The following is a 57,671-nucleotide window of genomic DNA, read 5'->3' on the forward strand; positions in this document are numbered from 1 at the left end:
CACCAAAAGATTCACTACTCACAGCCTCAGCGGCTTTCATTGCTGCATCAAGTTTATCTTGCTGTAGATAAATACGCGCCAAACGCAAGTTAGCGATATCTTTTATTGATACTTCAGAGGCGTTACTGGCAACAAAATCTAAATGTTGAATCGCTTCTTCAAAGTTTTCAGCATCAATTGACGCCTTTGATAGTTGTAGTGCTGCAAGCACGGAATAACCGCTCTCTTTATTTGCAGAGATAAATTCAGCCACTTTTACGTCAGTTGCATCATCAACACCTACAGATGTCGTAACCAATTCATACTCGGTGGATGCTTTTTCCATATTGGCAACCTGTTGCTCACCGTAGTAGCGCCAGCCCCACAATCCTCCAAGACCCAGCACCGCACCAATCACAATTGCCGCACCGTTATCTTTCCAGAATTTCTTAATCGCTTCTACCTGTTGTTCTTCTGTAGCGAATTGTTCCATGTTGTTATCCTCGTACAACCAGCCCTGCCAATATGAGGGCGATATAATCATTTAAAATAGGTACGTAAAGCCGCTAGTAACGCTTCTCGGGTAAGCGTTTCCTGCTCTTTGTCTTCTCGCATATGTTTAAGCCCAACACAGTTTTGCTGTGCTTCGCTTTCTCCAATAATCAGAGACAATACTGCACCGCTCTTATCTGCTCGCTTCATTTGCTTCTTGAAGTTTCCACCGCCGCAATGACGTTGAATACGTAGTGTTGGCATCTCATCTCTAAGCATCTCTGCTACATCTGTTGCATACGCTTCAGCTAGGTCACCCATCGCTGTAACATACAAATCGATAGGCGCAGGAACGTCAGACGTTAGCTCTAGTGTTTGCAATAACAATACTAAACGCTCGATCCCCATTGCAAACCCTACCGCAGGAGATGATTTTCCACCTAGCTGTTCAACAAGACCATCGTAGCGGCCACCGGCACATACCGTTCCTTGTGAACCAAGGCTGTCAGTAACCCACTCAAATACAGTGCGATTATAATAATCTAAGCCACGCACCAGAGTGGGGTTGACCCGATATTTGATACCTGATTTATCTAATCGTTCACACAACCCTTCAAAATGCTGTTTTGACTCGTCATCAAGGTAATCGAATAGGCTTGGCGCCTCTTTTAAAATCGCCTGCACACTAGCATCTTTACTATCCAAAACACGAAGCGGGTTGCTTTCTAAACGACGTAAACTGTCTTCATCAAGTACGGACTTATGTTCTGTGAGAAAAGCAACTAACGCGTCACGGTAGTTTGCGCGCGCTTCGTTTGTGCCAAGTGAATTAATTTCCAACGTGACATGTTCTGCAATACCGAATACTTTCCAAAGTCGAGCTGACAACTGAATGACTTCAGCATCAATATCTGGCCCTTCCAACCCAAATGTTTCCACGCCAAATTGATGAAACTGGCGGTATCGTCCTTTTTGTGGTTTTTCATGTCTAAACATTGGTCCCATATACCACAAGCGTTGTTGTTGGTTATAGATGAGCCCATGCTCATTTCCCGCTCTTACACAACTTGCAGTATTTTCTGGACGCAGCGTTAAGCTATCACCATTTCTATCGTCAAAGGTATACATTTCCTTCTCAACGATATCTGTTACTTCACCAATAGAGCGCTTGAATAAATCAGTACTTTCAACGATCGGCGTTCGAATTTCCTGATAGCCGTAACTGGCCACAACAGAACGAATTTTATCTTCTACCCACTGCCAGATTCCAGTTTGGTCTGGCAGACAGTCATTCATACCTCGAATTGCCTGAATTTGCTTTGCCACGAATGTGATTCTCTTTTCTTCTGACTCAAAAAAAGCCAGTAACTAAAACTGAATAAAGCCCCGTATTATAGGGGCTTTAGTATGAAACGTAAATTGCTGAAGTTTTGATAGCTTGTACCAAGCTGACAAACACATACTAGCTAACGTCTTTAACATTTATTTTATTATTGCTATCAAGTATCGATGCCTTGGCTCGAATTCGCGTCTCCAATTGTGAGACCAGATCATCGTTTGGTAAACGCTCTTTCTGACGCTGGCCGTCTAAATAGAAACCACTCATATTTCTTGCCCCCGTCAGGCCTAGATCAGATACTTCAGCTTCACCAGGTCCGTTTACCACACACCCGATAATCGATACATCCATTGGCGTTAATACGTCTTCCAATCTTTGCTCCAGCGCATTAACTGTGCCAATGACATCGAACTCTTGTCTTGAGCAGCTCGGACAAGCAATAAAATTAATGCCTCTAGATCGTATACGCAGAGATTTCAGAATGTCGAAACCGACTTTAATTTCTTCAACCGGATCAGCGGCTAGAGAAATGCGAATCGTGTCACCGATACCCTCGGCGAGCAACATACCTAAACCAACAGAGCTTTTCACAGCTCCCGCTCTTAGGCCGCCAGCCTCGGTAATACCCAAATGCAAAGGCTGATCAATTTTTGTAGCAAGTAAACGGTATGCACCAACAGCTAAAAACACATCAGATGCCTTAACGCTCACTTTAAACTGATCAAAATTAAGTGAATCTAGAATATCAACATGACGCATAGCTGACTCAACCAAGGCTTCTGGTGTTGGCTCTCCATACTTTTCCTGTAGGTCTTTTTCGAGGGAGCCGCCATTAACGCCAATACGGATTGGAATATTTTTATCTTTTGCACTATCGACGACAGCTCTAACCCGTTCGAGGTTTCCAATATTACCTGGATTAATACGTAAACAATCTGCGCCATATTCAGCGACTTTAAGCGCAATTCTATAATCAAAATGAATGTCTGCCACCAGAGGTACATTCACCTGTTGCTTTATAAGCTTAAAGGCTTCAGCAGCATCCATTGTAGGCACTGACACTCGCACGATTTCTCCACCTACGCCTTCAATGCGTTTAATCTGTGCGACAGTTGCTTCAACATCCGTTGTAGGCGTATTGGTCATTGACTGCACAGCAATGGGTGCACCATCACCTATAGGTACATTGCCAACGTGGATACGTGTAGATTTTCGACGTTTAATTGGAGACTCAGAAAACATGGTCCATCCGTAAAATTATTCAGAAAAAGGTAAAGTAAAACGAGCGGTTCTGCCTGCTTTGAATTCAGACATATCGACTTGAACGCCATTATAACGTATTTTCACTACCTCCGGAGCGCCCAGAGTAACATCAAAAGGAGGAACACCAGTTATGGGCATAATACGCCCTTCTGCCTTGATGCCATACGCAATCGCTTCTCCTGTCGCGTCGACCAGATTCATCCAGCAGTCACCCGAAAACTCGAAAACCAACTCGACGTTTTCAACATCAGGTGTCGCAAGCTCTTGCTGAGACAATGCCATCTCTGACTGCGTATTACGTTCAGTGTTAATACTTGACGCTGCATCATTGTTTTGAACATCAGATGTCGGCGCAATGGGTTCTTCGGAAAGTGAAAATGCCTCTTCTTGAACTGCCTCTGAACTCGCATTCGTTGGCAACCCTGCTTGAGAAGACAAGTTCGTCTTTTCTTGAGGAACAACAAAATTATTCACCTGAGAATCTGTTTCTGTAACGCTATGAAGTTGAGCGTTAGCTTCCGCATCAGAGGGTGGCTCGTCAACTATCATGCCTCGACTCATTAATTGAGCATCAACATTTTGCTGCCTATCACTGTCGGCCCCGTCTGTCAGCGACTCTGAAAGTTCTGTTGTTGTGGAAGAAACCGAACTTGACGTATTTTGCCACCACCACATTACAACGAGCGCGATCACAATGATACCCACTAAGTACGTCACTAGCATAAGACGATCATCGTTTGCCTGCTTGGCGACTCGTCGAGAAAAACTTTGTAATTTCGCAGGCTCTTTTGAATTGCTAGCAACATTATCGAATGCTTGAAGAACAGCCTCTTCCGATACCCCAACGTGCTTGGCATACAATCGCAAATAGCCTTTAGTAAACGTCAAGGAAATAGACGGATCGTAGTCATCTTGCTCAAGACGCCCAATGCTAACCTCTTTTAAATGCAAACGCTCGGCAATATCTTGCTTTGACAAACCAGCTCGCTCTCTTGCCTCGCGCAACATTTTGCCAGGGCTTACCTCTTCTGGCTCTTGTACTTTTTCGTGTTCTTCACTCATTTAACTACTCAATTCCTTACGGATTAATTCAGTGGGGCTTCTATGAACAACTTTGTTCCAATGGGTATAGACGTTACATCATGCAAGTCGTTCCATTCAATCAACTTTTGTAATCGCACGTTATACTTGATTGAAATTCGATACAGATTTTCACCTTCGGCAAGAATATGTACTCCTCTTTCATCTACTAACAATTCACGTTCACGATTATCTGCCTTGCTATTGGGCTCTGATTGGCTTTCCTTGGCGTCTCTATCGACACGACTTACATCAACAAATGGCGAACCTGATGCTCTACGCTCTAGGTAATCTTGGGCATTCGGATGCCCCGGATACATATCAACTAAAATGGCACCGTAATCCTTCGATGCTTTTTGATTACCTAACGCTTCTTCAATTTTAATGAGTAGCCACAATACATCAGGTGATACCCGCGCAATGCTTTCATATCGGCGCAAAGTTCGACGCGCCGCCTCCCACTGCTGATCGCTCGCTTGCAATTGCGCAAGTAACATAAGCGTTTTAGCTCTACTTGGCTGATGTTGCAAGGCTTTTTCTAGATATTGAATTGCTTCGTCGACCAAGCCCTGGTTTTGGCTACACAGTGCTAGGTTTTCATAGGTCTCTGCAGCGGAATTATATCGGTCATTACTCACTGCTTTTAAAAAATAATCTTTTGCTTCTTCGAACTGACCTTGCTGACATAAAAATGCGCCATATGTATTGGCAATATCAGGATTGTTGCCATCAAACTTCATAGCCGTTTTGTAGGATGAATCTGCCAACTCTACTTCACCTACCACTTGGTAGTAGTAAGCAATACTATAATGCGCCTCTGCTAATCTCGGCGCATACTCCAACGCTTTATCCAAATTAAACTTGGCTTGCTTATAGTTACCATTTTTTAAATAGGTAAGGCCCAAAGATATACGCGTTTTCGCAGCCTCTAAAGCATCAAATGGCGTAGAAGAGTTATGTCCATCGGCGTGATATTGCGTCGCGCAGCCGCCGATGGAAAGAAGTACTGATAAAAGAATTGCAGTTAATAATCTCATAAGGCCAATCAAAGTTATTGTTTAATTAGCCATTTTTACCGAAATTTGCTCTCCCTTCATCTGTTTTTTTAACATTCTTTTCGTTCTATCAACAACATCGCCTACTAATTGTCCGCAGGCCGCGTCGATATCGTCCCCCCTGGTTTTTCTCACAACCGTAGTAAAACCGTAGTCCATAAGCACTTTGGAGAAGCGATCAATTCGCGAATTACTCGAACAAGTATACGGGGACCCTGGATAGGGGTTGAATGGAATTAAATTTATTTTACTCGGGGTATCTTTTAACACTTTTGCCAATTCGTGGGCTTGATCAGTACTGTCATTAATACCATTTAACATGACGTACTCAACCGTTACCCTTCCTTGATTAGCATTCGATTTCGCTAAATAACGACGTACACCCGCCAAAAACTCTTCGATTGGATACTTTTTGTTAATTGGAACAATCTCGTCCCTTAATGTATTGGTAGGCGCATGAAGAGAAATAGCAAGCGCTACATCGATTTGGTCTCCTAGCATATCTAAGGCGGGTACTACACCCGATGTACTCAACGTGACACGTCGCTTTGACAAGCCAAAGCCAAAATCATCCAACATGATATTCATTGCTGGCACAACGTTCTTTAAATTGAGCAGTGGTTCGCCCATTCCCATCATCACGACATTCGTAATTGGTCTTTTACCAGTGTCATTCGACAAACCGATTGCTGTAGCGACACGCCACACTTGCCCAATAATTTCGCCTACCGCCAGATTGCGATTAAAGCCTTGTTGAGCAGTTGAACAAAACGTACATTCCAATGCACAGCCAACTTGCGAAGACACACACAAGGTTGCTCGGTCACTTTCAGGTATCCAGACCGTTTCAACTTCCTGACCTCCTTCAAGTCTCAATGCAAACTTTATTGTGCCATCCGTTGCGTTTTGCTGGTACGCTATTTCTGGTGCACGAATTTCACACTTGGCTTTTAATTTAGCTCTCAAGCCTTTATTCAGGTTTGTCATTTCGTCAAAGTCAGAAACGCCCTGCTGATAAATCCATTTCATTAACTGGTCGGCACGAAATGGCTTCTCATCAATCGATGCAAAAAATGCTCTTAGTCCCTTGCGATCGAAATCTAACAAGTTAACTTTTTTAGCATCATCAGACATGGATACAGTCATAAAAGCAAACCTCAATAAACGCATTCAAAGTGTGGGTTTTAACACCCCTTTACTACGACAAAAGGGGAGCGCTGCTCCCCTTGTTCACTCACTTGTTAACAAATTAACGCGTGCGTGGGCAAATTTCTTCATCAGAGAAGAAGTAAGCAATTTCACGAGCAGCAGACTCTTGAGCGTCAGAACCGTGAACTGCATTCTCATCAATAGACACCGCATAGTCGGCACGTAGCGTACCCGCTAGAGCTTCTGCTGGGTTAGTTGCACCCATAATTTCACGGTTTTTACGCACTGCGTCTTCACCTTCAAGAACCTGAACCATAACAGGACCAGACGTCATGAAATCAACCAGAGCACCGAAGAAAGGACGCTCTTTATGCTCTGCGTAGAAACCTTCTGCTTGCTCTTTGCTCATATGAACCATTTTAGACGCAACAAGGCGTAAACCAGCAGATTCAAAACGGTTGTAAATTGCACCGATTACATTTTTTGCTACTGCATCAGGCTTAATGATAGAAAAAGTACGTTCCAGGGCCATGTCCCATCTCCGATAATTATATTTTAATACATTAAAAATTTTGGGCGCGAATTATATGCAAAATACGACTCTTTGCCTACAAAAATAGCAAAATATTTATAAAAAATGACTCTCGACCTTCAACTGATCTGTATCGCATTTTTCGCAATGGAAAAATATAGTGATTTTATTCAGTATCTTATGTCTGTTCGCCTCAATCGAGCATATTTAATGTGCGCAACTCTTCTTTAGTCTGCTTATCCAGCATTTCAAGGGTTTTTCCATGAGGAATGGGGGCGCGAGTTTCAGGGTCTACTCGAACGAATACAATGTCGTCAGCTAAACAAATCGTTTTCTTCGTTGCTTTATTGCGAACCAAGCAAGTAACAGTAATCGAGGTTCTACCTACTTTTTTGGTTGCTAAACCAAACTCTACGACGTCTCCTTGCATTGCCGGAGACTCAAAGCTGATTTCGCCAATGTGCTTTGTCACGAGATAATTAGTCTCAAGCTGACAAATTGCGTATATCGCGGCTTCTTCATCAATCCACTCTAATGCCCTTCCACCAAAAAGCGCATTTGCATAATTAAGGTCATTAGGCATGACGAGACGGCGAGATAAAAATCGCATTGTTTTTCCTTCTATTTATAAAACTGCTATAAACTGTCACCTGTAATTATAACAGCAGTTAGCAGCGCTATGACACAGATCCTACCGACAGATTTCAAAACATTGTTAGCAAACAGACAAAACGGCTTTTATCATCGTCAATTATTGGTTATCTCAGGATCTGAACCTCAAGGATTGCAACAGCTAACAGAAGCACTGGCAATTTTGTCCCCAGAATCTTTATTAATGGTAGGCTTTAAAAGTGACATTAATATAGAACACGCCACATCAATAGTGGCTAGCCAAGCAAAACACATGCTAGGCCAAGAATTTCAAATTGTCGTGTACAACTGCTTCGATTCATTTAGAGGTAATGCTCTCGTTGCACTGAGTGGTGTAATCAGACGAGGTGGATTGATGATTCTTGTCACCCCCCCTCTGGAGCAGTGGCCAAATCATATTGACCCAGACAAACACCGCCGTCTGTCATTCGGTTCCTCTATAGAGCAAAGCAGCCTTTTTATAACGCACCTCATCCACCACATTAAGCAAGATCCACACATTTTACGATTGTCTGGGCAAGAATTTATCGGTGAGCTAGCGTCAACTGAAAAGACTGAATATACAACGCCAACATATGCCAATGTTGAGCAACAAAACTGTGTTAAACAGATTATTCACCTTGCAGAGCAAAAACAGCGAGGGGCAATGGTACTCAATGCTGATAGGGGACGCGGCAAAACAGCCGCTTTAGGAATAGCAGCAAGTAAACTGATATCCGCAAGCACAAAAAATATTATTATTACCAGCCCGCGGTTTGACTCAGTCAAAGTCGCTTTTGATATCGCCCTATCTATCAATGGACACCTGAACAGAAAGAAACTTGTATTGCACAACCCATTGACAGGAGGAACACTTCATTTTCTACCACTAGATGAAGTCACCTCCCAGCTTGATGAAGCAGATTTGGTATTAGTAGATGAAGCTGCCAGCATTCCATCTCCTCTTTTAAAGCAAATTGAAAGTCAAAGCCGGAAAGTGGTCTTCAGTTCTACCATTCATGGATATGAGGGTACAGGGAGAGGATTTGAAGTTAGATTTAAGCCATATTTACTAAAAAGACGCTGTAACACACACTTCTTGACATTGACATCTCCTGTTCGTTGGGAAGACAACGATGTACTAGAAGCATTCTGGTTCAAAGCATTTAACATGACCCAATATCTGCCAAATCCCCCTGTTACACAACGGCCTACCTCAGTCAGTGATATAAATATCGAAGAGCATAGCGCTGACTCTCTTATAAGACATCCGAATATACTTCACCAGATCTTCCAAATTCTGGTTGATTCGCATTATCAGACTACGCCAGATGATCTCATTCGCCTATTGGACGCTGACGATCATAAAGTCATTGCGGTCCAAATAAAGCAACAAGTAGTAGCCGCCGCAGTTGTCATTTTAGAGGGCAAACTCAAAGATGAAAAACTCATAAATGAAATCACGTTGGGCAGGAGAAGAGTAAACGGCCATCTTATGCCGCAGTCGTTGTCTTATCACTTAGCCAATCCTGATTTCTGTAAGCTGTCATTTGCCCGCATAACAAGAATTGCTGTTGTAGCCGAACAAAGACGTAGCCGTATTGGAGAGCAAATTCTCAATTACATCCAGCACGTATTCTCAAGCCATATTATTTGTACCTCTTTTGGGGCAGAGTTAGGGCTATTGCGCTTTTGGTCAGCAAATCATTACGTTCCTGTACGATTAGGTTTCAAAAGAGAGGCATCCAGCGGTGAACACAATGTGAGTTTAGTTAATTGGTCTTCTATACCAAAAAATCAAATTCCGCTTTTCACGGCAATGAGAAAAGCATTTGCAGAAAATTTGATTTTTGCTGGTCCCGAGCAATTTAGACAGCTTGAATCAGATATATTTATACATCTTTTGGCCAAAAGCCCTCAAATTTTATGCCTTTCTGATTACGATAGATCGGCTGTACAAGCGTTCATATTGGGCAACAGGCAGTTATTGATGACAGAGAAATCGTTGCAAAAGCATCTATTAGCGCATATTGACGCTATACATAAACCACACAGCAAGAACGTGAATATAGACATTATTTTTGATTTGCTAGTTAAGCGGATGGATAAATTTTCCCTACAGAAAAAATACGCTATTCCGGGGAAAAAAGCACTGGAGCAGCGTGTGAAACAAACTTTCAAAGATTTAACTATACATGTGAATCAATAACCTAGTTTGTGAGTCGTCCACAACATAACACATGTTAAGCCCTACCTTCTCGTGCTTAACACTATCCAAGCTGTTTGGATTCCATTATCTAAGATAATACGCTTTGCGTACATTACACCTTTGGCGATCATCCGATGAGCATGGACCAAACGATACAATAAATGAGTGTGAAAGACAGAAAATAAAAAAGCTCCCGAAGGAGCTTTTTAAAACATAGCTTTAGCAAATTAAATCTTGATTCCGCGGTTGCCCGCTTTTTCAATGATGTAGGGTTCCCAAGCTCGGGCGTTACGCTCGGTAGACTTATCCTTTTTGGCTTGTCTAGCATGGTAAATCGCTTGCTTGAAGTTATCCGTATACATATTTGCTTCCATCAATGCGATGTGGATACGGCCGACATTGTCATTCCCAAGATCCAACGCTTTTTGTAACGCAACTATCGCACCTTTGTAGTCTTCAGCTGCTAACAGTAACGTGCCTTGGCGACGGAAATAGTCTGAATCATTGCTGAGCTTGCCAGCTTCACCGTAATATTGCGCAGACTCTTTGTACTCTTTAGCTTGGTGATAAGCGTTTGCTAAGCTTGATACGCTCTTAGCATCACGTTCAATCAAACCAGACTTAATATACTTTTCAAGAATCTTAGCAGCCTTATACGGAATGCCATTTGTCGCATATAACTGTGCTAACGCTTTAATCTCAGATTTTTTAGACAAAAATCCCTGATTATACGCAATTTCCATAGTTGACAGTGCTTTTTTATAGTCCTCTACAGACATATAAAAGAAACCAAGTTGGCTCCACCACTGTTTATTGTCAGGGAATTTACGCACAAGCTCTTCAGCCACTTCTACCGTTTCTTTGAACATTTTACGCTCATAAAATGACGTAAGCTTCAAAACATACGGGTTTTTGTTAGGCTTTTCATATAGCGCAATAGCTTTGTCAGCAGGCTCTACAATTTTAGGCAACTGCTTCGTTTCATAGTAAGCCTGAGCCATTCGAGTATAAATATCTGGATCTTGCTTACACGTGAAGTCCATCCAGTTTTTATAGAAACGAATAGCCTGGTCGTACTCTTTCTCCTGCATACTTAGATCAGCAACTAAACGTAACGTGCTGGCATGCTCAGAGTCATTGAGTGATTTAGGCTCGACAGATCCTTTCAGGTATTTAAGCGCCTTTTGACCCTCACCTTCCTTACCAGCAAGCATCTTACCAATAAAATTATCGGTGAATGCTTTGTCATAACTACCTTTAGGATCAATTTCATAAAGGAGTGCTAGTGCTTCATCAATGAGATCATTGTTGTATGCTTCAAGTGCCTTCTGGATTTTCTTACCCGTTCGCTCACCAACGATTTCAGTTGTACCACGTTTGTAATCGGCACAAACAGATGGCGCTGTTTGAGCAAGGGCATGGCTAGATGCCATTCCCATTACTGTAACAGAGGCCACTGCGATTAATTTGTTTACAAATTTACTCATTAGCCTTGATCCAACTTGAAGTCCAACTGTACTTGCTGGTTGAACTGTTTAACAGGTTTACCATCGACAATTCTTGGTTTGTACTTCCATTTACGCAACGCACGTCTAGCTTCTCGGTCAAAGACGCGTTTTGGCTCTGCTTCGATAACCTCAACATCTTCAACACCACCAACTTCGTTGATCGTAAATGACAATCGTACCCAACCTTCTTTGCCGTCGCGAGCTGCTTGAACCGGATACTTCGGCTCTATACGAACGATCGGTGTAGCATCACCATCACGTTGCATATTTCCGACTCCGCCGATATCAATTGAGGCACCACCGACATCTACATTCGGCATATTAAATGACATGCCTGTGTTATCCGCATTTGATTGATCAGGCTCTACAGGCTGAATCTTCGGCGGTTGCTGAGGTGGAGGTGGTGGCGGTGGCGGAACGCGTTGTCGAGTCTGCGTCTGCTCATCAGGTTCGTTCATGACAATGTCAATCACAGGAGCAGGAGGTACTTCTTCTGCAGGGCGTGAAGAGTTGGCAATCAATTTCGCCATTACGACGAAAAGGCCAAAAGCAATCATCCCGCCAACCAATATAGATACTAAAAAACGTACCATTGATTAAGCCCCCCTTGCCGCGACAGAAATTCTGTCTATTCCAGCAGCTTTAACTTGGTCCATCACCTTTACCACCACTCCGTGTTCGGCTTCGATATCAGCTTGAATGATAACGACATCGCTAGGTTGTTCAGCTAAAAGGCGCTCAATGTTAGAGCGTACGCTTTCAACTTTCACTTCGCGCTTGTCCATCCAAACATCACCATCAGCGGTGATAGCGATAAAGATATTGGCGTTTTTAGGCATTGTAGCCATGTTAGCTTCTGGCTTGTTCACTTCTATACCCGCATCTTTTACGAATACAGTTGTTACGATGAAGAAGATAAGCATGATGAACACGATGTCTAGCATCGGCGTCATATCAATTGCCGCTTCCTCTTCTTCTGCACGTATTTTTCGAGCCATATACTTCTCTCTTTAGTGATGCGGCAAGCTATCTACTAGCTTTTCTCGTGCGATCTTAACTCTAGCTTCAAGACGAGAGCTAAAAAACACACCAGATAAAGCTGCTACCATTCCCGCCATTGTGGGGATCGTAGCCATAGATATACCAGCTGCCATCAAACGTGGGTTACCAGTACCCTGAGTTGCCATCGTTTCGAAAACGGTGATCATCCCAGTTACAGTCCCAAGAAGACCGATTAGCGGACACATCGCGACAAGAGTCTTAATTAGTAGCATTCTTGCGCTAAGTTCGTCCGACGCTTGAGAAATCCATGCATCACGGATTCTATGCGCATACCAAGATGTGGTATCTGAACGCGCGTCCCATTTAGCTACAATATCTTTATGCAACTTAGGAAACACCGACGTCAAATACCAGTAACGCTCTATCATCAATACCCACATGAGGAAGAGCGCGGCAGCAACGACATAGAGTACGTTACCGCCGGTAGCGATAAAGTCCCTGACAGATTCCCATAATCCAATCAGGTATAGCATATTAAGCTTTCTCCGACTCTGCGTGCGTAGCCACGATACCCGCAGTCTGTTCATCTAGAATATGAACAATAGACTTGCTACGGCCAGCTACGATACTGTGAGTTAGAATTAGAGGTAGAGCTGCGATAATACCTTGAGCAGTCGTTACCAATGCCATAGAGATACTTCCAGCCATGATACGCGGGTCACCAGTACCGAATAGTGTAATTTGCTGGAACGTCGCAATCATACCCAGTACTGTACCAAGTAGACCTAGTAAAGGAGCGATAGCTGCAAATATCTTGATGATATTGATGCCACTTTCGATCTTTGGAAGTTCACGAAGAATCGCTTCATCCAATTTCAATTCTAGGTTTTCAGCATCTGCATTCTTGTTCTCGTGGTAAACCTTAAGGATACGACCTAGTGGGTTACCGTTAGAAGGATTAGACGTGTTGTTAAGCTGGCTACGAATTTGGCCAGACATCAAAGTAAGCTGCACTAGTTTGAATACACCGATCAATAGACCGATAGCCAACATACCAGTAATCACATAACCAACTACACCACCAGCATGATAACGCTCAGATAGTGTTGCTTTGCCTTTAAGTAGATCTAGAATAGCACCACGTGAAGGGTCAACGAAGAATGGAACGATTCCCGAATTTGCATCTAGCATAACACCAGCAGAGTCAACCATGTGGCTGTCTGGTTGACGACCTAGGGGTTGAACCTGACTTTCTTGTTGGTCGTAAGCTAGGTAGCCTTGCTCACCAATCAGGTTGAATGTACCAACACGGACTACGTCTTGTGTTTGCGTACCACCTTCAAGACTCACAACGTCAGTTTGGAAACGAGACACTTTGCCAGATTCAGTCATTTCTGTCTGAAGAGCAAACCACATGTCTTCTAGTTCTTTAATGTTAGGAAGACCTTTAGATTCCTCTGACATTCTTTGTAAGAACGCACCACGACCTGGAAATTCTGCGCTTACAATAGATGTAGCAATACGTCCATATGCTTCCGCAGCGGCTTGACGAACAACACCAAACATTTCGCCTAGGTCACCAGTAGCTTGGTTAAGCTCTTGCTCTTTTTCTGCCAATTTTACTTCATTATCAGAAAATTGTTTTGCTAAACGATCGCCACGCTGACGCTCAGCTTTTAGATCCGCTTGTGCTTTTCTTAAAAGTGCTTGCTTATCAGCACGAGCTGAAACAAATTCGGCTTCACGTTGTTGATTAAGGCGCGCTTCAGAGACACGGTTTTTCTTTACTTCTTCAAGCAGCTGATCAAGTGAACTAGCGTTCTGTGCAGAAGCTGTAGAAGCAACAAGTGCCAATGAGGCAGCGGCCATTACAGATTTGAAAACGTTACTCATTGAAAATTACTCCGCAGCTTTAATAGGTAGCTTAATTAGGTCGATAGGCAAAGTCTTACGAGCCATACGAACAGCTTTTACTGTTGACTCTAGATATTCATCACCTAGCTTTTCCCAGCTACGGGTATCTTTATTGAACATGAACGCGTTCTTCTGATCTAGAGATAACGCAAGCAACGCTGTGCGACCTAGATTGAAGAAATCTACTGCGATTTCCGTACCATTGTAATCAAGCTTACCTTGATAAGCGTCGATTTTTGAGCCGTATTCTAGCTCAACCATGTAAGCTTCAACTACCTGACGGAAACGCTCAGAAACTGTAACATTTGAGTTAGCCATTACGTCGCGTAAACGCTCAACACGCGCTTTACGCTCTTCGTATTTGATTGGAACATCTAGTTCGATGAACTTCTCAAGGCTCTCGATCATTCTAAACATTAGCGGAACGATACCACGCTTAGTGCCTTCGATATCATCGATTTGGCGTTGCAGAGACGCAATTCCTTCTTCTTGATCTGCAACAAGTGTTGCTACGTAATCGTTATAAACCTTTAGGTTTTCAGTTTCATCAACTGTCTGACGGTATTCCGCTAACAACTCTTGAGACTGCTCATAAAGATTGTTGATTTTTTCCTGGGATTTTGCTGCAGACGCGTGAATCTTCGCCTCTTCTTTGTGAAGTGCATTTAGAGGATCTGCAGAGACTGTGCTACTACCCAGTACGAAAGCACCAACAACGGTAGAAGCAATAAGGGTTCTCTTGCTCATTTTGGACATAGTTCCCAACCAATTTTCTTTTTTGAATCCTCGCCACGAAGAAAAGTTCAAGGGCAAGGGGCTATAAAACTGTTAAAATTATAGGATTGTAACTAAACAACGTAAACCTGATGGCATTCCACTTGTAAAGTTACGAACACCGAATGGTCACACGGAAACAGTTAAATTGTCAAGTTCACTGTAACGGCAAGGTTTAAAGGTAAGATGACTTAATATACTGTTTCCCCGAGCATTCATTGTGTATTTTTTTTCCAACACTTCAGCCATGCTCTCTCTAAACACTTATCATTTATGGAATTAATTTTCAGGCCATGGATATGAGGAAGTTAATAACGCGGTCAATGAGCCACCAGTTGCAAACCATTTTGTGCAGCTGTTCTATATTCAAATTGCGCTCTATGTGAGTTTTTTTTAACCACACAATACGCTGCAAAGTGGATTATTCTGCGCAAAAACCATTTTAACGAGTGAAGAGATAATCGGATCTACAGCTAAGACTAGGTAACAACAGAGTGTTTGTTGAAACACGTATTAACCATACTTAGCTAGTAATGCCTTCTATATATGATGGTGTTTCGAAAGTGGTAGTTTAAAGCAGTAGTCAGGATGCAAAATGTAGAAAAGCCTCCGAACACCGTTCAGAGGCTTCTTTTTTATGTTAACCCTTAATTAAAAAGAAAACTTAGTCTGTACAAAGTATCGACGTCCAATCACGTCATATGCACCAGGCTCAGTGTTCGCATTAAACGCACTGTGGAAGTATGGTGGATCCTCATCAGTAACGTTGTTAATACCTGCAGTGAGCGTCACATTGCTGAAAGTATATGTCGCCACTAAGTCATGGTATACAATCGATTCTGCTTTTGCGTCAGAGGTAATCTCTGCGGGTCTCCATCGATCATCGGCTTCACCGATATAAATAATATCCCAATTTAAAGACCAATCATCGCTGTTGAGACCAATCATGCCGTTAACTTTAAGCTCTGGGAAAACCGCAGCTCCCTCGGCTGTGCCCGCAGTTTCAGATGCTCCGACTATAGGGAAATCTTCAATGCGCTCAAGTAAATAGCTGCCTGACAATCGGAACTGCATCGTATTCGCATTAGCGAAATTAACATCCATTTTGTATTCAGCTTCAAAATCGATACCTTTAGCAGAAAGCGTTCCTAGGTTACCAAAAGCACCGGTTGCATCTCCTGGGAAAATACCGTCATACAAACCATTTGGGAACGCATTACAGGCCGTGGCTGTTAAATTAGGCGAATTCAAACAAGCATAAAGAAGTGAGTTAATATCGTCACTCTCGATCCATCCATCTACTTTAATATCCCAATAATCGATGCTACCACGTAAGCCTTCTATATCGAAGTTATCGAAAATTAAACCAAAGGTTTTGGTCACTGACTCCTCGGCTTCTAGTTCATCGCCTTCTTGAGCGCTTGTTGTATAAGCCGATTGCCAAGCAAATCCAAACTCACCATCAGCACCGAGGTTGTCTTCACCTAATAATGCAAGACAGTTCTGTCTAATAGTATCGGTAATATCAGTACGGCGATCTGCAAACTCACAGTAACTTTCAACAACTGGGAAGTCTGTCTCATCTTGTTGATTTAATTCTGAAATATTAGGCGCTCTGAACCCCGTTGCGTAACCAGCTCGAACACGAACTTGATCGATGATAGAGTAATCAACGCCTATTTTATAATTAAATGTTTCACCTGCGGATGTATCATATTCTGAGTATCGTGCAGACATTTCTACAGCTAAATCCGATGTAACCGGTAAGTACACTTCACCGTATACCTCGTCTACAGAGAATGAACCACTTTGAGGATCTGCTGCTCCGCCTGTTGTTAAGCCTTCAGATGTGAACTCATCTGGAATAAAGTCACCTTTTTCTTTACGGTGCTCAATACCAAAAGACCAACCGATAGTGCCTCCATCTAATTCGCCAAAGTCACCTGTTAAGTTGAATTGCCACAGTTGCATCTGGGCAAGACCAAGATCTTTAAGAGAGTTGGCAGAAATAAACGCCATTTGCTCATCGGAAATGGAACCATAGGGACCAAATGGATCTATGACGCCCGCAGCTGCACAGGCAGGATCAGCGTTACAAAGCTCTGGAGTCACTGCTGTTTCCCAACGATCAAAGCGATGATAAAACTTGGTTTCATTTACCACTTCGTTTTGTGCAAAGGTATACGCAAAGTCGTAGTAAATATCCGAGCCTAATTCACCATTTAACCCTGTTACAAACCTAAATGTATCCGCGGTTTGGAGGAAGCGTCTACCGCCAGATTCTACAAAACGTCTATTGACACGAACCGTCTGATTTTCAATTCCATAGGGATTCAGATCATCTGCAGTTCCTAGCACTCCATCGGCACCTGATGCATTGACACCAAAAGGATTAAACGGGTTAGACGCCGGTACAAGGTCGTTACGCTGCGCCTGTCCAGACACTATACCAATATAGTCTGCAGTCACCCCAAAAGAGGCATCCGGTGCTAATCGTTGTGCTGATGTTCTGCGAGTATATGAAGCTTCCATATATGCTTGCGTGTCATCCGCTATTTCGTATTTACCATTCAGTGCCATTTGCCACCGCTCGTTCGGTGTGACTAACGCGTTAACAGGTGAGAAGTTATACGTATCACGTGAAGGATCGAAGGGTCTGACCTGACCTGTGGTTTCATCAACGATGTAATTCCCAGCTAGACCTGGCACGCCACGGATACGTCGACTATTGGACGAACCTGAAGGTACCGCGAGATAACTTCCATCACCTTGTAATTCACTATAGAGGCCGTCAAACGCCCAATCTCTATCAGCCTGCACCATCTCTTTTTGTTTATTGTATTCTAAACCGATTACAATATTCCCTTTTTCAGAAGCGGCCCCCATTACTACTGATACTGAAGTATTTTGTGCATCCCCCTCAGCGCTGCGGCCGTGGTCAAATTGCAAATCCACCCCTTCAAAGTCGTCTTTTAGAATAATATTGATAACGCCGGCAATGGCGTCAGTTCCATAAATGGTAGAAGCACCATCCTTTAGTACCTCTATACGTTCAACTAGATTAAATGGGACGCTATTTAAATCTACCGCGCCATCGTCATTTAAATCACCAATTTGGCGACGTCCGTTTATTAGCACTAACGTTCTATTGAAGCCAAGTCCGCGAAGGTCAACTTTTCTCTGACCGTCATTGCCGTTGTTAGTCGTTGCACCCAACTGGAAACCACTTACTGCAGGGGTGAATTTAAGAAATTCATCTATACTGGTTACGCCCGAGTTCTTAAGATCCTCGGCATCAAAAACAGAGATTGCACTCGAAGAAGCGAATTCTTCCCGTACAATACGTGAACCCGTTATAGATATTTTTTCTACGCCCTCATTTGAGGGGGTAGACTGAGCTGAAGCTTGAAAAGAAAGAGGAACAGTAAGAGCTGATAATGCCCCAAACGTCAAAGCTTTGCGAATTGAGCTCGCCAACCTTGAATTATTATACATTTTGTTCTCCCAAAACACTTGTAAGAATAGTTTTTAGAATATTGGCTGTGCAAATAATAGACACAGTAAATCTTGTTTATCACATCTAAAAACCAGCTGCAAGGTCTCGTGAGTGAATACTGTATCCTATTGTGCGTAAACAACAAATGCCGAAATACATGGCGCTCGGTTGTTTTTAGGCCCCTGTTATGCAGATAAATAACCACATCTACTTACTCAAAATTAGTCGCCTCATGTCATAAACATGGCAGGGTGATGGGGTTACGTTGTAAACGAATCTGGCGTTTATGGACGAGAGTTTTCGTTTGCACATACAACAACCACGTTGCTTTATTAAGGCCCAATTAGAACCCGCTTTCACTATACGAGCTCAATTACCTACCCCCAAAGTCAACGAGTGAGTTGCATCTTTTATCTGTTATGAGAAATCAGCTTTATTGCAGTGGTATTTATCTCAAAAATAAGGAGGTTGTTTATAGATGAGATGAAAGGAAGTAATAGGACAAAATGCTAATTACCAAGAGAGGTCGTTGTAGCTTTGTTGATATTTGAAAATAAAAAATGCCAGTCAACAAAGCTGACTGGCATTTTTAAAAGTTTGTTTGTTGAAATCTTAATGTCTTATATTTTTAAGCCACCAAAATATTCAATTAGCCTCTCTCTTAGAAAGATGCTTCAAAACCTACGTAGAAGTAACGGCGAACAGCGTCATATACGTCTGATGCAGTGTTAGTACCAGTTACATCACCAGGCACGCCTTGGCCTAGGAACGGAGGTTCTTTATCGAACAAGTTGTCTACACCCGCATAGATCTCATATTGACCATCTTCACCAAGTGCATAACGCGCCTGTAGATCGTGATAAACATAAGTTCCAATTTGGCCGTAAGTAGCAACAGAGTCATTCTCAACATTTACACGGTCAATATAACGTGCTGTCCAAGCAACTGTCAGGTCATTCCAGTTGTAAGTCGCGTTAAGGTTAACTTTCCAGTCTGGGTAACCGATTTCGCCTTGACTATCAACGATGTCACCACCAGCGAATGGCACGAAATCGTTCGCCATAGAGTGGTTACCAGCAAGGTTCAACTTCATGCTACCGTCGTATAGGTCAAACGTGTAGTCAGCAGAGAAGTCGATACCTTCAACACGGTATTCAGCAACGTTGATTGCTAGTGCGTCAATACGACGAACTAAGCCAGTGCCAGCTTCACGCGTAATAAGGTCACAGAACGGGTTGTTCGGGAAGTTAGGCTGACGAACACACTGATCAACAGTTGTTTGAGCAGTGAACGAGTTAATCGCGTCGTCAACTGTAATTTCATAGTAATCCAACGTGAAGTTGAAGCCTTCAATTTGCTCAGGTGAGTAAACTACACCTACAGTAATTGCATCAGACATCTCTTCTTGTAGTTCAGGGTTACCTGCTGACAAACCACCCGCACTACGGATGTTGCGAGCAAATGGATCTAGCGTCGCTGTACCAGGGATTTGAGCACAGTTTGCGATTACAGTATCAGACTGTCTCTCATATGTTTCATTGTTCCCATCGTCATCAACACTTGCGCTGTTACCACCTACACCACCAAGTGCACATGGATCAACGAAGTTACGGAACGTTTCACTACCTGGATCGAACAATTCGTCGATGTTAGGCGCACGAACAGCGGTAGACTTACCACCACGAATACGTAGACCTTCCATTACTTCCCAGTCAACAGCTGCTTTGTAGGTCGTCGCATCACCCACTGTGCTGTAGTCAGAATAACGAACTGCGAATTCTAAACCAAGATATTCTGCGAATGGTACTTCTGAGACTAGCGGTACAATAGCTTCCACGAAGAATTCGTTAACATCGTAAGAACCCACCGTGTTAGGTGTTGTATTACCTGATGTTAGGCCACCCTGCGCAAGTGTATCAGAGTTGAAACGACTCTCTTCTTCACGCCATTCGTAACCAAACGCAATACCTAGATCACCCGCTGGAAGCTCAAAAGCATAACCAGAGATAGTTGCACCGATTACCTCTTGCTCCATGCGAGAAGTAAGCTGGCTGTCAACTGATACCCAATCAAGCGCCGCACCAGAGATTGAACCTGCACCGAATACATTAATTGGTACACAGCCAAGGTCACGAGCGAACTCATCGGCACATACAGGATTACCGTTATCATCTTCAACTACGCGTAGTGCGTTATAGAAGTTAAGAGTGTTAAATACACCGCCGTTAGTTTGATCCTGACCGAAGTTACCATATTGGTAATATACTTCATAATCGAAGTTATCGTTAATTGCACCATTGAAACCAAGTACTGTTCTGAACGTTTTACGCTGAACGTCACTGCTACGAGGACCAAGCTCAACGAAACGACGATACATAGCGATTTCTGATAGAGGCGGAAGTACAACGTCAGGATTAGCTGCTTGTGCATTAGTCCACGCTGTCTCTGCTAAACCTCTTAGCTCAGTCGGCATGTAGTAGTTGTCAATTGGAATACGGATGTTGGATACTGAGTTACCAACAGAGATAAACTCACCTGTAATTGTAGGCTCTGATTGAGAAGCAGATTGCAACTCGTTGTATGCCGTCTCAGAGAAGAAATTAAAGTGTTCATTAATTTCGTAATTGATGTTGGCATTAAACTGAGTACGTGTGCTTGGAACTTGAAGGATACGAAGCTGGTTACGGTTAAATCCGTCTTCAGATGCCTTGAATGGCTTGTTCCACTCTAGTGTAGAGTCGTCTTGCGTAATTACAGAACCATCTGCCAAGCCAAAGTTACCTTTAGGACCAAATGTACTGTTTACAGCATCGTTAGCAGACATTTCACGGTCGCGCGAGTAGATGATACCCGTATCAGAGTAACCTAAGTAAACGACAGCGTTACCTTTGTCACCATCGAAGTTACCACCAACTGTGATTGAAAAGTCTTTCTCTTCACCACCACCTAGGTCTGAATCACCGTAGCGAGCGTTAAATTCTACGCCTTCAAAATCATCTTTCATGATGAAGTTGATTACGCCAGAAATAGCCTCAGAACCGTAAACAGCAGCTGCACCGCCAGTTACCACTTCTACACGCTCAACTAGGTTGATTGGAATCATTGATACGTCAACAGTAGGTGAACCAGCTGAACCACCGATGTGGCGACGACCATTAACCAAAACAAGTGTACGCTCAGTACCCAAGTTACGAAGGTCTACTGTATTTAGACCCGTTGTTGTCGTGTTAAAGTTACTGTTTGTATCAGATGTACCTGGGATACCCGCAGCTGGAAGGTTGTTGATGAAGTTAGCTACGTTTGTTGCACCAGTAATTTCAATTGACGTTTCGTCAATGATAGTAATTGGTGACGTTGCAACTAGGTCTGTACGCGCAATACGCGAACCTGTTACAGAAATTTTTTCGATTGCTTTTTCTTGTGCGCCTTCTGACTCTTGAGCCATCGCAGCTGGAGCTGAAGCAGCTACTGCTCCGAACACCATTGCATAACGAACGGCTGAAGCCAATTTCGTATTTGTAAACATATGTATTTTCTCCCTGGATCGCTAAAAGGCTTAGCGATGGTTTTTTTGCCGATTTATTCAGCTTTTTTTATGAGGCGTTCAACCTCGGCTGAGGATAATAAACACAAGGGTATCGTTCGGTCAACCTATTAAATGAACGAAAAGTGGTTTTTAAAAGAAGATTTTCACGCTAACGCATCGTCTTTGTAATAAATGTTTTACATTACATATGAATTTGAAACAATTTGCTTATCACGCTATTAAGACTATGTTACTCAACAGAAGTATGGTTGTTTATTCCAATAAACTTGCTAAGTTTGTTTTAAAACCAATGAATCAGGATGATAAAAATGAAACTTGATGACGATATTCATAACTTTTATGAAAAGCTCATTTTAGAGCGCATTGAGCATTTAGGGCTAACAAAAAGTAAATCCGCTAATTATCTCGCAGATTTAACTTGCTTGGCACTAAACCAAGTGCCACCGCGCTATATTCGTTACGAAGTTGACATGGCCTTTTATTTGCCACAAAACGAGCGTCAGCAAATGGAAATGAATGCAGCAGAAGCAATTAGTAAAGCAATTAAATATCTAGACGAGTCTGAGCAAGGTTCTAAGAAAGTTTAAGAGAAAATTGGGTGGCGATCCTCCAGCCGCATCCCGGCACATGAGTCGTCTGCTGCGGCTGCTCCCTTCCGGGCCTGACCGAGTTCACAGAGTATCATTGCGGGAGGACCAAAGGACCACCATAGAAAGATTTCTTCAACTTGCTAATTTGCAGAAAATTGAAGAGGCGCGATTATGACGAAAGCAGGCTGAAGTTTCAAGCCTGCAGTGTCTTACTTGCGTTTAATTGGTCAAAAAGCGTTCTTCTGCAATACGATTTGCAATAAAGTTGGTGCTGTTGCCGGTTTCTTCTGCTCGTGTAAAGATCTCTTTTAAATTATCCCCAATGCGCTCGATGTGTGCTCTCATTGCCGCAGAGGTACTCAACATACGTTGGTGGTAGATATCAATCACCCCACCCGCATTAATAACATAATCTGGCGCGTACAAAATTCCTTTTTCAGTGAGCTGCTGTCCAAGGTGCTCCTCTGCCAGCTGGTTATTTGCTGCACCAGCTATTACTTTCGCCTTGATTTGCGGCAAAGTAACATCGTTGATTGATGCTCCCATTGCACAAGGAGCAAACACGTCTACATCAAGCGCAAAAATTTCATCAGGAGATACGACAGTTGCACCAAACTCTTCCTTCGCCTTTTCTAGGCTTTCAGGATAAATGTCAGTCACGAACAACTCAGCACCTTCATTGTGTAGGTGTCTAGCCAGTCGGTAACCTACATGCCCTAACCCTTGAATAGCGACTTTGACGCCCCGTAAATCTCGTTCTAGCTTGTATTCTACTGATGTTTTCAATCCTACAAACACGCCGTATGCGGTTGATGGTGCTGGATTGCCGTCAGCCTCTTCGTCGTTGTAATGGTATTTGGCTTCTGTTCCTGCAATGCTAGTAGAATGCTGCGCCATAATTTTGAGGTCGCTCACAGCGATCCCTGAATCTTCAGCTGTAATATATTTACCACCAAGACTTTCAACAAAACGCCCCATTGCAGCCATCATTTCAGGTGTTTTTTCCTTTCGAGGATCGCCAATAATGACTGACTTGCCACCACCCAGCTTAAGCTCAGCCATTGCCGCTTTGTACGTCATTCCTTTAGACAAACGCAATACATCATTTAATGCTTCTGTACTTGTCGCGTAAGGCCACATGCGGCACCCTCCTAAAGAAGGGCCAAGATTTGTATTATGAACAGCAATAATCGCTTTTAGACCAGATTTTTCATCATGATAGAAAGCAACGTGTTCGTGATTAGCAAATTCTTTGTGATCGAATACAGACATGTAAGGAGTCTCAGTTTATTTTTATGGTTCAATGGCTGAATTCTAGCGCAATGCGGTGAGGATGTGTCTTGCGTGTTTGATGATGAAATGCACTTATCCGAAAGGATGTAACAATATCATTCCACTCTATAGGATATACATCCTAGTTTTTCTCTTGAATTTATCTTTTTTTTTCAGCATTCTAGAAAAAAATTTACAATCCCCTTCACATGAAACTTGATAAATTTGATCGAGAAATTCTCCGGGTTCTTCAAAAAGATGCAACATTGTCTATGGCAGAGCTAAGCCAAAAGGTGGGGTTATCACACACTCCTTGCTGGCGACGCGTCAAGCGAATGGAATCGGATGGCATAATCAAACAAAAAGTTACGCTTCTCGACAACAAAAAGCTCAACTTAGGTGTTTCAGTATTTATTTACGTAACGCTCAAAAACCACGATGGAGACTCCCTAAACGACTTTGAAGCTGCAGTACAAAGCATAGATGAGATCGTCGAATGTCATACTACAAGTGGAGATAAAGACTACCTTCTAAAGGTGATAGTAGAAAGCATTGAAGAATACGAGCATCTACTTAAAAGCAAACTTACCCACTTGCCCTTGGTCGATCATTTGAGTTCCACTTTTGCCCTCAAGCAGGTTAAAAATACCACTGAACTCCCAATCAAAAATCAGTAAATGAGTCTTACAAAACAACAAAAGGCGCTTCATGCGCCTTTTACTCATCGATACTAACGTTCAACTTGCATCAATTTGCGCTTCAGGCAATGCCGACTTGAATGCATCAAGTTCATTGCAGTTATCATTGATACGTCGTATTAGAGGAAACGCCGACATATCGACACCAAAACGCTCTGCGTTGTACACCTGCGGTACGAGTGCAATATCAGCTAGCGTGACATTAAAGCCAAAGCAGTAATCTCCCGCAGTGTTTTGCAATCGCTTTTCAATTCCTCTGAATCCTTTGGTGATCCACGTTTGACACCATGCCTTTTTCCCCTCACCGTCAACATTATAATGCTCAGACAAATAATTAAGCACACGTAAATTAGCGATGGGTTGAATATCGCAAGCCGTATCATATGCTAATGCTCTTACCCTTGCTTTTTCTACTTTATGCGGGGGCAATAGAGGGTGAACATCAGGATATTTTTCATCGAGGTATTCAATGATCGAAAGAGACTGGTTAAGAATTATGTCTTCGTCTTCATCAACAAATGTTGGCACGAGCTCAGATGGATTCAATGATACATACTGTTCAGCGTGCTGCTGACCGCCATCTTTGACTAAATGCACTGGCATATATTCATATGCCAGATTCTTCAAATTCAAGGCAATTCTTACACGGTATGAAGCAGACGAGCGCCAATAACCATATAACTTAAGGCTCATCGCATTATCGCTCGAACTTTACTACAGTTTGATTGATCTCACCGAAAATACTATTTCCAGCCGCATCATTCATTTCAATTTTGATCGTATCGCCAAACTTCATGAAGGGTGTCGCCGGCTTCCCATCACGGATCGTTTCAATCATTCTTACTTCTGCGATGCAGGAATACCCTACTCCGCCTTCTTCTATCGACGTTCCATATTCCGTGCCCTGCTTGTTAGAGACCGTCCCAGAACCAATAATCGCACCCGCACCCAAGTTACGACTTTTAGCCGCGTGCGCCACTAGTTGCGCAAAGTTAAACGTCATATCGTCGCCCGCTTCTGGCTTACCAAAAGCATTACCATTATACGTAGACAACAGCGGTAAGCATACTTTGTCGTCCTTCCAGGCATCTCCAAGTTCATCGGGCGTTACAGCAACGGGAGAAAATGCCGATGCAGGTTTACTTTGGAAAAAGCCGAAGCCTTTAGCCAGTTCGCCTGGAATCAATCCTCGCAGAGACACATCATTGACCAACATAATAAGTTTTATATGCTTACTTGCTTCTTCGACGCTTACCGACATAGGTACGTCATCGGTAATAATCGCCACTTCGCCCTCAAAATCGACTCCCCATTCATCACTTGGGAGCGGAATATCTTGGCGAGGCCCGATGAAGTCGTCAGAACCTCCTTGATACATAAGCGGATCAGTCCAAAAACTCTCCGGCATTTCAGCGCCTCGTGCTTTACGAACAAGTTCAACATGGTTGACATAAGCGCTACCGTCAGCCCACTGATATGCTCGTGGTAGGGGAGATTCACAGTTAGCCTGCTCAAAAGGCATAGCACCATCGATGGCTTCATCGTTAAGTCGCTGATACACATCGTTGAGTTTAGGCTCAACTGCCGACCAATTATCTATTGCATTTTGCATCGTGGTGGCGATGTCACTAACCTCAACACATTTAGTCAAATCGCGGCTAACCACCACTAACTGACCATCACGCGTATTATTTTGTAATGTTGCTAATTTCATATTCTTCCAATTCTAAAACGCTGTTAGATCTCAGAGGCAAATATCACTGAGACCTAACGTGTTACCCTTTCCAGCTATTGATATACTCGAGATTTTCAACTTTCGATGCGGCCTCGCCTATTTCTAGCGCATCACGTGTATCGAGCATCACTGCCACTTCATCAGTAAATTTCTTCTTGTATTCCATGCCGGCTTTAAACGCTTTGGGATGCGGACCGTGAGTAAAACCAGCAGGATGGAAGGTAACCATCCCTTTTTCAATGTTATCACGGCTGAAAAAGTCACCTTCATGGTAGAAAAGCACTTCGTCATAGTCATCATTGTTATGATAAAACGGTACTTTCAATGCTCCGGGATCACTTTCAATTGGCCTAGGTACAAACGTACAGATCACAAATCGGCTCGCTACAAATGTCGTATGGGCCGAAGGTGGCAAATGATATCTGTGACTCATCAGTGGACGAATATCACGCCAATTAAGCCTGACAACCGATAAGTCTCCATGCCAACCAATAGCATCTAACGGATTAAACGGAAACGTTATCTCCGACAGTTGATTATGGCGCTTCACCTCAACCTGCCACGTATTCTCGTCTTGTTGTGCTAAAAACTTGTCATTAATCTTGGGTGTATCAAGCACAGCAGGATCAAATACCGCATGGGGGCCAACCATCCCTTTTTCAGGTAATTGATAGCTATCATTTGTGGCTTCAATCATCAGAATTTGCATTGGCTCATGAGGCTCCAAACGCCACATCGTCGAGCGTGGTAATACCACGTAATCACCTTGCACTATTTCAAGGTGACCATAGTCACAATAAAGGCTGGCTGTTCCCTGATGGATAAATAGCAGCTCGTCACCATCTGCATTTCGCACTAGTTTGTTCATGGCTGCATTACAATGCCAAATTCGATACTGGCAATGAGCATTCTTCAAAATGGTTGGTGCAGACCAAGGTGAAGAAGTTGCTGTTTCCACATCTTGCGCTTCAAGCTGGTTAAGATCAAACGCCCTAGGCTTAAGCGGCCCTTGCCAATCCACCCAGTTCGTAGGCGGATGTTTATGGTGTAAATGCGCAGCTGGGCCGAAGAACCCACTTCGACCAACTTCCCGCTCATAAATGCCCTCTTCAGGAAAGTCGGCATGCGCCTGCCTAGACGTTATGCCTTCATGGCGAGGGAAATTAATCCATCTACGCATCTTCTTTTTCTCCAGAGATTACGCCGCGGCGAATCTGGTCAAGTTCAATAGATTCAAACAGCGCTTTAAAGTTTCCTTCACCAAATCCTTCATTACCTTTACGCTGAATTATTTCAAAGAACACTGGACCTATTACCGTGTCAGTGAAAATTTGTAAAAGAATGCCATCTTTCATTGGCGCACCATCAATCAGAATTTTAAGCTCTTTAAGCTTATCTAAGTCTTCTGTGTGACCTTCAACGCGCTCATTTACTTTTTCGTAATAGGTATCTGGCGTGTCCATGAAAATCATGCCACGCGCTTTCAAATCGCGAACTGTTTGATAGATATCTTCGGTGGTTAAAGCAATATGCTGAATGCCCTCGCCATTGTATTCTTTCAAAAACTCTTCAATCTGCGACTTATCATCAGAGCTTTCATTAATAGGAATACGGATTTTTCCGCAAGGTGACGTCATTGCTTTACTTACCAAGCCCGTCAACTTTCCTTCAATATCAAAATAGCGGATTTCACGGAAGTTGCCGATTCGCTCATAGAAGTCAGCCCACACGGCCATATTGCCACGCTGGACGTTATGCGTGAGATGATCCAATACACGTAAACCCACGTCAGCGTCTTGCATTTTTTCTTGCCAATCGTCATAGAATTTGAAATCCACATCGTAGATGCTGGTATCACCGTATCGATCAACAAAATAAAGTGTACTTTCACCGATACCATAAACGGCTGGAATATTTAGCTCCATCGCACCTAGATTGCCTACAAACTGCTTCGCGCCGTTCTCAATCGCATGTTGTAGCGCTCGCGAAGCATCTTGTACTCGAAATGCCATACCACAGACACTTGGCCCTCTAAGACGAGCAAATTCCTCAGCTTGCGACGCAGGCTCAGCATTTACAATAAAGTTGATATCGCCTTGCTTGAATAGCCACACTTGTTTAGAGCGATGCTTTGCCACTTCTGCAAATCCAAGTCCGCTGAATAAATCTTTTAAATCCTGAATTCCCTTTTCGTCTGCCGCTGTATACTCAACAAATTCAAAGCCATCGCAACCTAAAGGGTTATATGAATAATCTACTGTCATAACGTTCTCTGTAAACCAACTGTTAAATTATAATTATCGTTATTGAAATTAGACGTAAATAGACACCAAAAACTCCCTTCAGAGAAGCTTTGAACGCACTTTGTTTATGAACAAAGTGTAAAGCAAACCTGTAACCTTTTTTTTACATATAAAAAAAGGCAGCCTATAAAGCCGCCTCTTTTCTAAGTGTTTGAGCTATCGCTGTGACTACATTTTTACTGTTTTTTTATTGATATTGTACTCTCGTAGTTTGTTCGCAATGGCTGTATGGCTGAGTCCCAATTTTTTAGCCAATTGCCGCGTGCTAGGGTAGAACGGATACAATCGTCTCAATAAACTTTTTTCAAATCGCTTCACTTCCTCTTCTAGTGAACCTTCGAAATCCTCTGGCACGAAGCTCACGCTGGTAGAGGCGGAAGGAAGCTGAATGTGTTCTCGGTTTAATTCATTGCCGTCCATTAAAGATAGCGCTCTGTACAATGCATTTTCGAGTTGTCTCACGTTGCCTGGCCAAGGATAGGTTTGTAAATATTCAACGCAGGATTTATTCAGCTTGGGAGGACGCCTGCCCAATTTCACACTGTGTTGACGTAAAAACTTCTCAGCTAAAGCAACAATGTCGTTTTTTCTATCGCGAAGCGGCGGCACAACAATACTTAAGACATTCAGACGATAGTAAAGGTCTTCTCTGAATTTTCCTTCTTGTACAAGTTGGGCAAGATCCTTTTGTGTTGTACACACAATCCTAACATCAACTTTCAGCTCTTTACTATCGCCTACCCGTCTGAATGTGCCATCCTGAATCACTCGAAGCAGCTTAACCTGAAGTTGTGGCGACATATCGCCCACTTCATCAAGGAATAATGTTCCGCCCTGAGCCAGCTCCAACAACCCTTGTTTAGGCTCCGGTTGACCGAATGCACCCGCGGCATAACCAAAGAGTTCGGTTTCGGCAACATTGTCTGGAAGAGAGGCACAATTCAGTGCTAAAAATTCTCCACTTGCACGGCGACTTGCTTCATGACACGCTTTAGCGAGTAACTCTTTCCCAGTTCCTGTTTCGCCAAAAATCAGCATTGGTCCGTCAAGCTCAGCCATTCGCGTTGCTTCTCGCACCACTTTTTTCATCGCTGAACTGCTGGCCTGAATCACTGAAAAGCTTTCATTACTGGTTTTATGAAAGACCGTAAGCTGTTGCCCTAAACGATATTCAGATTTCAACATAATCAAAGCACCCGCTAGAATCGATGTACCGCCTACATCTGGCACCATAACGGGTAGAATATCTGCTAAAAAGTCCTGTTCGATAAACTTTAACTTATGGGTTTGGGCTAACACGTCTTTGCTTTCAAGCCATTTTAAAAAATTGAAGCCTTTCACAAACTCACTGATATCCTGCCCTATCAAAGCGCGAGCCTCGGTCTCCAGGCTGGTTATTACTGCTTCGTTGACCAAAATAATTCGCCCCTTTGTATCAACGGAAAATACAGGGTCTGGCAGAGTTTGTAATAGTGCTCTAAGCTGATGCTGCTCACGCTCAACCGGCATGAAAGGCGTCGTTTTGACATCTTCAATGCCTTCAATACGGCGGATTTCTGGCATCAAATGCTGAAAGTCAGCGAACTCAATATTTGGAAAGTTAAGAAAGATTTTACCTGCGCTATCTATCTCGATACCACGAAGATCAATCTCATAGTTAACAAGAATATCAAGCACGTCCTGTGTGATGCCAAGCCGATCCTGGCAACTGATCTCTAAACGCATGAATAGGAGGTTCCTAGAAAAACTTGTAAAGATATTAATACAAAGAGGAGATTAAAACAGCTACATCAAAACGTTAAATGAAAAAAAGTAATCTCACTCAATAGCCAAATTAATGAAAGTCAGCAATATGTCGTGATGCTAAGGCCTTACTCATTGGCAAACGAGGGGTAAAATACCTGTCCAATATCCAAAAGTAAATTGTTCATTTACGTTACTTGCATTTTGTCGCCAGTAACTTAAGGAGAGATATTAAAAAGGCCGCTTACTGCGACCTCATAAACATTAACTTGCAAGTTTTTCTTTTGGTGGAAATTTAGGCGCGTGCAAACCTAAACGTTTTGCTTGCTCCACAAGCGCCATAATGTCCATATCTGCAATATCAAATAAGGTATTCAAACTCGGGATGGTAAAATACACCGGCTGCATAATGTCTATTCGATATGGCGTTCTTAACACCTCTACCGGGTCTAATGTATAGCGTTCCGGCACCTCACTCTCTGTGGAATAAAGGGTTTCTCCAGGTGATGAAAGGATACCGCCGCCATAGATTTTAAGCCCTTCACTATTTTGCATAAGCCCGAATTCAACCGTAAACCAATACAAACGCGCGAGATAAACACGGTCTTCTTTACTGGCTTTTTGCCCCAATTTTCCATACGTATGGGTAAAGTGCGCAAATGCAGGATTAGTGAGTAACGGACAATGACCAAAAATCTCATGAAAAATATCAGGCTCTTGTAAGTAATCAAACTCTTCACGCGTGCGAATAAATGTTGCTACTGGAAACTTTTTATCGGCTAGTAAATTAAAAAATGCGTCAAAATTGATAAGCGCTGGCACTTCAGCGACTTGCCAACCAGTTTCACGCATCAATACTTCATTGACTTCACCTAGTTGAGGAATTCTATCTTTCGGCAAGTTGAGTAAATCTAGCCCCTGCATAAATTCATCACAGGCACGGCCTTCAACTATCTCAAGTTGACGCTCGACTAAATCACGCCAAACCGCATTTTCCTCGTCTGTCCAATGAACAATGCCATTTTCATCAAGAGGTTTAGAAACATATTTACTATTTTTTGCCATAAGACCATTCATCTTGGTAACACTGCGTTCAACCTTTCTACCTCTGAATAGAGAATCTAGGAAACGCATATCAATTATGGAGGCGAGTCTACTGATTTACCGAAAAAGCGGAAGAGAAGACTCAATTTTAAGCACGTCAGGATTTGTAACATTAATTTTACAAAAATAACACTTAAGCCTTATAAATCATGAGGTTGTAAAATCTGCCATTCCGCTACCAAACAGCATAATGTATCCAACGTTACCACATCAGCTCTCGCGCTTTATCCCCTTTTTAACTCGCATGGTAAAACAAAAAAAGCTCCACAAGGGAGCTTAAAAAGAGGGTGAAATACACCTCCACGCTTACAAATTCTAAACTCTAGAGCTTATTAATCTCTCTATTGAGTTGATATTCTGATGATGTCACGTACGTTTCGACATTTCTAAGACGCTGTTCGATTTTAAGAAATTTGCGATTAATATCAAAAAACGCTTGCTTAGGCGGCTCGCCAGCTTGCCATACATTCGTTTTCACTTCGACCTTCCCGTCATCTAATTCATCGTCATTGCGCCAACCTTTGCCTCTGTAGCTTTTCCCATCGGATAAATGCGCCGATTCTTGTGCAGCCTTACCCAATCCACCTTTTGGTTTTTTGTCTAAAATAAACCATGCGGCAATATAGGTTACAATTACGAAGGGACCTGCTAGTAAGAAAAACCCCGTTACCGTCAGAATTCGTACAAGCCACACTTCTAACCCAAAATATTCAGCAACGCCTGCACAAACCCCTGCTATTTTTCCCTTTTCTGAGATACGATACAGTTCACGTTTTTGCTTCATACTTTACTTCTCCACTCTGGTGCCTCTGCATCTAATATAGCCTCAAGCGTTTGAATTCTATCAGCCATTTGCTCAGCTTTATCAGAGAGTTCCTGAAGTTTGCAAAACTCTTCGTCACTCAAACCTTGCATCACTTGTTTCTTACTTCGGTAATGCAATATTAACCATATCGGCGCCACAAAAATCATAAATAAAATGACGGGGGCAACGATGATTCCGATTACACTCTCATCCACAACACTTCTCCTCCTGGAATACTTACCTGCTAGCTCTGATGCTTACTTATCAGCTTTTGATTTTACTTTTTTCTTTAGCGCCGCAAGCTCGTCGCTAATCTTATCATCCGCTTCTAACTCTGCGAACTCATCAGCTAAGGTTTTTCTGCCTAAATCATAAGCTTCAACCTGTGATTCAAGGTCGTCAATTTTGCGCTCGTATTGCTCAAAACGTCCCATTGCAGCATCCACTTTTCCACTGTCTAATGTGCGCTTAACATCTAACCGAGACGATACTGTTTGCTGACGTGTAATCATGGCCTTTTGACGGGCTTTCGCATCTGCTAGCTTTTCTTGCAATTGACCAATTTCCGTTTGCAGTTTTGCCAATTGCTCGTCGATTACGTTTAACTCTCGTTCAAGAGAATCTGCCTGTTCCTGACACTTTTTCTTCTCTTGAAGCGCTGCTCTAGCCAAATCTTCACGATCTTTACTAATCGCTAATTCTGCCTTTGCTGACCAATCATCCGCTTCAGACTGAAGCTTATTCACTTGGTGTGTGATTTCCTTTTTTGTGGCTAAGGTTTTTGCTGATGCAGAGCGCACTTCAACAAGTGTATCTTCCATCTCCTGAATGATCAGGCGAACCATTTTTTCTGGATCTTCAGCTTTATCCAATAGCGCATTAATATTTGAATTCACAATGTCAGTGAAACGCGAGAAAATACCCATAAAGATTCCCCTTACTCGAATTACTTCATCTTACATGCATAAACGCATTCTTTGTAATGAGGCATTCAATATTCAGGCCATCTTATTAATTACTGATAAATACCTGATTTTTCAGAATTATTAATTTACAGAGTGTTTTTTGCTCTCTACAATAATATGTATATAAACCACTTATTAGTCGTTTAGACCAAATTTTAGGGGCAGTCATGAGTCGTTTTCGCCAGCAGGACAATTTACTTGGTCAATCAAATAGCTTTCTGGAAGTACTTGAACAAATTTCCCAGATTGCACCACTAAATAAACCTGTGTTGATTATTGGTGAACGCGGTACAGGTAAAGAATTGGTCGCCGCGCGACTGCACTATTTGTCTAAACGCTGGGATCAGACTTATCTTAAGCTTAACTGCGCAGCGCTCAGCGAGTCCTTGCTGGAAAGTGAGCTATTTGGCTATGAAGCGGGCGCATTTACTGGTGCTCAAAAACGTCGCGAAGGTCGATTTGAAGTGGCGCACAACGGCACATTGTTTTTAGATGAACTGGCGAACACATCTGGCTTAATCCAAGAAAAGCTATTGCGTGTCATTGAATACGGAGAATTTGAGCGTGTCGGCGGATCTAAATCAGTAAAAGTGGATGTCCGTTTGGTCGCCGCGACCAATGAAGACTTGCCCTCTCTCGCTGATAGCGGAGAATTCAGGGCTGATTTACTAGACAGACTAGCCTTTGATGTAATTACACTGCCTCCTTTAAGAGAGCGACAAGAAGATATCCTTCTGCTGGCTGAACATTTTGCCATCAACATGGCTAGAGAACTTGAGATGGAGTTATTCAGCGGATTTACAGAAAAAGCAAAGCGCACGTTACTTGACTATGACTGGCCGGGAAACATTCGTGAATTAAAAAACGTTGTTGAACGCGCCGTGTACCGATGTAATAACCCTCATGTGCCCGTTCACAATATTATTCTCGATCCATTCGAGTCGATTTACCGTCCAACCAAACGTATCAAAACGGCAGACCGAGTCAGCTCCTCTGCACCAGCTTCTAGTGAATCGCCGAATGCGCCAATCGCTCAAAGTGATACACATAATAGCGATCGGATTGCACCGTCTGCTGGCGAATTGAATTTTACTTTTCCCGTCGACTTGAAGCAGCTGTCACAAGACTATGAAATCGACATGATTAAAAAGGCGTTGGCAGACAGCCAATTTAACCAAAAGAAAACTGCAGAAAAACTTTCTTTGACGTATCATCAACTTCGTGGATATTTAAAGAAATATAACCTTTTAGAAAACACGACAGAAGACGCTGAATAGAATGTATTTTTCTGGAGCCATGCTCTCATCATTCGAACGTTCCCGAGCTTGGATTTCAACATGTTTACTGATGTTGCTGTCTGGGTGTGGAGATTACTCGGCAGAGATGTCTCAACAAAATGGATTAATCTACTGCGCTGAAGGCAGCCCTTCGAGCTTCAATCCTCAGCTTGATACATCGGGAACGACGGTCGACGCCTCTTCTCACCAGCTTTATGATCGCCTTCTCGACTTTGACACGCAAACTGGCCGCATTATTCCAGGGCTTGCCAGTAGTTGGCTAATTAGCTCAGATGGCCTGACGTACACCTTTCAGCTAAGAAAAAACGTACCGTTCCATTCCACCGCGTACTTTACTCCCAGCCGAACTTTTAACGCAGACGACGTTATTTTTAGTGTAGATCGTTGGCGACTATCTCATCATCCTTATCATGAAATTTCTGGTGGTAACTACCCTTACTTTAATAGTTTAGGGTTAAAAGATGTTATCAAAAGCGTCAAACGTGTTAACGGATACCGCATTCGTATTACCTTACATCGTCCAGATAGTTCTTTTCTCGCCAATCTGGCAACTGATTTTGCCATCATTCTATCGGCTGAATATGCAGAGCAATTACTCGACCAAGGCATGCCAGAGCGTATTGATACATTTCCTATTGGAACGGGTCCGTTCAAATTTATCAGTTATCGCAAAGATCGATTTATTCGGTTTGAGAAACATGAGAATTACTGGAAGCATCCCTTTGCGCCTGAACAGCTTATTTATGATATTACAACATCAAGCTCATTAAGATTAGCTAAGTTGTTAACTGGCGAGTGTGACGCCATTGCTTTTCCTTCACAAAGTGAACTCAATCTCATTGAGCAGGACGAAAAGCTTAGCTTAGATGTAAAATCTGGCTTGAATGTTGGTTTTTGGGCATTTAATACGGCGCGCCCACCTTTCAACAACCCCGATGTACGTAAAGCGTTGGCGATGGCTATCGACAAGAACACGTTACTTGAAGCCGTTTATTTTGACCGCGCGGTTGTCGCTAAGAGTATTCTCCCTCCTTCCTCTTGGGCCTACCAAGAGGAAGGGAAAGAAATGAGTTACAACCCCGTTTTAGCGCGCAAACTATTACGTGAAAACGGAATCGAAGAAGGGTTTGGTATGAACATATGGGCGATGCCCGTTGAGCGGGCATACAACCCAAATGCCCGAAAAATGGCAGAACTCATCCAAAGCTACTTAAAAGACGTGGGCATAGACGCCAACATTGTCAGCTACGAATGGTCTACGTTTAGGCAACGCTTAAAGCTTGGCTTGCACGATTCCGTATTAATTGGTTGGACGGCAGATAACGGTGACCCAGACAATTTTTATCGCCCCCTTCTCTCTTGCTCTGCCATATTGTCTGGAACCAATCGGGCAATGTGGTGCTCACCCGAGTACGATAAACTCATTAATGATGCCGTTCGCTATAGCGATCCACAAGAACGTATCGACCTGTACCATAAAGCGAGTGATCTACTGTACGAACAGATGCCGTTAGTGCCTATCGCACACGCATATCGTTACCAAGCTTATCGTAAAGCGCTTTCAGGATTTGAAATCAATCCTTATGGTGGGGTTCGCTTCGGCGAAGTGGAGATGTCGAAGTGATACGCTACATTGTTCGCCACATTAACTTAATGCTGTTCACGCTTTTTGCGTTATCAGTTGCTTCATTTGCTTTGGCATATTTGTTTCCGGCTGACCCTCTCGTTAACCTTTCTGGCGTACAACGCTTATCTGAAGAGGAATTTAATCTCTTATCAGAAAAATATGCCATGAATGAAAGCATTATCATTCAATATCTGCAATACATGAGCTTGCTCTTTCAGGGTGACTGGGGGATCAGTTTTAGTTCAGGTTTGCCGCTTGGGGATGAGATTAAACGATCGCTACCTGCGAGCATTGAACTCAGCGCGTATTCGCTTGTCATCTCCATGTTGGTGGGCGTGCCTTTGGGGTTTTTCGCCGGTTTAAGACACAATAAACATACCGATTATGTACTTTTAGGCGTGAGTGTAGCTGGCTACTCTGTACCTGTTTTTTGGTTGGCTTTATTATTAATTATGCTGTTTGCATTACAGCTTCCGCTGTTTCCGTTATCAGGACGAATCAGTCTGTTATTCGACATTCCCTACTCTACGGGATTCATTTTGCCCGATATCTGGTTATCAGATATCAATAATAAAACCGCGGCAACCATAAACGCGATAGAACACATGATTTTACCAACACTAGCCATTAGTGTGGTGAATACCGCTATTGTTTTGCGCCTTACCCGCAGTGCCGTTCTTGACGTAATGGGGAGTGACTTCGTACAAGCAGCGTATAGCCGGGGGCTCACTGTGAGTCAGGTCATCTTTCGTCATGGGATTCGAAACGTTCTGCTCAGAATTCTTCCTCTGCTCGCACTACAAACCAGTACGCTTTTGACAAATGCAATGATTGTAGAAGTAATATTCTCATGGCCGGGCATAGGTAACTGGCTATTACAAGCGATCTATCAGCGAGACTTTCCGGCCATTCGTGCGGGTATGTTAGCGGTGTCTGCGTTTGTCGTTATCGTCACTGTTTTAATTGATTTGTTTGCGAGACTTATCGATCCTACACAAGGAGCGCCTCGCCGTGGCTCGCTTTAACCTTTATCAAGAAGAGTTTCATCCTTCTCCGCTTAAACGAACATGGATTGAGTTTCGTCAAAGCCATGCCGCTTTGTTTGGCCTGTGGCTATTTTTGTTTTTCATTTTATTGATGGTGCTTGGGCCACTCCTTGCCCCTTATGATCCCCTAACTCAAGATATTAATGCCTTACTACTTCCCCCAGCTTGGGACGCCAATGGCGGAATTAACCATCTGTTTGGCACAGACAGTCTGGGCCGAGATTTACTATCACGCCTAATTTATGGGTGCCGTGTAACACTGGGGATCAGCATATTACTCGTTTTTGTTGCCATGCTTGTTGGTGTGGCAATGGGAGCCTTGGCAGGGATGACCAAAGGTGTACGTTCAAGCATTATCAACCATCTGCTTGATTCCATCATGGTAATACCTACTTTGCTTATCGCCATTATTATCGTAGCGATATTAGGTACAGGCTTAGTAAACAGTATGTGGGCAATCACACTAGCGTTGATCCCTCAATTTGTGCATACCACTCGGGACTTTGTAAGAGACGAGCTGCAAAAAGATTACGTGATGGCGTCACGTTTAGATGGCGCAGGAAAAATTTATTTATTTTTTAATGCCGTTTTACCCAATATGATAGAGATGTTAGTGGTTCAGGGAACGATGGCGCTGTCTGTTGCAATACTAGATATTAGTGCATTAGGGTTTCTAAACTTAGGGGCTCAACCGCCTTCACCCGAGCTTGGAACCATGCTCTCTGAAGGACTTAAAGTTGCGTATATTTCGCCTCTTAGCATTGCCTTACCAGGATGCGCTATTTTTTTGATGGTGTTATCAGTTAACTTGGTAGGTGATGGCTTACGCTCAGCCTTGAGAAATAGGTTTAAACACTAATGGCGCTACTCGATATAAAGAACTTAACCCTTGAAATAGACGGCACGAACGGCTGGATCAAGGCGTTAGACAAAATCAATCTGACTATAGACAGTGGTGAGATTCGAGCGTTGGTGGGTGAATCAGGTTCGGGGAAGAGTTTAATTGTACGTGCCATTTCGGGTGCCTTACCATCCAACTGGCGAATTACCGCCGATCGTATGACATGGAAAAATATCGATCTGCTATCGATGAACGATGAAGAACGTCGAAAAATCATGCGAAATGAAATCGCCGTTGTATTTCAAAACCCTTTAAAGTCCCTCGATCCTTCTGCAACACTAGAAGAGCAGCTGCTGGAAAGTATTCCTGGCAACCTGCTTGATAAAGGATACTTTTGGCAACGCGCCCAACAGCGTAGGGTGATTGCGGCAAAACTCCTACATAAAGTAGGCATTAAAGATCATAAACGATGCCTGAAAAGCTACCCGCATCAAGTGCCCGATGATATATGCCAAAAGTTTATGATTGCCACAGCATTGGCTCCCAACCCTGAACTCATTATCGCAGATGATCCAACGCGTGGGATGGAGATTACGACCAAGGCACAAATTCTGCGCTTGCTCACTCGGTTGAATAAAACCAAAGATTTAAGCATCTTGTTTGTGGGTCATGATTTACTTGCCATCTCCAGCATGGCGACAAGCATGACCGTGTTGTATTGCGGTCAAACGGTAGAAAGTGGTCCTATGGACAAAGTACGCAAACGGCCACTACACCCTTATACCAAAGCGTTGTTAGATAGCGCGCCGAGCTTCAGAAAAGATCTGCCTCCCAAATCGCCGTTGTCTTCTTTAGAAGGCACCATTCCGTCGTTACAGCACTTGCCGATTGGATGCCGACTCGGGCCACGCTGTCCGCGTGCACAAAAAGAATGCGTAAAGGCACCTGAGCCAAGACGGATCCACCAGCACTATTACAGTTGTCACTTTCCATTGCATAGGGAAAAACGATGAGCCCATTACTGTCTGTAGAAGACGTGTCCTTTACCCATATTGTGGAAAATGGTTGGTTTCAACGTCCTCGCAAATTCGTGTTAAGCCCGGTTACATTCGAGCTTAACGCAGGCGAGACGATGGCAATTATTGGCGAAAATGGCTCGGGTAAGTCGATCTTAGCGAAATTGCTGGTAGGGGCTGAAACGCCCACGTCTGGCGCGATTTATTTAAATGGGCAAAAACTCAAATACAATAATATTAAACAACGTTGTTTGAATATCAGAATGGTATTTCAGCACAGTAATGAGTCATTAAATCCGGGCATTACTCTAGGCACGATTTTAGACGAACCTCTTAAACTCAATACGCAACTCAGCCCAGAAGAAAGGCAAGAAAAAGTAGAGCAAACCCTAAGGCTTGTGGGTATGCTACCTGAACATCAATATTTCTACCGTCACATGCTATCGGATGGGCAAAAGCAGCGCATTGCCATTGCTCGCGCTTTGATTCTCAACCCACAAATTATAGTGGCCGATGAACCATTTGCTGCCCTTGACCCTTCAGTACGCTCTCAAACGGTCAATCTGATCATGAAGCTACAACGTGATCTTGGGCTAGGATTTATCTTTATTTCACACAATTTAGGTATTGTCAGGCACATCAGCGACCGCATTCTGGTTATGCAAGAAGGAAATGTTGTGGAATCTGGCAAGACGGATGTTATTTTCAATTGGCCAAAAAGCGAATACACAGAAAAACTCGTACAATCTCATCAGGCGATGCTCTCTAAAAACTAACGCATCATAGTGTCACCTAAATAGGCTTTTAGATTCTAGAAACCAAACGTTCAACCGTTTGACTTAGGCAGTGCCAGAAGTATAAAACATCTGGCACGCTTATATGTACTTGTTGTTTTGATGTGGTATCACATCAGGTCCGCATCCGTTATCCAACTAACGCGAGCAATATTCCCGCCGCGACCGCAGAGCCCAGTACGCCTGCTACATTCGGTCCCATAGCGTGCATAAGCAGGAAGTTATGAGGATTGGCCTCCAATCCTACTTTGTTTACCACGCGTGCCGCCATGGGTACTGCTGAGACGCCAGCCGCCCCGACAAGAGGATTAATCGGTTGTTGGCTAAAGCGGCTCATGATTTTCGCCATAATCACCCCCGCAGCCGTACCAATGCTAAATGCTACGGCACCGAGCGCCAATATCCCTAATGTTTTTACCGATAAAAATTGATCAGCTGATAGCTTCGAGCCTACCGCTAATCCCAAAAAGATCGTAACGATATTAATCAACTCATTTTGCGCGGTATGACTGAGTCTATCTACCACACCGCATTCTTTCATTAAATTCCCCAAACAGAACATGCCAACCAGCGGCGTTGCTGCGGGCAAAAATAGAATCGTGAGTAACAGTACCGCCAAAGGAAATATAATTTTTTCTCGTCGAGAGACCACTCTAAGCTGCGCCATTTCAATTTTGCGCTCATCTTCGTTAGTGAGTGCCTTCATAATAGGTGGCTGGATAATGGGAACTAACGCCATATAGGAATATGCAGCCACGGCAATTGCGCCCAACAGCTCTGGTGCAAGGCGTGAAGCAAGAAAAATCGCCGTGGGACCGTCAGCTCCCCCAATGATAGCAATTGCCGACGCATCCGTTAACGTAAACTCAAATCCAGGCACGAGGTTTAATAAAATGGCACCAAACAAGGTTGCAAATATGCCAAACTGCGCTGCCGCACCAAGTAATAGCATTTTGGGGTTCGCAATGAGGGCTCCAAAATCAGTCATGGCCCCCACCCCCATAAAGATCAGTAGTGGGAAAACACCAGTATCTATTCCAACTTTATAAATGTAATAAAGTATGCCGCCTGCTTCACTGAAACCCGCTAATGGAATATTCGTCAAAATGGCACCAAAACCAATAGGAAGTAACAACAGCGGCTCAAATTTTTTCACGATAGCCAAATATAGCAACAGCAACCCAACCGCCATCATAATCAGTTGTCCCCCCTGAAAATGTGCGAGCGCAGTGCTTTGCCACAATACCGTTAACTTATCCACATTCTACTCCAGCACTAACAATGGCTGACCTGCCTGCACGGCGTCACCCTCTTTAATATTAACCGCTGAAATCGTGGCATTTGTTGAGGCGCGAACCTCAGTTTCCATTTTCATGGCTTCCATAATGATAACAACATCGCCTTTATTCACTGATTGTCCAGGCTTGACTAGAACTTTAAAAATGTTCCCGGCCAGCGGCGCATTAAGTGTCTCTGCGGCAGATAACGCTGCAGACTGAGGAACCGTTTCATCCCCTCCACCTTGTTGCCGAATGGTTTCTAACGCCCCCGACGGCCCCACCTCAACCTCGTAAGCTTTGCCATCTACACGCACAGAATATACCTCTGTTTTTGCAGAGGAAGCCGTCGCTGTTGTGTGCGCTTGATCAGTCACACTTGACGCTTGAGTTTGCTGTGAAGGCTCAGGCTCAAAGGCTGATTTATCTCCACGGTGTTTCAGGAATTTCAATCCAATTTGCGGAAACAACGCATAAGTTAAAACATCGTCTATCACGTGTTCTGCCAATGAAATATTGTCTGACTGTGCCAGCTCCTTTAACGTAATGGTTAATGCTTCGACCTCAGGTTCCAACTTGTCAGCCGGTCGGCATGTTATGGCGGCATCTCCATTTAATACTCGTTTTTGAAGTGCCTCGTTGACAGGCGCAGCTGTTGCGCCATATTCACCCCGAAGCACGCCTGCCGTCTCTTTGGTAATGCTTTTATAGCGCTCTTGTGTGAGTACATTCAATACAGCCTGACTGCCGACAATTTGCGAGGTGGGCGTAACCAATGGAATGAATCCTAAATCTTCACGAACACGAGGAATTTCTTCTAGTACTTCATCCAGTCTATCTGCCGCACCTTGCTCTTTAAGTTGATTTTCCATATTGGTGAGCATGCCACCCGGCACTTGTGCGGTAAGAATGCGCGCATCAACGCCTTTTAAGCTACCTTCGAATTGCGCATACTTTTTCCTTACGTCACGAAAATACGCCGCAATGGGTTCAAGCCCTTGCAGGTTGATGTCAGTATCTCGCTCTGTTCCCTCAAGTATTGAAACAATAGTTTCTGTCGCAGTATGTCCGTACGTCATGCTCATGGGGGAGATGGCGGTATCCAGCATGTCAATCCCCGCATCGATCGCTTTTTGATAGGTCGCTGTGCTTAACCCTGTCGTTGCATGGCATTGCATCGCAATGGGTACATCTACTGATGCTTTTAAGCCCTTGATTAACGCCTCACATTCATAAGGTTTTAATAAGCCAGCCATATCTTTTATGCAAATGGAGTGCACGCCCATGTCTTCAATTTGTTTCGCCATATCTAGCCAGACATCCAGTGAGTGCACGGGGCTTACGGTATAAGACATGGTGCCTTGCGCGTGCCCGCCCACTTTGAGTGTTGCCGCTACGGCCTGTTGTAAGTTGCGCACATCGTTCATGGCATCAAAAATACGAAAAACTTCAACACCATTGTCAAACGCACGCTCAACAAATTTATCTACCACATCGTCAGCATAGTGGCGGTATCCTAATAAATTCTGGCCCCGCAATAACATTTGTTGACGAGTATTAGGCATCGCTTGCTTCAACAAGCGAATACGCTCCCAGGGGTCTTCGCCTAAATATCGGATACAGGCATCGAAAGTAGCACCGCCCCAAGACTCCACAGACCAAAATCCCACTTTGTCTAATTCAGACGCAATGGGTAACATATCTTCGATGCGCATGCGGGTGGCGAGCAATGATTGATGTGCATCCCTTAAAACTAACTCAGTAAGCGCCAGCGGCTTAGCCATCTGATTCTCCTTGATGTGTTATTTCGTTTGACGGTATTGATGAATAGCGGCAGTGATTGCAGCAACCACTTGCGGACTTGGTTGTCCAGCGTCGTTTTGCTGGCTGACAACCGGCACCGCCGACGATGGATGCGGAGTTGCGGGTTCAGGGAACCGTTTACAAAATAATGTAATGCCATGCACCGCAGCAATCAGAATAGTTAGAAAGACAAAAACAAATGACATACCAACCAGCAAGAGCGTTCCCGCTTCGACAAGAAGTTGATGTACCGAGCTGTCCATGTTGCGCTTTCCTGATTTGTTATTTTCCACACAGACTTGCACAGTTACTATACAAAGACAACCCAAACAAAGAATATCTATGCAATTCTGAGAATAAATCCCACAAATAGTGCTTTTCTATTCACTTTTTATGAATAGAGAACGATTTAGTGGCTGATTAGACGTGCTTTAATTAAAACGCATAAATAAACGTTAGCAGAGAACCATTCGAAATGGTTAACTTTCAACAAATCCTGTTCATGTATAAGGAAATAAGAAAATGGCGAAAAAATAGCAGGAAAAGCATGTCCGATTTTCCTGCCTGAACATATGTGAGTTCTGCAAATTGAATGATTACCAATCAGAATCAAGACTCTCTGAATAGATTAACCAAACCATCTGCAGAAAGAATAACAAGATAAGAATCTCCAAAAGAGGCATCACACACATCAATAAAACTCTCATTAACCTCTAGCGTCGATTGGCAATGCTCCACATCAAAAAAGTCAGTCACTTTGCCTAATGATGTTGTGATGGTTTCACCGTTTACCTTAATGCTGATATCCGGCTCAGTAACAAACAAACGTGTACGGATTATCGCCTCTTTATTGCTAGTACGTCTTTCAAAAACTGACATACTAATATTGCCTTGATTTTGCCAATTCACTACGTTGTAATGCTTGTCTAGGTCAGCCTTGAAGGCTAAGCGCTCTTCAATTCCATTAGACAATGGTGCATGCGCAAGCATATTCACCTTTCGCCCAGCATTATGCTCATGTACAACATGCGATACAGCGCCACGTTGGGCAAGCTCAGCCACGCGATACTTGTTATCCGTAGGATCCCGATCATCCCCATCAATTTCAGCATTGCGCATGTGGTAGCTCAGTTCGTGCTGAGTGGCATTTAAAAAGTAGTAATCACTTTTAAACATATCACTGCCAAAATTTTGAGTTTCTAGTTCTTCTGAAGAACAGCCAAATAATGAGATTGCAGCCAATACAACAATACGCTTTTTCATTTAATTTCCTTACTGATTGTAACTATTTTGCTGAGCGCGGGGCGTTGCAAAAGATACAAAAAAGCGTAAACAGAAGTCGGAACGAAAACATGTGACAGATGTCACGACCTGCTTACTTCAACAGAAAGTGTGAGAAGGGATTATGACATTTGTCATATTTTCATTTATTTCAATTCATGAAATACTCGGTGGATATATTGTTCTGTAATGATGAACTGCTTAAAAATCAAAGCGTTTAGGTAAATTTGATTCACTGCAAGTCAATGAGTCTTACCCACCTCATCAAATAATAAAATGTTAATAAGAGTCAATATCCTCAATCATGCAAACAATCAACCAAAAGCAATCTAAGTTCTACGAATGTACTCTGGCACTAGTGACCTGCGTACTACTGGGCTATTTTAGCTACGGATACTGGCTTGAATTTGCCGACGACAACGTCTTTGTTCTCGCACCAACAGCTCAGGCTATACTGTTTGTGCTTGCTTTGTATTGCACATTTTTTGCGGGTGTCGGTGTTTGCATATTTGCCCCTCGTTCAGCCATGTGGGGATTAATCCTCCAATGGACATCACTTACTCTGCTTCTCTATCTGTTTCAATTTAGTTTAACTCTCGGGCTAGGCGTTATCTTTTTGTCTTATTTAGCCCTCAAATTGCCGTGGAGGTGGGGATTTCTTGCTGCTGCTATTCCACCAGTAACTCACATATTGTTTGCAGATCATGATTTTGTGTTTATGAATGCAGCGCTATTTTATATGTTTAATCTTTTCGCGATGCTGGTCGCAAAACAGCGAGAGTCAGAAAAACAAGCAAAAGAACAGGCATCTCATTTACTCAGAGAGTTAAGTGCAACACAAGCTTTACTCACTATCACCGCGAAGCGCGATGAACGATTACGTATCGCCAGAGATTTACATGATTTAATGGGACACCACCTAACAGCACTTAATCTGCAACTAGAAGTCGCAGTCCAACTTTGCAATGATGATGCAAAGCCCGCGGTAGAAAAGTCTCAAATGATAACGCGCAAATTGCTTGATGAAACACGCCATGTCGTCAACGCATTCAGAGATAACGCGGTATTAGATATTCGTACCGCCTTAACCACCCTTACCGATAACATTAATGGCATGCACGTTGATATCGACATTCCACAGGATCTGGTTATTGGCCATGCCCAATATGCTGAAGCACTGTTTCGTAGTGCCCAAGAAGGCGTGACAAACGCGTTAAAACATAGTCAGGGTGACTATTGCAAAATCTCTTTACGCCAGGAAAACCTGAACTGGATAATGACAATTAGTGATAATGGCAGCAATAGACAACCGCTGACATTAGGCAACGGGTTAACGGGTATGATCGAGCGAATCCGCAATTTAGATGGCTCAGTAGATTATCTGCAAGATGGCAGAGGTATGACGCTCACCATCACACTCCCCAATGAGAAAGACGCCCTATGTGCATAAAAGTCATGTTAGTAGACGACCAAAATCTGGTAAGAGAAGGAATAAAAAGCCTACTTGCTCTCAAACACGACATCCGCGTTGTGGCAGAAGAAGCAGACGGTGAAGACGTATTATCACGCATCTATGCGTGCCGCCCCGATATTGTGCTACTTGATATACGCATGCCAAAAGTATCTGGCGTTGATGTGCTCAGGCAGCTCAATCAAGTAAAACTGCCCGTTCCCATATTGGTATTAACCACCTTCGACGAGCACGAGTTAGTGCTTGAGTGCATTCGTTTGGGAGCAAAGGGCTATTTACGCAAAGACATTTCGTTTAGCGAACTCAGTCAGGCGATATACGCATTGCACGAGGGGAAAACCTGGTATCAACCAGCGGTAAGTAGTCAAATGTTGCCTGACAACGTTTTAGGTTTTACCGAAGATAAGACCACATTTGGCCAATTAACCGATATTGAAATTGAAGTGTTGCGGCTTGTTGCCGCTGGCTTTTCTAATAATGAAATCGCAAATGCGCTGCATAAATCTCACGGCACTATTCGTAACCAAATGTCATCTATATTAACCAAATTAAATGTTAGAGACCGTACCCGAGCGGTCCTTAAAGCGATGGAGCTATCTATTTTATAATGAGCAATCAAATTTTGTACGTCGAAGACGATATTGAGAGCGCAAATATACTCACCTTGTATTTACAAAAAGCCGGCCTCACTGTTCACCATTATGACAACGTGGTAGATGCCTCCCGTGCACTCACTAATTTAACTTTCGAATTAGCCTTGTTTGATGTCATGTTACCTGGTGGTGACGGTCGCACGCTGCTTAAACATGCCGTAGAGAAAGGGATCCCCTCTATCATGCTCACCGCGGTGGTGGATGAAGAAGCGCGCATTCTCGGCTTTGAACTCGGCGCTGACGATTACGTGTGTAAGCCGTATAGCCCGAGAGAAGTCGTATCAAGGGTGTCTGCATTGTTACGTCGAAGCGAAAGAAATCACCAAAAAACGCAGATAGTGTCAGAAGGTTTAATCATTGATTTAACCGCCAAGCAAGTCACCCTTGATGCGCAGTGGGTCCCACTCACTGCCGCCGAATTCACATTGCTTGAAACCCTTGCCTCTTCACCCTCTCAGGTTTTTTCGCGAGAACAATTGCTGGATAAAATTAACAAAGACAATACGCCAGTCAATGATCGTATTGTTGATACCCATTTGGCCAATCTGCGTAAAAAATTAAGAGAAAATAAACATACACCTCGTTTTATCGTAACCCGCTATAAATTGGGCTACCAGTTTATTGGTGCCATATCATGACGCGAACACTTAAGTTTAAATTAGCCGCATTGGTCGCCTTTGTCACTCTGGTCATATTAGGCTCGTACTATTTCTTAGCTAAAAACAGTGCCAACAGTGCCATTGTTGATTTTAATGAGCAAAGCAGCGTGATCATCTCTGACGTGTTGTTAGACGATGATGAGGTATTTGACGATGTGTTGGCAAAGGGAAAGAATATCGACGTCACAACAGCATTTGACTATCTGACAAAGACCCATTCGGATCATATATTTGTTGTGATAGACGAAACAAATCAGATCATGACAAATTTCTCCACCAATGGCTATCAAGCGGCGGGAACCGTTACATCATCAGGCGTGCGCTTTAAAATTGAAGATGTGTCTGGCAGCACCAGTATTGTGTCGATAAATAATTCTGGCCAATTTCTCACGCTAAAAAACAAAACTCGTATTAATGTGCTGTGGTTTCCTGTGGCGCTACTTGAACGCCGCGCACTGCTTGATTCGTTCAAACAACGCATTCAAAACGAATTCGTTATTACACTCAGTGTATTAAGTTTGCTCGCTGTAGCGCTATCTTGGTTTGGTGCACGACTGTTTTTACGTCCGCTTAATACTCTTTCTCATGGATTTGAGCGATTGGTGGCCGGCGACCTTGATTACCGCATATCATCTCACTCAACAGATGAATTAGGCACAATCACGCGAAGATTCAACCATCTGGCTGATTGGCTTAACGCGTTAAACAAACAATACAAGCAATTAAGTGCCGACTTAGCGCACGAATTACGAACGCCTATAAACGGTATGCAATCTCGAATTGAGGCGATGCAAGATGGGATTGTTCCCACTGATGAGAATAGCTTATCGCAATTATTAAATGCATTGGAGCGGATTAAAAAGCTGATTGATGACATCAACTTACTGTCGCTGACTGATGCTAAACAATTACATGTTGAGATGCAGCCCATTACCGTATCATCATTTCTGCGTGAACGTGAAGACATGCTTAATCAGTTACTAGCCCACCGCCTTACGCTTAATTTGGCCAACAATATTACTGTACAAGCGGATCCCCATCGTTTAGAGCAAGTGTTAACCAACCTTGTTTCCAACGCCGCTAAATATGCCGATAAAAACGAGGCCGTTGAACTATTTAGCCGCACGAAAGGAAGTTTCATAGAGATAGGCATCAAAGACAAAGGACAAGGTATTCCAGCCGACCAACAAGCAGCCGCGTTTGAACGGTTTTACCGTCAAGATGCGTCTAGAAGCGATAAACAAAGCGTTGGCTTAGGCTTGGCCATATGTCAGCAGTTAGCCCTACTGATGCAAGGCAAAATGCGTATAAATCATCAATACACCGAAGGGTTAGAAATTTATATTCAACTCCCAGTGAATGCCTGACCTAGATATTCATAAAATAGTTATTCATAAAACACATAGCACTCACATTGATAGGCAGCATTATTGTTGCCTATCAATGGACTAAGCAAAGGTGCGTAAACTGCCTATTACTTTGCGAAGACATCACCGTGATATGCGTAGGCAGTGACACTGACAAAACACCCAAAAATCAAACATTGATACAATCTTGATAATTTCTTAAAAACTTTTTTGCACACTAACTCCATCAACTTTGAAGGAGTTAACAATGAAAACTATCTCAACAGCACTTATCACAACAATTATTCTTACTGGTTGTTCTTCAGTCAGTCATCAAACCCCATATACTCAGCATTTTCCGATTATGAAAACCGACACCGGACACGCGTATATCTACGCAGACGTAGGGGCAATGACAGACTTCCCTCTTATTATAGACACAGCAGCCAACATGGGGGTTATGCCGAAAACAGGCATGGAGGAAATACAAGTTCCATCAGACAGTCTACACGAAGACAGTATTAACGGCGCTAACGGTGCATCTATGATGCTCAAAGGAGAAGTGCCAATGCTTTCTTTGGGGCATACTACCCATGAAGATGTTGAGCACCTATTTGTCGATCTTTCAAAATTTGTTCTATCAGATGGCAGAATACCCGGCATTTTGGGCCATAATGTTTTAGAACACCACTGTGTAGCGCTGGATATGCAAGCGTCGGTAATGTCCCTTGCGTCACCTTCATGCGCAGGCATTTCGAAGGAAGGCCTTCAGGCTGTTCCTTTTGAAATAATTGATGACTTCATTCAATTTAAAGCGTCCTTCAATGGGCAAGAAGTGTCAGCCGTGCTTGATACTGGCGCAGGGAAGAGTTTTATAAACAGCCATGCATTTTCGTTATTGGAGGATGCTCAAATCGCGGAGTCTGACACAGCATCTGATCTTCATGGCAAAGAGCAAGAAACAAAGACAATTGAAAATATTCACTACCAAATCAATCATATCGATATTGATGAAAGCATTATGGCTGTCGCTGATTTGAGTGTATTTGACGTACTAGGATTCAAAGATGAGCCTTTTCTATTAATGGGCATCCACTATTTTCAAGATAAAAAACTAGTGATTGACTACAAAAACCAAGTCTTCTACCTGTAACACGCAACTATCGACGGGGTGCAAGGCCCCGTTGCTTTCTCAATATTCGCACATCTTAACTCATTACACTCTCATTCAATCAACGAACAATCAAAGACACCCATAGTTTTAACGACTTAGTCTGTTGCGCCCTTCAAAGGGTCAACGTAATTTTTCCAGCGCAAAATAGCATCGAAAGGCATTCGGTTCATATAGCCTGCATTTTTATAAAATAACGCAGAGATAATAAATACGTTAACGCATTAAGCACTAGTTGGTTTGAGTGAGGGCGAGCGACGTCAAACAAGCTTATGCAGTTTTAAAGTCATTAAAAGCCGAAAATGGTAAGAAGCACAAAGCAAAAAACCACCCGTTGGGTGGTTTTTCTTGATATGGCGCGTGTGGAAGGATTCGAACCTCCGACCGCCTGGTTCGTAGCCAGGTACTCTATCCAGCTGAGCTACACACGCGTAAAAACAAATTGTAAAGTCACATTCACCGTTAAAGATAGTATAGTCTAACTGAACAACTGCGTTGATACAGGACTATTTTATTCTTAACCATGAATAAAATATGGCGCGTGTGGAAGGATTCGAACCTCCGACCGCCTGGTTCGTAGCCAGGTACTCTATCCAGCTGAGCTACACACGCGACGTTGATGAAAATCATCAATCTAACGGATTGTGCTAATAAATCCGCTTTCTTACCTGAAACAATTCAAATAAGAATGGCGGAGAGGGAGGGATTCGAACCCTCGATACGCGCAATACGTATGGTTCCTTAGCAGGGAACTGGTTTCAGCCACTCACCCACCTCTCCGTAAGTGCTGCGCATTCTAATGATTACAGAAAGGAAGTCAAACCTTTTTTAGAAAGAGTTTGACTGTTTGCCGACAATTCAAGCAATTCGTATAAATTTCAGCTTTTACAGCCTATTTTATACACTTTACGCAGTGCGGTTACTGTTATTAAGCGACTAATGATTAGATTTTAAAATCTGCAAAGGGTGAGCCAATAGTTGTCACTATGTATTGAAACATCGCTATCAAATGCGAAAAGCGCTACTTTTTACGCTCTATTCCCAATAGTAAAAAAGTTAGCTTATCGAAATAGAGTAATTAGGCGTAGATAGACCTAAACCGTCAGCAATAAAAAAGGCTGGAAAATCCAGCCTTTTATCTACCTTCATGCGTTAGTCGTCATCGCTACCTGCTGCGTTGCCCTGACCGGCTAACTGAGAATTCTTTTCAGCCTGTATACGCATATAGATTTCTTCACGGTGCACTGACACCTCTTTAGGCGCATTTACACCAATACGCACCTGATTACCTTTCACACCCAATACGGTGACTGTCACATCATCACCAACCATCAGGGTTTCACCTACACGACGGGTCAAAATAAGCATTCGTTTGCTCCTGTTCCGTTATTCTAACTGCATCCCTCTTTAAACTTAGCGTATAAACTAACATTCACCAGTAAATACGCGGCCGGTGTTTCCCTGTTATTGCTGTCACTTACAAATCACAAACCGGCTTACTACAAAAAATGACTAGAGCTTCTCTTCTAGCCATCCTTTTACAGATTCTAATGCAGCCTCAAGGTTATCAGGTTGCGTACCGCCTGCCTGTGCCATGTCTGGACGACCACCACCTTTGCCACCCACTTGACTCGCAACATGGTTAACAAGCTCTCCGGCTTTTACTTGGCCTGTCAGATCTTTAGTTACCCCTGCAATCAGGCTCACTTTTTCACCGCTGGCAACGCCTAGCATAATTACACCAGATCCCATTTGGTTTTTAAGGTCATCCACCATACCGCGAAGGGATTTGGCTTCAACATCTTGCAAATTAGCTACCAGTACCTTGATTCCGTTTATATCATACGCAGAAGATAATAAATTGGATCCTGCTTGGGCTGCCATTTGTTGCTTCAATTTAGACAATTCTTTTTCAAGCTGGCGGGTTTGTTCTTGCAATCCGGCTACGCGCTCTTCAACACCGCTTGCATCCGTCTTCAGTGAAGTCGCAATACGATTTAGTGTCGCACTTAGGCGTTGATTGTATTTATCGGCTTCTGCGCCCGTAATCGCTTCGATACGACGAACGCCAGACGCAATACCTGCTTCAGACACAATTCTGAACGAGCCAATGTCACCCGTTTGTTTTACGTGCGTGCCGCCACATAATTCAATAGAAAATGGCCCCATGCTAACTACACGGACTTCTTCGTCGTATTTCTCACCAAATAATGCCATGGCACCAGACGCTTTCGCCTCTTCGAGTCCCATTAGCTGGGTACGCAATGCATGATTGGCACGAATTTCAGCGTTAACACGATCTTCAATTTGTTGAATTTGTTCGGCTGTCACGGCTTCAAAATGAGAAAAGTCAAAACGTAAGCGTTCTGGCTGTACCAACGAGCCTTTTTGGTTAACATGCTCGCCAAGTATTTCTTTTAATGCCGCATGCAATAAGTGCGTTGCGCTGTGATTCAATTTGATTGCATTTCTGCGCGCTGTGTCAATTTCGCACGCAACAGCATCATTCACTGCAATCGCCGTATTCGCCACCCCTTTATGCGCAATGGCATCGCCTAATTTAACCGTGTCTTGTACAGTGAATGTGCCATTGGCTACACGAAGTAATCCCGTATCACCTACCTGACCACCAGACTCGGCGTAAAATGGCGATTGATCAAGGATGACAATGCCTTCTTGTCCGGCTTGTAACGATGCAACAGACGCGCTTTCTGCAAACAGTTCTACTACTTTGGCATCACCCGCGTCCAGTTCATAGCCTGTGAAGTCGCTACGATGCTCGGTTTTAATCACATCGTTGTAATCTGTGCCAAACTGACTGGCTTTTTGAGCGCGCTGACGTTGCGCCTGCATCGCCGCTTCAAAGCCTTCTTCATCAATTGAAAAGCCTTTCTCGCGTGCAACATCATTGGTTAAGTCAGCTGGGAAACCGTAAGTATCATACAGTTTAAATACCACATCCCCAGGCACCACCTTGCCATCTAGGTTGTCTAGCGCTTCGTTGAGAATATTCATGCCGCGTTCAAGCGTACGAGAAAACTGCTCTTCTTCAACACGCAAGACCTTCTCAACAACAGGACGTTGCTCGTTCAGCTCTGGATACGCATCCCCCATTTGCTCACACAACGCACCCACTAGCTTATAGAAGAAAATGTCATCTGCACCAAGCTTGTAGCCATGACGTACAGCGCGTCTAATAATGCGACGCAATACGTAGCCGCGTCCTTCATTGGAAGGCATCACGCCATCACAAATTAGGAAGCTGCATGAACGAATATGATCAGCGATCACGCGTAATGATTTGTCGTCTAGGTCTGTCGTGCCAACAATAGTGGCGGCGGCTTTGATCAATGCCTGAAAAATATCGATTTCATAGTTACTGTGCACGTTTTGCATGATAGCCGAAATTCGCTCCAGTCCCATGCCTGTATCAATAGATGGTTTTGGTAGCGGATTCATCTTGCCATCGGCAGAACGATTGTACTGCATGAAAACCAAGTTCCAGATTTCAATAAAACGATCACCGTCTTCTTCAGGTGAACCCGGAGGCCCGCCCCAAATATGTTCACCATGATCGTAGAATATTTCCGAGCAAGGCCCACAGGGTCCCGTGTCCCCCATTGACCAAAAGTTATCAGAAGTCGAAATACGGATTATTTTGTCTTCGGGAACACCAATATCATTTGCCCAAATGTTGTAAGCTTCATCATCTTCAGAATACACCGTGACCAATAACTTCTCTTTCGGCAACTTGAGCTCTTCCGTTAAAAACGTCCAAGCAAATTTGATAGCATCCAGCTTGAAGTAATCACCAAAACTGAAGTTACCTAGCATCTCAAAGAAGGTGTGATGGCGAGCAGTATAGCCCACGTTTTCTAAGTCATTGTGCTTTCCACCAGCACGCACGCAACGCTGAGAAGACACCGCACGTGTGTACTGTCTGACATCGGTACCGAGAAACACATCTTTAAACTGATTCATACCGGCGTTGGTAAACAGCAATGTGGGATCATCGGCAGGTACAAGCGAAGAGCTAGACACTGTTTGATGACCGTGATTAGAAAAATAGTCTAAAAACGCGCGACGTATTTCTGAGGTAGTCTTAATCATTGAATATCCCGAGACGATTGATGTTCCGCTTTCCATCGATAACCCGTTAGATTCAATGCTGTGGTAAAACCACAAGGCATTAATCTGACCAATTATCACGAATTAAAATTTAGCGCGGCACAATACCATATTTAGTACAGGTCTGTTAAGGGTTTCGCGTGCGTGAGTTGCACTTTGCAATGCAGTTTTTAAGCGACATAACCTTTATTTATACAAACAATTGACTACGACTCTCGCTGAAAAGCAAAACGAATTTGCTCAAGCGTAAACCCTCGATACTGTAAAAAGCGCGACTGTTTTTGTTTCGTTGACCAATCATCAGGTATATTTGCGCCATATTTCTTCTGCCTAACCTGACTCGCGAGCGCAAACCAATCAGGCGCAACCTCATACATAGCGGTTTGAATATCGTTGTCAGACACGCCATGCTCTCTTAACGCATTCAGCGCTCTAAGCTCTCCTTGTCCTTTGCTCACTTTTGAGCGAATAAGCGACTCAGCGAAACGCAAGTTGCTTTGAATGTTTCTTTCAACAAATTTTTCGATTTGCTCTTCACATAGCGCCTGTGAATGTCCTTTTGCCAACAACTTTTGCAGTAGTTCTTTTTGACTGTGCTCTCGTCGCGATAATAAATGCGTAATGGCGTGTGTAATTATTTTGCGGTCGTTTTCTGACGGTGATTCTGACATAATTTCAATAATTTATTGGCTTAAAATCGTACTCTTAGTTCGCTATGGCAACGCAACTTATGTATTGTAAATTTCACAACAGTATTGCTGAATTAGGTGAAGCCCCATGGGCGTCGCTGACGCAACACTATGGCCCCACATTACAATATCCATTTTTACATGCGCTAGAACATTCTGGCTCTGTTAGCGAAAAGAGCGGCTGGCGTCCTCACCACTTAGGCGTCTATAGCGATGATGATCTACTTGCAGCGATGCCATTGTATATCAAAAGTCATAGCTATGGTGAGTATGTATTCGACTTCAACTGGGCCAATGCATACCAACAACACCACCTCAGCTACTACCCCAAACTTTTGTGTGGCGTGCCGTTTACGCCAGTTACCGATGAACGGTTGTTAGTGACCGAACACGCAAATTTATCGGCGCTTCTTCCCGCCATTTCTGATGCAATCAGGCAAACCGCTGAAGCACATAACTTGTCATCGTTTCACTGTAACTTTTTACCGGAAAATCGCAGCCGTCAATTTGTATCAAACGACATGCCCCAGAGAGTCGGTGTGCAATTTGAGTGGCAGTATCAACATGAAACTAACTTCGATGATTATCTAAATAGTATGGTGTCCAGACGTCGAAAGTCGATTCGAAAAGAAAGACAAAAGCTGAAAGAAAACCACATATCAATCAGACGTTTAACTGGAAGCCAAATTTCAGCCGAAGCCATGCATATTTTTTATTTATGCTATCAGCATACTTACTTAAAACGTAGCGGCCATACTGGCTATCTAAACCAAGCTTTCTTTACTTTATTACGAGAAAATTTTAACGACAATATGATGTTGGTAATCGCCGAGGAAAATGGCGAGCCTATTGCCAGCGCACTGTTTCTGTACAACAGTAAACAACTCTGTGGTCGCTATTGGGGCGCATTAACAGAGCGGGATGGATTGCACTTTGAGTGTTGTTATTATCAGGGCATCGAATTTGCTATCGAGCAGCAAATTCCTTTATTTAATCCAGGCACACAAGGTGAGCACAAAATCCTTCGCGGCTTTCGGCCAGTGTTTAGCTACTCCAATCATTGGTTAAAGCATACAGGCTTTCATAACGCTGTGACACGCGCGGTTTCTGAAGAAGCCGAAGCTATGCGCCAATACAAGCGTGACTGTGACGCACTATTGCCATTTAAGTGACGCGCAATCTTATCGATTTGGGAAGGCGTAACCGATGCAACATCAACGGTGTTTAAGCAGTTTTTCGCCAAACCAGCGTCATGTTATTTGCAGGCATATCAACTCGATGTTGAAGCACTAAAGACGGTGCCCAATTCATCAGTGTTTCAATATCCTGTATTCCTCCATAGCCCTGAGCCAGCAAGTGTTGATGAAATTCTGCATTGCTTCTACTCGTAAATTCACCTTCAATTTTGAAAGGCCCATATTGACAAAATACGCCCCCCTCAGGTAAGTGCGTGCCTACAAGCCTCATCATTTCTTGTGCAATGTTAGGCTGCATAATATGCGTAGTGTTCGCAGTAAACACCCCATCAAACCGCCCGTTAGGCCAATCATCTTGACCAACTGTAAAAGGAACCGGATCGGTTGTATTTTCTAGATTAGCGTCTAGCAACCAAGCTTGCACCCCAGCATGATACTGCGGTTGATCAGAGGTGTGCCACTCTACATGTGGCAATCCCGCAGCAAAATGTACCGCATGTTGCCCCGTGCCACTGCCAATTTCTAATATAGATGTTGCCGTCGCAAAATGTTGCTTCAGCACATCCAATATCGGTTGCTTATTGTTTTCACATGCTTGACTAAAAGGCTTATCCATTGTGGTTTCCAAAGCGTGATGCACTATTTACTTTTTATTCAATTCAATAACGTTTCTGACAACGTTGCACGTTTGCCTGAGTAAACGCTTCTTCTTAACGGTCCGTCGATAACGACAAGTACGAGCCGCTACTGTAAATTAGGTGCTAGCCACTTTTCAATCGATTCTGATGGCCATCCTTTGCGCTCTGCGTAATCATGTGCTTGATCCTGCTGTATTTGAGCGACGGCAAAATAGCGACTGTCAGGGTGTGCAAAATACCACCCCGACACACTGGCGCCCGGCCACATCGCGAAACTTTCTGTTAGCTTCATGCCGGTTCGCTGTTCTGCTTGCAATAAATCCCAGATCACTTGCTTTTCGGTATGCTCTGGGCACGCAGCATAACCTGGAGCAGGGCGTATACCTTGATACTTTTCCCGAATCAGCTCGTCATTTGACAGCGATTCATTCGGTGAATAGCCCCAAAATTCTTTTCTCACCTGTTCATGCAGATACTCAGCAAACGCCTCAGCCAATCGATCAGCCACTGCTTTAACCATAATTGCATTGTAATCATCACCCGCCTCTTCATAGGCCTTTGCAAGTTCGTCTTCTCCAATGCCAGCTGTCACGGCGAATGCGCCAACATAGTCTGGCGTTTGAGAAGAAATGGGCGCGACGAAATCACTCAAGCAATGGTTGGCGCCGTTTGCTTTTTCGGTTTGCTGACGCAAGTGATGGGCAGTATGTAAAATGGTTTGCCTGCGTTCATCTTCAAAAATAACAATATCATCGCCATCACTATTAGCAGGAAACAGTCCAAATACCCCTTTAGCTTGCAATTCGTTCGTTTTGCACAGGTGGTCAAGCATGGCATTCGCATCATCAAATAACGACTGGGCTTGTTCACCAACCACGTCGTCTTGCAAGATTCTGGGGTATTTACCCGCTAGCGACCACGTTAAGAAAAAGGGTGTCCAATCTATGTAATCTCGCAGTGTTTGCAATGACACTTTCACTTCTTGTACACCCAGCTGTTTGGGCACGGGAGGTAAATACCTAGCCCAGTCACAGGTCCATTTATTGTTACGGGCAACCGATAAAGAAACAGGCTTGCTTCTAGGTTGCTTGCGCGCGTGCTGAGCGCGCGCTTTTTCATACTCTTCCGATAACGCCGCAGCAAACACACTTCTTTGTTCTTTCGACAGTAACTTTTGGCATACGCCCACGGCGCGACTCGCATTGGCAACATAAGCAACTGGAGCGTGATAGTTCTGTTCGATTTTTACCGCAGTATGCGCTTTTGATGTTGTTGCGCCGCCAATCAATAATGGCAAATCAAACGCCTGACGTTCCATCTCTTTTGCAACATGCACCATTTCGTCTAATGACGGCGTAATTAGGCCAGACAACCCTATCATATCGACGTTTTCTTCCTTCGCCACTTGCAAAATTTTTGCAGCCGGAACCATCACGCCTAAGTCGATAATTTCAAAATTATTGCACTGCAACACGACCCCAACAATGTTTTTACCAATGTCGTGAACATCGCCCTTTACCGTGGCCAGCAGTATTTTTCCGTTGCTCGACCCT

50 protein-coding genes, 3 tRNA genes and 1 other RNA gene (2 of these 54 cut by a window edge) are annotated in these 57,671 nt (G+C 43.4%); 15 read left to right on the forward strand and 39 right to left on the reverse strand.

Features of this window, described 5'->3' with window-relative positions:
• The 8 genes from OE749_RS00255 to OE749_RS00290 all read right to left on the reverse strand — a co-directional run.
• Positions 1-472, reverse strand: the 5' portion of a protein-coding gene (locus OE749_RS00255) for a YfgM family protein (protein ID WP_263710331.1). The gene continues 149 nt to the left of window position 1, outside the view; the window shows 472 of its 621 coding nt (coding positions 1-472); its start codon is at positions 470-472; its stop codon lies off the left edge, out of view.
• A gap of 47 nt (positions 473-519) precedes the next feature.
• On the reverse strand, positions 520-1,797 hold the full coding sequence (gene hisS, locus OE749_RS00260; RefSeq protein ID WP_263710332.1) for a histidine--tRNA ligase: 1,278 nt from the start codon (positions 1,795-1,797) through the stop codon (positions 520-522).
• 136 nt (positions 1,798-1,933) lie between these two features.
• Positions 1,934-3,052 carry a flavodoxin-dependent (E)-4-hydroxy-3-methylbut-2-enyl-diphosphate synthase gene (gene ispG, locus OE749_RS00265; protein ID WP_263710333.1) on the reverse strand — a complete coding sequence of 373 codons (1,119 nt, stop codon included), beginning with the start codon at positions 3,050-3,052 and terminating at the stop codon, positions 1,934-1,936.
• A 15-nt stretch (positions 3,053-3,067) separates the two neighbouring features.
• Positions 3,068-4,135, reverse strand: a complete 1,068-nt coding sequence (locus OE749_RS00270) for a RodZ domain-containing protein (RefSeq protein ID WP_263710334.1) — start codon at positions 4,133-4,135, stop codon at positions 3,068-3,070.
• A gap of 23 nt (positions 4,136-4,158) precedes the next feature.
• A complete protein-coding gene (gene pilW / locus OE749_RS00275) occupies positions 4,159-5,190 on the reverse strand; it encodes a type IV pilus biogenesis/stability protein PilW (RefSeq protein WP_263710335.1) in 1,032 nt (343 codons plus the stop codon).
• Positions 5,191-5,211: 21 nt separating this feature from the next.
• Positions 5,212-6,354 (reverse strand): bifunctional tRNA (adenosine(37)-C2)-methyltransferase TrmG/ribosomal RNA large subunit methyltransferase RlmN, encoded by a 1,143-nt coding sequence (locus tag OE749_RS00280; protein WP_263710336.1) that lies wholly within the window; start codon positions 6,352-6,354, stop codon positions 5,212-5,214.
• A 103-nt stretch (positions 6,355-6,457) separates the two neighbouring features.
• Positions 6,458-6,889 (reverse strand): nucleoside-diphosphate kinase, encoded by a 432-nt coding sequence (ndk, locus tag OE749_RS00285; protein ID WP_263710337.1) that lies wholly within the window; start codon positions 6,887-6,889, stop codon positions 6,458-6,460.
• A gap of 193 nt (positions 6,890-7,082) precedes the next feature.
• Positions 7,083-7,499: an acyl-CoA thioesterase gene (locus OE749_RS00290; RefSeq protein ID WP_263710338.1), complete on the reverse strand. Its 417-nt coding sequence runs from the start codon at positions 7,497-7,499 to the stop codon at positions 7,083-7,085.
• 69 nt (positions 7,500-7,568) lie between these two features.
• Here OE749_RS00290 and OE749_RS00295 point away from each other — a divergent pair, with 69 nt between their 5' ends.
• The gene (locus OE749_RS00295; RefSeq protein ID WP_263710339.1) at positions 7,569-9,728 is read left to right on the forward strand and encodes a GNAT family N-acetyltransferase; all 2,160 of its coding nucleotides are present in this window, start codon (positions 7,569-7,571) and stop codon (positions 9,726-9,728) included.
• Positions 9,729-9,955: 227 nt separating this feature from the next.
• Here the strand turns inward: OE749_RS00295 and OE749_RS00300 are convergent, their stop codons facing one another.
• The 8 genes from OE749_RS00300 to OE749_RS00335 form a co-directional block, all read right to left on the reverse strand.
• The gene (locus OE749_RS00300) at positions 9,956-11,215 is read right to left on the reverse strand and encodes a tetratricopeptide repeat protein (RefSeq protein ID WP_263710340.1); all 1,260 of its coding nucleotides are present in this window, start codon (positions 11,213-11,215) and stop codon (positions 9,956-9,958) included.
• Positions 11,215-11,829 carry an energy transducer TonB gene (locus tag OE749_RS00305; RefSeq protein ID WP_263710341.1) on the reverse strand — a complete coding sequence of 205 codons (615 nt, stop codon included), beginning with the start codon at positions 11,827-11,829 and terminating at the stop codon, positions 11,215-11,217. The genes OE749_RS00300 and OE749_RS00305 overlap by 1 nt, the downstream gene beginning before the upstream one ends.
• Before the next feature lie 3 nt (positions 11,830-11,832).
• A complete protein-coding gene (locus OE749_RS00310) occupies positions 11,833-12,234 on the reverse strand; it encodes an ExbD/TolR family protein (RefSeq protein WP_263710342.1) in 402 nt (133 codons plus the stop codon).
• Positions 12,235-12,246: 12 nt separating this feature from the next.
• Positions 12,247-12,771, reverse strand: coding sequence for a MotA/TolQ/ExbB proton channel family protein (locus OE749_RS00315; protein ID WP_263710343.1), 525 nt, complete (start codon positions 12,769-12,771; stop codon positions 12,247-12,249).
• Position 12,772: 1 nt separating this feature from the next.
• Complete coding sequence (locus tag OE749_RS00320) at positions 12,773-14,131, reverse strand: MotA/TolQ/ExbB proton channel family protein (protein ID WP_263710344.1); 1,359 nt, start codon at positions 14,129-14,131, stop codon at positions 12,773-12,775.
• 6 nt (positions 14,132-14,137) lie between these two features.
• Positions 14,138-14,899 carry a DUF3450 domain-containing protein gene (locus OE749_RS00325; protein WP_263710345.1) on the reverse strand — a complete coding sequence of 254 codons (762 nt, stop codon included), beginning with the start codon at positions 14,897-14,899 and terminating at the stop codon, positions 14,138-14,140.
• A 678-nt stretch (positions 14,900-15,577) separates the two neighbouring features.
• On the reverse strand, positions 15,578-18,421 hold the full coding sequence (locus tag OE749_RS00330) for a TonB-dependent receptor domain-containing protein (protein ID WP_263710346.1): 2,844 nt from the start codon (positions 18,419-18,421) through the stop codon (positions 15,578-15,580).
• A gap of 662 nt (positions 18,422-19,083) precedes the next feature.
• Positions 19,084-21,948, reverse strand: coding sequence for a TonB-dependent receptor plug domain-containing protein (locus tag OE749_RS00335; protein WP_263710347.1), 2,865 nt, complete (start codon positions 21,946-21,948; stop codon positions 19,084-19,086).
• 329 nt (positions 21,949-22,277) lie between these two features.
• Between OE749_RS00335 and OE749_RS00340 the strand changes: the two genes are divergently transcribed.
• Complete coding sequence (locus tag OE749_RS00340; protein WP_263710348.1) at positions 22,278-22,556, forward strand: late competence development ComFB family protein; 279 nt, start codon at positions 22,278-22,280, stop codon at positions 22,554-22,556.
• Between the two features lie 17 nt (positions 22,557-22,573).
• On the opposite strand, the gene ffs is transcribed toward OE749_RS00340, so the two are convergent.
• Positions 22,574-22,670: signal recognition particle sRNA small type (gene ffs, locus OE749_RS00345), an RNA gene on the reverse strand.
• 108 nt (positions 22,671-22,778) lie between these two features.
• The gene (locus tag OE749_RS00350; protein WP_263710349.1) at positions 22,779-23,831 is read right to left on the reverse strand and encodes a Glu/Leu/Phe/Val dehydrogenase dimerization domain-containing protein; all 1,053 of its coding nucleotides are present in this window, start codon (positions 23,829-23,831) and stop codon (positions 22,779-22,781) included.
• Between the two features lie 209 nt (positions 23,832-24,040).
• Here OE749_RS00350 and OE749_RS00355 point away from each other — a divergent pair, with 209 nt between their 5' ends.
• Positions 24,041-24,508 (forward strand): Lrp/AsnC family transcriptional regulator, encoded by a 468-nt coding sequence (locus OE749_RS00355; RefSeq protein WP_263710350.1) that lies wholly within the window; start codon positions 24,041-24,043, stop codon positions 24,506-24,508.
• A gap of 60 nt (positions 24,509-24,568) precedes the next feature.
• Here OE749_RS00355 and maiA read toward each other — a convergent pair whose 3' ends face one another.
• From maiA to pspA, 9 genes are all read right to left on the reverse strand, one after another.
• Complete coding sequence (gene maiA / locus OE749_RS00360; protein WP_263710351.1) at positions 24,569-25,222, reverse strand: maleylacetoacetate isomerase; 654 nt, start codon at positions 25,220-25,222, stop codon at positions 24,569-24,571.
• A 4-nt stretch (positions 25,223-25,226) separates the two neighbouring features.
• On the reverse strand, positions 25,227-26,243 hold the full coding sequence (locus OE749_RS00365) for a fumarylacetoacetate hydrolase family protein (RefSeq protein WP_263710352.1): 1,017 nt from the start codon (positions 26,241-26,243) through the stop codon (positions 25,227-25,229).
• A gap of 61 nt (positions 26,244-26,304) precedes the next feature.
• Entirely contained in the window at positions 26,305-27,444 is a 1,140-nt protein-coding gene (locus OE749_RS00370) for a homogentisate 1,2-dioxygenase (RefSeq protein ID WP_263710353.1), read from the reverse strand.
• On the reverse strand, positions 27,437-28,528 hold the full coding sequence (hppD, locus tag OE749_RS00375; RefSeq protein ID WP_263710354.1) for a 4-hydroxyphenylpyruvate dioxygenase: 1,092 nt from the start codon (positions 28,526-28,528) through the stop codon (positions 27,437-27,439). The genes OE749_RS00370 and hppD overlap by 8 nt, the downstream gene beginning before the upstream one ends.
• A 207-nt stretch (positions 28,529-28,735) precedes the next feature.
• Positions 28,736-30,292, reverse strand: a complete 1,557-nt coding sequence (tyrR, locus tag OE749_RS00380; RefSeq protein ID WP_263710355.1) for a transcriptional regulator TyrR — start codon at positions 30,290-30,292, stop codon at positions 28,736-28,738.
• Between the two features lie 282 nt (positions 30,293-30,574).
• The gene (gene phhA / locus OE749_RS00385; RefSeq protein ID WP_263710356.1) at positions 30,575-31,375 is read right to left on the reverse strand and encodes a phenylalanine 4-monooxygenase; all 801 of its coding nucleotides are present in this window, start codon (positions 31,373-31,375) and stop codon (positions 30,575-30,577) included.
• Between the two features lie 361 nt (positions 31,376-31,736).
• A complete protein-coding gene (gene pspC / locus OE749_RS00390) occupies positions 31,737-32,198 on the reverse strand; it encodes an envelope stress response membrane protein PspC (RefSeq protein WP_263710357.1) in 462 nt (153 codons plus the stop codon).
• Positions 32,195-32,434: an envelope stress response membrane protein PspB gene (pspB, locus tag OE749_RS00395; RefSeq protein WP_263710358.1), complete on the reverse strand. Its 240-nt coding sequence runs from the start codon at positions 32,432-32,434 to the stop codon at positions 32,195-32,197. The genes pspC and pspB overlap by 4 nt, the downstream gene beginning before the upstream one ends.
• A gap of 42 nt (positions 32,435-32,476) precedes the next feature.
• Entirely contained in the window at positions 32,477-33,145 is a 669-nt protein-coding gene (pspA, locus tag OE749_RS00400; protein WP_263710359.1) for a phage shock protein PspA, read from the reverse strand.
• 206 nt (positions 33,146-33,351) lie between these two features.
• Here pspA and pspF point away from each other — a divergent pair, with 206 nt between their 5' ends.
• The 6 genes from pspF to OE749_RS00430 all read left to right on the forward strand — a co-directional run bounded on the left by pspF (position 33,352) and on the right by OE749_RS00430 (position 39,788).
• A complete protein-coding gene (pspF, locus tag OE749_RS00405) occupies positions 33,352-34,461 on the forward strand; it encodes a phage shock protein operon transcriptional activator (RefSeq protein ID WP_263710360.1) in 1,110 nt (369 codons plus the stop codon).
• Positions 34,462-34,531: 70 nt separating this feature from the next.
• Complete coding sequence (locus OE749_RS00410; RefSeq protein WP_263710963.1) at positions 34,532-36,106, forward strand: ABC transporter substrate-binding protein; 1,575 nt, start codon at positions 34,532-34,534, stop codon at positions 36,104-36,106.
• Positions 36,103-37,134, forward strand: a complete 1,032-nt coding sequence (locus OE749_RS00415) for an ABC transporter permease (RefSeq protein WP_263710361.1) — start codon at positions 36,103-36,105, stop codon at positions 37,132-37,134. The genes OE749_RS00410 and OE749_RS00415 overlap by 4 nt, the downstream gene beginning before the upstream one ends.
• Positions 37,121-38,014: an ABC transporter permease subunit gene (locus OE749_RS00420; protein ID WP_263710362.1), complete on the forward strand. Its 894-nt coding sequence runs from the start codon at positions 37,121-37,123 to the stop codon at positions 38,012-38,014. The genes OE749_RS00415 and OE749_RS00420 overlap by 14 nt, the downstream gene beginning before the upstream one ends.
• The gene (locus OE749_RS00425) at positions 38,014-39,009 is read left to right on the forward strand and encodes a peptide ABC transporter ATP-binding protein (protein ID WP_263710363.1); all 996 of its coding nucleotides are present in this window, start codon (positions 38,014-38,016) and stop codon (positions 39,007-39,009) included. Before OE749_RS00420 ends, OE749_RS00425 begins: the two co-directional genes overlap by 1 nt.
• A complete protein-coding gene (locus tag OE749_RS00430; protein WP_263710364.1) occupies positions 39,006-39,788 on the forward strand; it encodes a peptide ABC transporter ATP-binding protein in 783 nt (260 codons plus the stop codon). The genes OE749_RS00425 and OE749_RS00430 overlap by 4 nt, the downstream gene beginning before the upstream one ends.
• A 148-nt stretch (positions 39,789-39,936) precedes the next feature.
• On the opposite strand, the gene OE749_RS00435 is transcribed toward OE749_RS00430, so the two are convergent.
• The 4 genes from OE749_RS00435 to OE749_RS00450 form a co-directional block, all read right to left on the reverse strand.
• On the reverse strand, positions 39,937-41,067 hold the full coding sequence (locus tag OE749_RS00435) for a sodium ion-translocating decarboxylase subunit beta (protein WP_263710365.1): 1,131 nt from the start codon (positions 41,065-41,067) through the stop codon (positions 39,937-39,939).
• A 3-nt stretch (positions 41,068-41,070) separates the two neighbouring features.
• A complete protein-coding gene (gene oadA, locus OE749_RS00440; RefSeq protein ID WP_263710366.1) occupies positions 41,071-42,867 on the reverse strand; it encodes a sodium-extruding oxaloacetate decarboxylase subunit alpha in 1,797 nt (598 codons plus the stop codon).
• Positions 42,868-42,885: 18 nt separating this feature from the next.
• Positions 42,886-43,149: an OadG family protein gene (locus OE749_RS00445; RefSeq protein WP_263710367.1), complete on the reverse strand. Its 264-nt coding sequence runs from the start codon at positions 43,147-43,149 to the stop codon at positions 42,886-42,888.
• 346 nt (positions 43,150-43,495) lie between these two features.
• Positions 43,496-44,149: a hypothetical protein gene (locus tag OE749_RS00450; protein WP_263710368.1), complete on the reverse strand. Its 654-nt coding sequence runs from the start codon at positions 44,147-44,149 to the stop codon at positions 43,496-43,498.
• A gap of 322 nt (positions 44,150-44,471) precedes the next feature.
• On the opposite strand from OE749_RS00450, the gene OE749_RS00455 reads away from it, so the two are divergent.
• The 5 genes from OE749_RS00455 (at position 44,472) to OE749_RS00475 (ending at position 49,449) form a co-directional block, all read left to right on the forward strand.
• The gene (locus OE749_RS00455) at positions 44,472-45,617 is read left to right on the forward strand and encodes a sensor histidine kinase (protein WP_263710369.1); all 1,146 of its coding nucleotides are present in this window, start codon (positions 44,472-44,474) and stop codon (positions 45,615-45,617) included.
• A complete protein-coding gene (locus tag OE749_RS00460) occupies positions 45,608-46,246 on the forward strand; it encodes a response regulator transcription factor (protein ID WP_263710370.1) in 639 nt (212 codons plus the stop codon). Before OE749_RS00455 ends, OE749_RS00460 begins: the two co-directional genes overlap by 10 nt.
• Positions 46,246-46,929: a response regulator transcription factor gene (locus OE749_RS00465; protein ID WP_263710371.1), complete on the forward strand. Its 684-nt coding sequence runs from the start codon at positions 46,246-46,248 to the stop codon at positions 46,927-46,929. Before OE749_RS00460 ends, OE749_RS00465 begins: the two co-directional genes overlap by 1 nt.
• Positions 46,926-48,317: a sensor histidine kinase gene (locus OE749_RS00470; protein ID WP_263710372.1), complete on the forward strand. Its 1,392-nt coding sequence runs from the start codon at positions 46,926-46,928 to the stop codon at positions 48,315-48,317. The genes OE749_RS00465 and OE749_RS00470 overlap by 4 nt, the downstream gene beginning before the upstream one ends.
• A 247-nt stretch (positions 48,318-48,564) precedes the next feature.
• A complete protein-coding gene (locus OE749_RS00475; protein ID WP_263710373.1) occupies positions 48,565-49,449 on the forward strand; it encodes a retropepsin-like domain-containing protein in 885 nt (294 codons plus the stop codon).
• Between the two features lie 372 nt (positions 49,450-49,821).
• On the opposite strand, the gene OE749_RS00480 is transcribed toward OE749_RS00475, so the two are convergent.
• From OE749_RS00480 to OE749_RS00505, 6 genes are all read right to left on the reverse strand, one after another.
• Positions 49,822-49,898, reverse strand: a tRNA-Arg gene (locus OE749_RS00480).
• A 104-nt stretch (positions 49,899-50,002) separates the two neighbouring features.
• Positions 50,003-50,079, reverse strand: a tRNA-Arg gene (locus OE749_RS00485).
• Between the two features lie 77 nt (positions 50,080-50,156).
• Positions 50,157-50,247: transfer RNA gene (locus OE749_RS00490), tRNA-Ser, on the reverse strand.
• A gap of 372 nt (positions 50,248-50,619) precedes the next feature.
• On the reverse strand, positions 50,620-50,835 hold the full coding sequence (csrA, locus tag OE749_RS00495) for a carbon storage regulator CsrA (RefSeq protein ID WP_263710374.1): 216 nt from the start codon (positions 50,833-50,835) through the stop codon (positions 50,620-50,622).
• 144 nt (positions 50,836-50,979) lie between these two features.
• Positions 50,980-53,577: an alanine--tRNA ligase gene (gene alaS, locus OE749_RS00500; RefSeq protein WP_263710375.1), complete on the reverse strand. Its 2,598-nt coding sequence runs from the start codon at positions 53,575-53,577 to the stop codon at positions 50,980-50,982.
• Positions 53,578-53,801: 224 nt separating this feature from the next.
• Positions 53,802-54,266 (reverse strand): regulatory protein RecX, encoded by a 465-nt coding sequence (locus OE749_RS00505; RefSeq protein ID WP_263710376.1) that lies wholly within the window; start codon positions 54,264-54,266, stop codon positions 53,802-53,804.
• Between the two features lie 59 nt (positions 54,267-54,325).
• Here OE749_RS00505 and OE749_RS00510 point away from each other — a divergent pair, with 59 nt between their 5' ends.
• Entirely contained in the window at positions 54,326-55,456 is a 1,131-nt protein-coding gene (locus tag OE749_RS00510) for a GNAT family N-acetyltransferase (protein ID WP_263710377.1), read from the forward strand.
• Between the two features lie 52 nt (positions 55,457-55,508).
• Here the strand turns inward: OE749_RS00510 and OE749_RS00515 are convergent, their stop codons facing one another.
• On the reverse strand, positions 55,509-56,096 hold the full coding sequence (locus OE749_RS00515) for a class I SAM-dependent methyltransferase (RefSeq protein WP_263710378.1): 588 nt from the start codon (positions 56,094-56,096) through the stop codon (positions 55,509-55,511).
• Positions 56,097-56,224: 128 nt separating this feature from the next.
• Positions 56,225-57,671, reverse strand: the 3' portion of a protein-coding gene (gene metH, locus OE749_RS00520) for a methionine synthase (RefSeq protein ID WP_263710379.1). It continues 1,193 nt past the right edge of the window; only the last 1,447 of its 2,640 coding nucleotides appear in the window; its start codon lies off the right edge, out of view; the stop codon is at positions 56,225-56,227.

Origin of the sequence: Fluctibacter corallii (assembly GCF_025751585.1) — a bacterium.
GTDB lineage: Bacteria > Pseudomonadota > Gammaproteobacteria > Enterobacterales > Alteromonadaceae > Fluctibacter_A > Fluctibacter_A corallii.

Coding starts and splice junctions, on each gene's coding strand:
- ispG (WP_263710333.1), bottom strand. CDS start 3,052: ATGTTTTCTGAGTCTCCAATTAAACGTCGAAAATCTACACGTATCCAC.
- OE749_RS00270 (WP_263710334.1), bottom strand. CDS start 4,135: ATGAGTGAAGAACACGAAAAAGTACAAGAGCCAGAAGAGGTAAGCCCT.
- pilW (WP_263710335.1), bottom strand. CDS start 5,190: ATGAGATTATTAACTGCAATTCTTTTATCAGTACTTCTTTCCATCGGC.
- OE749_RS00280 (WP_263710336.1), bottom strand. CDS start 6,354: ATGACTGTATCCATGTCTGATGATGCTAAAAAAGTTAACTTGTTAGAT.
- ndk (WP_263710337.1), bottom strand. CDS start 6,889: ATGGCCCTGGAACGTACTTTTTCTATCATTAAGCCTGATGCAGTAGCA.
- OE749_RS00290 (WP_263710338.1), bottom strand. CDS start 7,499: ATGCGATTTTTATCTCGCCGTCTCGTCATGCCTAATGACCTTAATTAT.
- OE749_RS00295 (WP_263710339.1), top strand. CDS start 7,569: ATGACACAGATCCTACCGACAGATTTCAAAACATTGTTAGCAAACAGA.
- OE749_RS00300 (WP_263710340.1), bottom strand. CDS start 11,215: ATGAGTAAATTTGTAAACAAATTAATCGCAGTGGCCTCTGTTACAGTA.
- OE749_RS00305 (WP_263710341.1), bottom strand. CDS start 11,829: ATGGTACGTTTTTTAGTATCTATATTGGTTGGCGGGATGATTGCTTTT.
- OE749_RS00310 (WP_263710342.1), bottom strand. CDS start 12,234: ATGGCTCGAAAAATACGTGCAGAAGAAGAGGAAGCGGCAATTGATATG.
- OE749_RS00315 (WP_263710343.1), bottom strand. CDS start 12,771: ATGCTATACCTGATTGGATTATGGGAATCTGTCAGGGACTTTATCGCT.
- OE749_RS00320 (WP_263710344.1), bottom strand. CDS start 14,131: ATGAGTAACGTTTTCAAATCTGTAATGGCCGCTGCCTCATTGGCACTT.
- OE749_RS00325 (WP_263710345.1), bottom strand. CDS start 14,899: ATGAGCAAGAGAACCCTTATTGCTTCTACCGTTGTTGGTGCTTTCGTA.
- OE749_RS00330 (WP_263710346.1), bottom strand. CDS start 18,421: ATGTATAATAATTCAAGGTTGGCGAGCTCAATTCGCAAAGCTTTGACG.
- OE749_RS00335 (WP_263710347.1), bottom strand. CDS start 21,948: ATGTTTACAAATACGAAATTGGCTTCAGCCGTTCGTTATGCAATGGTG.
- OE749_RS00340 (WP_263710348.1), top strand. CDS start 22,278: ATGAAACTTGATGACGATATTCATAACTTTTATGAAAAGCTCATTTTA.
- OE749_RS00350 (WP_263710349.1), bottom strand. CDS start 23,831: ATGTCTGTATTCGATCACAAAGAATTTGCTAATCACGAACACGTTGCT.
- OE749_RS00355 (WP_263710350.1), top strand. CDS start 24,041: ATGAAACTTGATAAATTTGATCGAGAAATTCTCCGGGTTCTTCAAAAA.
- maiA (WP_263710351.1), bottom strand. CDS start 25,222: ATGAGCCTTAAGTTATATGGTTATTGGCGCTCGTCTGCTTCATACCGT.
- OE749_RS00365 (WP_263710352.1), bottom strand. CDS start 26,243: ATGAAATTAGCAACATTACAAAATAATACGCGTGATGGTCAGTTAGTG.
- OE749_RS00370 (WP_263710353.1), bottom strand. CDS start 27,444: ATGCGTAGATGGATTAATTTCCCTCGCCATGAAGGCATAACGTCTAGG.
- hppD (WP_263710354.1), bottom strand. CDS start 28,528: ATGACAGTAGATTATTCATATAACCCTTTAGGTTGCGATGGCTTTGAA.
- tyrR (WP_263710355.1), bottom strand. CDS start 30,292: ATGCGTTTAGAGATCAGTTGCCAGGATCGGCTTGGCATCACACAGGAC.
- phhA (WP_263710356.1), bottom strand. CDS start 31,375: ATGGCAAAAAATAGTAAATATGTTTCTAAACCTCTTGATGAAAATGGC.
- pspC (WP_263710357.1), bottom strand. CDS start 32,198: ATGAAGCAAAAACGTGAACTGTATCGTATCTCAGAAAAGGGAAAAATA.
- pspA (WP_263710359.1), bottom strand. CDS start 33,145: ATGGGTATTTTCTCGCGTTTCACTGACATTGTGAATTCAAATATTAAT.
- pspF (WP_263710360.1), top strand. CDS start 33,352: ATGAGTCGTTTTCGCCAGCAGGACAATTTACTTGGTCAATCAAATAGC.
- OE749_RS00410 (WP_263710963.1), top strand. CDS start 34,532: ATGTTGCTGTCTGGGTGTGGAGATTACTCGGCAGAGATGTCTCAACAA.
- OE749_RS00425 (WP_263710363.1), top strand. CDS start 38,014: ATGGCGCTACTCGATATAAAGAACTTAACCCTTGAAATAGACGGCACG.
- OE749_RS00430 (WP_263710364.1), top strand. CDS start 39,006: ATGAGCCCATTACTGTCTGTAGAAGACGTGTCCTTTACCCATATTGTG.
- oadA (WP_263710366.1), bottom strand. CDS start 42,867: ATGGCTAAGCCGCTGGCGCTTACTGAGTTAGTTTTAAGGGATGCACAT.
- OE749_RS00445 (WP_263710367.1), bottom strand. CDS start 43,149: ATGGACAGCTCGGTACATCAACTTCTTGTCGAAGCGGGAACGCTCTTG.
- OE749_RS00450 (WP_263710368.1), bottom strand. CDS start 44,149: ATGAAAAAGCGTATTGTTGTATTGGCTGCAATCTCATTATTTGGCTGT.
- OE749_RS00455 (WP_263710369.1), top strand. CDS start 44,472: ATGCAAACAATCAACCAAAAGCAATCTAAGTTCTACGAATGTACTCTG.
- OE749_RS00460 (WP_263710370.1), top strand. CDS start 45,608: ATGTGCATAAAAGTCATGTTAGTAGACGACCAAAATCTGGTAAGAGAA.
- OE749_RS00465 (WP_263710371.1), top strand. CDS start 46,246: ATGAGCAATCAAATTTTGTACGTCGAAGACGATATTGAGAGCGCAAAT.
- OE749_RS00470 (WP_263710372.1), top strand. CDS start 46,926: ATGACGCGAACACTTAAGTTTAAATTAGCCGCATTGGTCGCCTTTGTC.
- OE749_RS00475 (WP_263710373.1), top strand. CDS start 48,565: ATGAAAACTATCTCAACAGCACTTATCACAACAATTATTCTTACTGGT.
- csrA (WP_263710374.1), bottom strand. CDS start 50,835: ATGCTTATTTTGACCCGTCGTGTAGGTGAAACCCTGATGGTTGGTGAT.
- alaS (WP_263710375.1), bottom strand. CDS start 53,577: ATGATTAAGACTACCTCAGAAATACGTCGCGCGTTTTTAGACTATTTT.
- OE749_RS00505 (WP_263710376.1), bottom strand. CDS start 54,266: ATGTCAGAATCACCGTCAGAAAACGACCGCAAAATAATTACACACGCC.
- OE749_RS00510 (WP_263710377.1), top strand. CDS start 54,326: ATGTATTGTAAATTTCACAACAGTATTGCTGAATTAGGTGAAGCCCCA.
- OE749_RS00515 (WP_263710378.1), bottom strand. CDS start 56,096: ATGGATAAGCCTTTTAGTCAAGCATGTGAAAACAATAAGCAACCGATA.